Annotated in this window: 48 protein-coding genes and 3 pseudogenes (1 of these 51 only partly in view); 16 read left to right on the top strand and 35 right to left on the bottom strand. The window is 71.5% G+C overall.

The genetic code is table 11. The annotated features are described in order from the left end of the window. On the top strand, positions 1–68 hold the final stretch of the coding sequence (locus ACWFQ8_RS12780) for a type II toxin-antitoxin system RelE family toxin (RefSeq protein ID WP_453786209.1). It extends 181 nt beyond the left edge of the window; the window shows 68 of its 249 coding nt (coding positions 182–249); the start codon falls outside the window, past its left edge; it ends in the stop codon at positions 66–68. A gap of 28 nt (positions 69–96) precedes the next feature. Here the strand turns inward: ACWFQ8_RS12780 and ACWFQ8_RS12775 are convergent, their stop codons facing one another. From ACWFQ8_RS12775 to ACWFQ8_RS12755, 5 genes are all read right to left on the bottom strand, one after another. Then, positions 97–246 (bottom strand): hypothetical protein, encoded by a 150-nt coding sequence (locus ACWFQ8_RS12775; protein ID WP_453786208.1) that lies wholly within the window; start codon positions 244–246, stop codon positions 97–99. A gap of 64 nt (positions 247–310) precedes the next feature. Beyond that, positions 311–526: a hypothetical protein gene (locus tag ACWFQ8_RS12770; protein ID WP_453786207.1), complete on the bottom strand. Its 216-nt coding sequence runs from the start codon at positions 524–526 to the stop codon at positions 311–313. A gap of 291 nt (positions 527–817) precedes the next feature. After that, the gene (locus tag ACWFQ8_RS12765) at positions 818–1,585 is read right to left on the bottom strand and encodes an 8-oxoguanine DNA glycosylase OGG fold protein (RefSeq protein WP_453786206.1); all 768 of its coding nucleotides are present in this window, start codon (positions 1,583–1,585) and stop codon (positions 818–820) included. Positions 1,586–1,608: 23 nt separating this feature from the next. Then, entirely contained in the window at positions 1,609–2,949 is a 1,341-nt protein-coding gene (locus ACWFQ8_RS12760) for a winged helix DNA-binding domain-containing protein (protein ID WP_453786205.1), read from the bottom strand. 161 nt (positions 2,950–3,110) lie between these two features. After that, positions 3,111–3,581, bottom strand: coding sequence for a WapI family immunity protein (locus tag ACWFQ8_RS12755; RefSeq protein WP_453786204.1), 471 nt, complete (start codon positions 3,579–3,581; stop codon positions 3,111–3,113). A 189-nt stretch (positions 3,582–3,770) separates the two neighbouring features. Between ACWFQ8_RS12755 and ACWFQ8_RS12750 the strand changes: the two genes are divergently transcribed. Next, entirely contained in the window at positions 3,771–4,166 is a 396-nt protein-coding gene (locus ACWFQ8_RS12750) for a MerR family transcriptional regulator (RefSeq protein WP_453786203.1), read from the top strand. Between the two features lie 148 nt (positions 4,167–4,314). Beyond that, positions 4,315–5,196 carry an NADP-dependent oxidoreductase gene (locus ACWFQ8_RS12745; RefSeq protein WP_453786202.1) on the top strand — a complete coding sequence of 294 codons (882 nt, stop codon included), beginning with the start codon at positions 4,315–4,317 and terminating at the stop codon, positions 5,194–5,196. Positions 5,197–5,336: 140 nt separating this feature from the next. On the opposite strand, the pseudogene ACWFQ8_RS12740 reads toward ACWFQ8_RS12745, so the two are convergent. Further along, a pseudogene (locus tag ACWFQ8_RS12740) lies at positions 5,337–6,142 on the bottom strand (IS110 family transposase); the annotation flags it as partial. On the opposite strand from ACWFQ8_RS12740, the pseudogene ACWFQ8_RS12735 reads away from it, so the two are divergent. Further along, positions 6,129–6,776 (top strand): annotated as a pseudogene (locus tag ACWFQ8_RS12735) (transposase); the annotation flags it as partial. The pseudogenes ACWFQ8_RS12740 and ACWFQ8_RS12735 sit on opposite strands and share 14 nt — an antisense overlap. Before the next feature lie 65 nt (positions 6,777–6,841). Next, a complete protein-coding gene (locus ACWFQ8_RS12730) occupies positions 6,842–7,372 on the top strand; it encodes a hypothetical protein (RefSeq protein ID WP_453786201.1) in 531 nt (176 codons plus the stop codon). A 283-nt stretch (positions 7,373–7,655) separates the two neighbouring features. Here ACWFQ8_RS12730 and ACWFQ8_RS12725 read toward each other — a convergent pair whose 3' ends face one another. Beyond that, positions 7,656–8,543 carry an SMI1/KNR4 family protein gene (locus ACWFQ8_RS12725; RefSeq protein WP_453786200.1) on the bottom strand — a complete coding sequence of 296 codons (888 nt, stop codon included), beginning with the start codon at positions 8,541–8,543 and terminating at the stop codon, positions 7,656–7,658. A 182-nt stretch (positions 8,544–8,725) separates the two neighbouring features. On the opposite strand from ACWFQ8_RS12725, the gene ACWFQ8_RS12720 reads away from it, so the two are divergent. After that, positions 8,726–9,271, top strand: a complete 546-nt coding sequence (locus ACWFQ8_RS12720) for a transposase (RefSeq protein ID WP_453786199.1) — start codon at positions 8,726–8,728, stop codon at positions 9,269–9,271. Between the two features lie 185 nt (positions 9,272–9,456). Beyond that, positions 9,457–12,920 (top strand): annotated as a pseudogene (locus ACWFQ8_RS12715) (DNA polymerase III subunit alpha). A gap of 93 nt (positions 12,921–13,013) precedes the next feature. Here ACWFQ8_RS12715 and ACWFQ8_RS12710 read toward each other — a convergent pair. From ACWFQ8_RS12710 to ACWFQ8_RS12700, 3 genes are all read right to left on the bottom strand, one after another. After that, positions 13,014–13,244 carry a hypothetical protein gene (locus ACWFQ8_RS12710; protein WP_453786198.1) on the bottom strand — a complete coding sequence of 77 codons (231 nt, stop codon included), beginning with the start codon at positions 13,242–13,244 and terminating at the stop codon, positions 13,014–13,016. A gap of 201 nt (positions 13,245–13,445) precedes the next feature. After that, entirely contained in the window at positions 13,446–13,895 is a 450-nt protein-coding gene (locus tag ACWFQ8_RS12705; RefSeq protein ID WP_453786197.1) for an SRPBCC family protein, read from the bottom strand. A gap of 166 nt (positions 13,896–14,061) precedes the next feature. After that, a complete protein-coding gene (locus ACWFQ8_RS12700; RefSeq protein ID WP_453786196.1) occupies positions 14,062–14,748 on the bottom strand; it encodes an esterase/lipase family protein in 687 nt (228 codons plus the stop codon). Positions 14,749–14,927: 179 nt separating this feature from the next. On the opposite strand from ACWFQ8_RS12700, the gene ACWFQ8_RS12695 reads away from it, so the two are divergent. From ACWFQ8_RS12695 to ACWFQ8_RS12685, 3 genes are all read left to right on the top strand, one after another. Then, complete coding sequence (locus tag ACWFQ8_RS12695) at positions 14,928–15,338, top strand: ATP-binding protein (RefSeq protein ID WP_453786195.1); 411 nt, start codon at positions 14,928–14,930, stop codon at positions 15,336–15,338. Positions 15,339–15,475: 137 nt separating this feature from the next. Continuing rightward, positions 15,476–15,982, top strand: a complete 507-nt coding sequence (locus tag ACWFQ8_RS12690) for a hypothetical protein (protein WP_453786194.1) — start codon at positions 15,476–15,478, stop codon at positions 15,980–15,982. Between the two features lie 185 nt (positions 15,983–16,167). Continuing rightward, the gene (locus ACWFQ8_RS12685) at positions 16,168–16,728 is read left to right on the top strand and encodes a hypothetical protein (RefSeq protein ID WP_453786193.1); all 561 of its coding nucleotides are present in this window, start codon (positions 16,168–16,170) and stop codon (positions 16,726–16,728) included. Positions 16,729–16,792: 64 nt separating this feature from the next. Here ACWFQ8_RS12685 and ACWFQ8_RS12680 read toward each other — a convergent pair whose 3' ends face one another. The 16 genes from ACWFQ8_RS12680 to ACWFQ8_RS12605 all read right to left on the bottom strand — a co-directional run bounded on the left by ACWFQ8_RS12680 (position 16,793) and on the right by ACWFQ8_RS12605 (position 36,309). Continuing rightward, positions 16,793–19,207, bottom strand: a complete 2,415-nt coding sequence (locus tag ACWFQ8_RS12680; protein WP_453786192.1) for a M48 family metalloprotease — start codon at positions 19,205–19,207, stop codon at positions 16,793–16,795. Positions 19,208–19,473: 266 nt separating this feature from the next. Next, complete coding sequence (locus tag ACWFQ8_RS12675) at positions 19,474–20,241, bottom strand: hypothetical protein (protein WP_453786191.1); 768 nt, start codon at positions 20,239–20,241, stop codon at positions 19,474–19,476. Between the two features lie 401 nt (positions 20,242–20,642). Continuing rightward, the gene (locus ACWFQ8_RS12670; RefSeq protein ID WP_453786190.1) at positions 20,643–22,046 is read right to left on the bottom strand and encodes an ATP-binding protein; all 1,404 of its coding nucleotides are present in this window, start codon (positions 22,044–22,046) and stop codon (positions 20,643–20,645) included. After that, complete coding sequence (locus ACWFQ8_RS12665; RefSeq protein WP_453786189.1) at positions 22,043–22,765, bottom strand: response regulator transcription factor; 723 nt, start codon at positions 22,763–22,765, stop codon at positions 22,043–22,045. Before ACWFQ8_RS12665 ends, ACWFQ8_RS12670 begins: the two co-directional genes overlap by 4 nt. 117 nt (positions 22,766–22,882) lie before the next feature. Further along, positions 22,883–23,497: a hypothetical protein gene (locus ACWFQ8_RS12660; RefSeq protein ID WP_453786188.1), complete on the bottom strand. Its 615-nt coding sequence runs from the start codon at positions 23,495–23,497 to the stop codon at positions 22,883–22,885. Further along, positions 23,494–24,282 carry a thioredoxin family protein gene (locus ACWFQ8_RS12655; RefSeq protein WP_453786187.1) on the bottom strand — a complete coding sequence of 263 codons (789 nt, stop codon included), beginning with the start codon at positions 24,280–24,282 and terminating at the stop codon, positions 23,494–23,496. The genes ACWFQ8_RS12660 and ACWFQ8_RS12655 overlap by 4 nt, the downstream gene beginning before the upstream one ends. Before the next feature lie 374 nt (positions 24,283–24,656). Further along, positions 24,657–25,217: a hypothetical protein gene (locus ACWFQ8_RS12650; RefSeq protein WP_453786186.1), complete on the bottom strand. Its 561-nt coding sequence runs from the start codon at positions 25,215–25,217 to the stop codon at positions 24,657–24,659. A 328-nt stretch (positions 25,218–25,545) separates the two neighbouring features. Further along, the gene (locus ACWFQ8_RS12645; RefSeq protein ID WP_453786185.1) at positions 25,546–26,427 is read right to left on the bottom strand and encodes a CAP domain-containing protein; all 882 of its coding nucleotides are present in this window, start codon (positions 26,425–26,427) and stop codon (positions 25,546–25,548) included. 170 nt (positions 26,428–26,597) lie between these two features. After that, entirely contained in the window at positions 26,598–26,792 is a 195-nt protein-coding gene (locus ACWFQ8_RS12640; protein ID WP_453786184.1) for a hypothetical protein, read from the bottom strand. A gap of 129 nt (positions 26,793–26,921) precedes the next feature. Continuing rightward, a complete protein-coding gene (locus tag ACWFQ8_RS12635) occupies positions 26,922–28,841 on the bottom strand; it encodes a helix-turn-helix domain-containing protein (RefSeq protein ID WP_453786183.1) in 1,920 nt (639 codons plus the stop codon). Positions 28,842–28,968: 127 nt separating this feature from the next. Beyond that, positions 28,969–30,348: an MFS transporter gene (locus ACWFQ8_RS12630; RefSeq protein ID WP_453786182.1), complete on the bottom strand. Its 1,380-nt coding sequence runs from the start codon at positions 30,346–30,348 to the stop codon at positions 28,969–28,971. Between the two features lie 87 nt (positions 30,349–30,435). After that, on the bottom strand, positions 30,436–31,221 hold the full coding sequence (locus tag ACWFQ8_RS12625; RefSeq protein WP_453786181.1) for a 3-hydroxybutyrate dehydrogenase: 786 nt from the start codon (positions 31,219–31,221) through the stop codon (positions 30,436–30,438). Positions 31,222–31,469: 248 nt separating this feature from the next. Beyond that, complete coding sequence (locus ACWFQ8_RS12620; protein ID WP_453786180.1) at positions 31,470–32,753, bottom strand: 3-hydroxybutyrate oligomer hydrolase family protein; 1,284 nt, start codon at positions 32,751–32,753, stop codon at positions 31,470–31,472. A gap of 328 nt (positions 32,754–33,081) precedes the next feature. After that, the gene (locus ACWFQ8_RS12615) at positions 33,082–34,515 is read right to left on the bottom strand and encodes an extracellular catalytic domain type 1 short-chain-length polyhydroxyalkanoate depolymerase (protein WP_453786179.1); all 1,434 of its coding nucleotides are present in this window, start codon (positions 34,513–34,515) and stop codon (positions 33,082–33,084) included. Between the two features lie 358 nt (positions 34,516–34,873). After that, the gene (locus tag ACWFQ8_RS12610) at positions 34,874–35,527 is read right to left on the bottom strand and encodes a CoA transferase subunit B (RefSeq protein WP_453786178.1); all 654 of its coding nucleotides are present in this window, start codon (positions 35,525–35,527) and stop codon (positions 34,874–34,876) included. Then, the gene (locus ACWFQ8_RS12605) at positions 35,527–36,309 is read right to left on the bottom strand and encodes a CoA transferase subunit A (protein WP_453786177.1); all 783 of its coding nucleotides are present in this window, start codon (positions 36,307–36,309) and stop codon (positions 35,527–35,529) included. The genes ACWFQ8_RS12610 and ACWFQ8_RS12605 overlap by 1 nt, the downstream gene beginning before the upstream one ends. 525 nt (positions 36,310–36,834) lie before the next feature. Here ACWFQ8_RS12605 and ACWFQ8_RS12600 point away from each other — a divergent pair. Beyond that, on the top strand, positions 36,835–37,101 hold the full coding sequence (locus tag ACWFQ8_RS12600; RefSeq protein WP_453786176.1) for a hypothetical protein: 267 nt from the start codon (positions 36,835–36,837) through the stop codon (positions 37,099–37,101). Positions 37,102–37,228: 127 nt separating this feature from the next. Beyond that, a complete protein-coding gene (locus ACWFQ8_RS12595; RefSeq protein ID WP_453786175.1) occupies positions 37,229–37,501 on the top strand; it encodes a hypothetical protein in 273 nt (90 codons plus the stop codon). Positions 37,502–37,679: 178 nt separating this feature from the next. Here ACWFQ8_RS12595 and ACWFQ8_RS12590 read toward each other — a convergent pair whose 3' ends face one another. From ACWFQ8_RS12590 to ACWFQ8_RS12560, 7 genes are all read right to left on the bottom strand, one after another. Continuing rightward, the gene (locus ACWFQ8_RS12590) at positions 37,680–38,024 is read right to left on the bottom strand and encodes a PRC-barrel domain-containing protein (RefSeq protein WP_453786221.1); all 345 of its coding nucleotides are present in this window, start codon (positions 38,022–38,024) and stop codon (positions 37,680–37,682) included. Positions 38,025–38,203: 179 nt separating this feature from the next. Beyond that, a complete protein-coding gene (locus tag ACWFQ8_RS12585; RefSeq protein ID WP_453786174.1) occupies positions 38,204–39,358 on the bottom strand; it encodes an FUSC family protein in 1,155 nt (384 codons plus the stop codon). A gap of 302 nt (positions 39,359–39,660) precedes the next feature. Next, entirely contained in the window at positions 39,661–39,993 is a 333-nt protein-coding gene (locus ACWFQ8_RS12580) for a barstar family protein (RefSeq protein ID WP_453786220.1), read from the bottom strand. Positions 39,994–40,698: 705 nt separating this feature from the next. Continuing rightward, a complete protein-coding gene (locus ACWFQ8_RS12575) occupies positions 40,699–43,149 on the bottom strand; it encodes a SpoIIE family protein phosphatase (protein WP_453786173.1) in 2,451 nt (816 codons plus the stop codon). Further along, entirely contained in the window at positions 43,142–47,716 is a 4,575-nt protein-coding gene (locus ACWFQ8_RS12570) for a HAMP domain-containing protein (RefSeq protein ID WP_453786172.1), read from the bottom strand. Before ACWFQ8_RS12570 ends, ACWFQ8_RS12575 begins: the two co-directional genes overlap by 8 nt. Positions 47,717–47,841: 125 nt before the next feature. Further along, positions 47,842–48,297, bottom strand: coding sequence for an ATP-binding protein (locus ACWFQ8_RS12565; protein ID WP_453786171.1), 456 nt, complete (start codon positions 48,295–48,297; stop codon positions 47,842–47,844). Positions 48,298–48,428: 131 nt separating this feature from the next. Then, positions 48,429–49,325, bottom strand: a complete 897-nt coding sequence (locus ACWFQ8_RS12560) for a SigB/SigF/SigG family RNA polymerase sigma factor (RefSeq protein WP_453786170.1) — start codon at positions 49,323–49,325, stop codon at positions 48,429–48,431. 427 nt (positions 49,326–49,752) lie between these two features. On the opposite strand from ACWFQ8_RS12560, the gene ACWFQ8_RS12555 reads away from it, so the two are divergent. After that, positions 49,753–50,664: an NAD-dependent protein deacetylase gene (locus ACWFQ8_RS12555; protein WP_453786169.1), complete on the top strand. Its 912-nt coding sequence runs from the start codon at positions 49,753–49,755 to the stop codon at positions 50,662–50,664. Positions 50,665–50,743: 79 nt separating this feature from the next. On the opposite strand, the gene ACWFQ8_RS12550 is transcribed toward ACWFQ8_RS12555, so the two are convergent. Next, on the bottom strand, positions 50,744–51,796 hold the full coding sequence (locus ACWFQ8_RS12550) for a GNAT family N-acetyltransferase (protein ID WP_453786219.1): 1,053 nt from the start codon (positions 51,794–51,796) through the stop codon (positions 50,744–50,746). Between the two features lie 579 nt (positions 51,797–52,375). Then, positions 52,376–53,806, bottom strand: coding sequence for a DUF2252 domain-containing protein (locus tag ACWFQ8_RS12545; protein WP_453786218.1), 1,431 nt, complete (start codon positions 53,804–53,806; stop codon positions 52,376–52,378). A 424-nt stretch (positions 53,807–54,230) separates the two neighbouring features. Between ACWFQ8_RS12545 and ACWFQ8_RS12540 the strand changes: the two genes are divergently transcribed. From ACWFQ8_RS12540 to ACWFQ8_RS12530, 3 genes are all read left to right on the top strand, one after another. Next, positions 54,231–55,196, top strand: coding sequence for a hypothetical protein (locus tag ACWFQ8_RS12540; RefSeq protein ID WP_453786168.1), 966 nt, complete (start codon positions 54,231–54,233; stop codon positions 55,194–55,196). A gap of 153 nt (positions 55,197–55,349) precedes the next feature. Further along, positions 55,350–55,967, top strand: a complete 618-nt coding sequence (locus tag ACWFQ8_RS12535) for an HdeD family acid-resistance protein (protein WP_453786167.1) — start codon at positions 55,350–55,352, stop codon at positions 55,965–55,967. Between the two features lie 126 nt (positions 55,968–56,093). Continuing rightward, positions 56,094–56,399, top strand: coding sequence for an SHOCT domain-containing protein (locus ACWFQ8_RS12530; RefSeq protein ID WP_453786166.1), 306 nt, complete (start codon positions 56,094–56,096; stop codon positions 56,397–56,399). Positions 56,400–56,608: the final 209 nt, after the last annotated feature.

The following is a 56,608-nucleotide window of genomic DNA, read 5'->3' as shown; positions in this document are numbered from 1 at the left end:
GCGTCGTGTACGAGATCTCCAGGGCTCCCCTGGCCATAGTCATCATGCACGTCGGTCGCCTCGAATGACGACGCCGGGACGTGGGCCGGCCTGCCCTCAGGCGGCCGCGCCACGGCCCCGTGGGGCGGCGAGGGCGTCGGCGAGCTGGTCGTGGTTCATGGTGGAGCGGCCGGGTACGTTCGCGGCGGTGGCCCGCTTGTACACGCCGGGGTACGGCCCCGTCGCAGCCGGGAGGCTGGACCGCACCTCGGTACCGGGCCCCTACCCGGGCCGGCCCGCGCTATGGCCGGCCCTCCTCGCGGGCTGCGGGTCAGTTCCCGAGGCCGCCCGTGAGCGTGCCGACGAGCCCGCCCTCCGCGACGACGTCGCCCGCGAGTTCGCCGCTGCCGAGGCGGTCGGTGGACAGGCCGGCGCCGAGGTTCTCGATGGGGGGCAAAGGGCCCTGCGGACCGTCAGCAGCGTGGGCGGCGTCGGCGACGGACAGCGCCGCTCCGGCGAGGGCGACGGCGGCAAGGACACGCTTCATGTGGTTCATGCCCTGCGAACGCGTACAGCCGGCAAGGGTCACGCCGGCGCGCCTACGGTTGCGGCCCGGACGGAACGCGAACCCTCCGGGGGCGGACGGGGCGTCCACTCGTCGGGCCGCTGACCGCGCCGGGCCAGCCGGTACAGGAAGGCTCCCGGGCCCTCCTCGAAGGCCCCCGGCAGGACCCGGCCCCCGTCCGTCGCAGGGCAGCTGAGCCGTGCGGGATGCGCCCCGGACCGGCGCGGCGTCGCGGCGTCGCGGCGTCGCAAGCGAAACGGCTTCACTCGGGAGTCAGGTCGCTGGATCCCATGCGCCGTCAAACAGGGCCAGTTCGAGCAGATCCGGGCTGGCAGGAGGCCACCCGATCGCGGAGGAGGCCAGCTGCTGGGCGGCAGCCTCAATCCAATGCAGGTACACCCCGTAGCGATGCGGCGTCCAGTCGGCGTCCGACCAAGTCCAGGTGGCCACCGCTGACGCCGTTGCCAGTCCGCTTTCAAGGCCGACCCGCGTGGCGTGGGCGCGGACGACGCGCGCGACCTTTTGGTCCAGAACGAGCGTACGAGGGGTCGCGGGAGCGTCCAGGGAAAGGTCGATGAAATAGAGGAGCTTGGTGAAGAATGCCGGTCCCAGCCACTTCACTGATCCGCACATCACGCCATACGCGGCAACCGCACCCTCGTTCCGAAGGGCCGTCTCGGCCTCCGCCAGCGCATCAGCGACATTCGGCTCAGCCAGGATCTTCCTGAGGCGGTGGGGACCGTAGCCCTTGCCGCCTTGCCCCCACACATACGAGGCTACGAGAGCTTCGGACCACCGTCCGTCCAGCACGGCCTCGCGTACCACCGCCACCACTTGGGCGCGGGTGACCGTCGCGGCCTCTGCCTGCGATCGCTCGGAGAACTGGTCGGGCCACGGCTCGATGCCCGACCAGCGCTGAGGTACGTACTTCACGGCATGAGCACCCGCACCGGTTGCGTACTGGGCCGATCCGACCAGCCAGCTACCCATGGCCCGTACTGCGGTCGCCGGCAGCAGCCGCTTCATCAGCTCGGCGTCCAACGCGTCCGCGAGTTCCTGTCGTCTCACCCTCGCCCCCAGCAGTCCTCTGCCATCATGCACGGCCCGGTAGCAGGTGCAGTCCACTTCTTCGGATTCCAAAGCCGGAACCGGTGGGTGCCCTCGTCCGGAGGGCACCCTGACGGTCGTTCGGCGGCCTGGTCACAGGCCAGGTCACAGTCCCTGCGCGAGGCGACGTTCCAGCGGGGTGCGGTAGTGCGGGGTGATGCGCAGGTCTCCGAGCCAGGCGGCCAGGGCGCGGGCTCGGGCGTCCACGGCACGGCGGCCGTCCGGTCCGGGATCGGTGAGCAGATGGGTGGTGATGCGGCCGGTGGGGTGCTGGCTCCAGGCCCCGATAATGCGGCCGTCGGCCCAGATGGTGGGGCGATGTTGCCGTTGCGGTCGTAGAGGTCGGGGACGTGGGACTGGTCGAGGTGGAAGTCGCGGTGGCGCCAGCCCATGGCGGTGGGGTCCAGGCCGGGCAGGAGCGCGACCCACGGCTCCGGGGCGGCGACCGGGTCGAGGTCGTCGGGCAGGAGGTAGCCGGTGCCTTCGTCGAGGTCGACGAGTTCGGCGCCGGTGGCGGCGATGGCTTTGCGGGTGTCGGTGAGGGTCCAGCCGGTCCACCACTTGAGGTCATCGACGGTGGCCGGCCCGAAGGAAGCCAGGTAGCGGCGGGCCAGCTCCGTCTTCGCCTCGCCCGTTTCCCACGCCTCGGCTGCCTCGGCGAGCGGCGAGAGCGCCCAGCGGAACTGGTTGGAGTTGAAGCCACCGTTGGGGCGGCCGCGCCGGATGCGGCCCTCGGCGGCCAGGACCCGCAGGATCCGTGAGGAGAGCGCCTGGCGGGCCTCGTACGGCTTGCCCGGCGCGACGATCACCTGTTTCCGCAGCGCCGGTACGTCGGCGGCGAGCTGGGCGGCGCTCACCTCGCCGCGGTCGGCGAGCGCGGCCAGCAGATCGGCTTCGACGGCCGCGTACCGCTCGGCACTCCAGCCGGCGCCGTCGCGGAGGTAGGCGGCGCAGCCCGCCCGTTCCTTCGCGGCGATCGCGCGGCTGGTGGATGCCTCGATGACGGGGGCGAGGGCGGCCGGGACGACGAACATGGTGCGGCGCATGCACAGCATCCGCTCCAAGGACCGCTCCTCGTACAGGGCTTGCTCCATCGCCGCGATGTCCGGCCGGCCGGTACGGGCGGCGGCCGCCAGGAAGACCGTGGACGGGTCGGTGGCGTGCAGACCGATCAGTGCCCGGGCGACGTCCGGCATCCGCTCGGCGTGGTGGGCGGGCGCGAGGAGGTGCCGGACGCCCAGGCGGGCGCGGCGCTCGGCCGCGCCGACGCGCAGGCGCGCCCCCTGCTGATCAACCATGCGCTGACCGTAAAACGGAACCAGTGACAGCGAAACCCAGCCAGGGGTCACGCATGCGCTGCGGGCCATCCAAGACGCTCCCACGGGCTTCCCAATGGAGAAGTCAAGCCTCGGAGCCTGTGTTGGGCCCGGCGGACCGCGTTTGGTGAGACTGACGTTGATCAGCGGGTTGGAAAGGAAGCCAAGGCAAGATCCCACTGGTCGGCTGCGTGAAGCAGTGCAGCTGTGTCCACACGCACCTCCACGAAGTACTGGTAGATGTCCGCCCTGCGCCATGGGGGTGTCGCCTCTAGGGACAGGTGAAGGCGAATCACCGCCCCGGTTTCGCTTCGGTCGGCGAGGCTGAAGGCCAGGACTGGCTCGTTGAACCATGTGTCCGGGGACAAATAGCCTTCGGCATCAGGCCGGGTCACAGCTACTGTCCCTGCGGCCGCCGCGCGCATCCACGCGGTGACCTGGCGGGCTTCGTGGGTCAGCAAAGCGGGATCGGTGAAGGACCAGCTGCCGTCGGGAGTCGTCACCGTGCCACCGATGACGAGCCAGTTGTCGTCGTAGCGGTTGCCCTGGGCCGCAGCGAACTGATAGCTCAGCGTGCGGAGCTCGACGCTGTTTGCATGATCACTCAAAAGCACTGCCGCAGGATGTCACGGCCCTCCCGGCTTGCCCAGCGTTGTCGGCGTACTGAGAAAAGTACCCAGGCGTGTACAGACGAACGTGCTCAGTCGTGAGGCCGGGAAGGCAACCCTGCGGAGGGGTGTCGGCAAGCGTCCATGACTCATCGACGGTCTGAACCTGGAGGCCGCGGACGTAGGCTCTCAAGGATGCGGATAGGCGAGTTGTCAAAGCGCACGGGCGTGAGTCCGCGCTCACTGCGGTACTACGAAGACCAGGGACTGCTGACCAGCTCACGCTCCGCCGCGGGGCAGCGTCACTATTCCGATGCTGCGGTCCAGCGCGTGTCGCTCATCCGGCAGCTGTTCGACGCGGGGATGTCCAGCCGGGTGATCGCGACTGTGCTGCCGTGTGTGGACATCCCGGGTGACCTGGACGTTGCCGAGGCGACGTTCACGGCGATGCTGCGCGAGCGCGACCGGATCGACGCCGACATCGCGCACCTGATCGAGACCCGGGAGGCACTCGACGTGCTGATCGGGGCCAACAGCAGGCACCGGGCGGAGCTTTCCACGGCCCCGGAACCGGTGGCGCAGTCGACCTGATGCTGTGACCTGCATCTCAGCCGGTTGCCCCTGACATCAATGTCAGCGGTGAGGATGGCGACAGCGCCCGGAGTCACCGGGTTGGTCATACGAGAGGCGGCTGAAGATGGGTCAGGCATGGGGTTTTCACAGGTATGGCGGGCCCGGGGTGCAGGAGTTCTTCGATCGTCCTGATCCCGTACCCGGTCGCGGTGAGGTGCTGATCCGGGTCGACGTCGCCGGCGTGAATCCCCTCGACCACGTTCTGCGATCAGGTTTGGTCGACGGGCTCGACGGCGGGCGTCCGTTTCCCCGCGTGTTGGGCATGGAGGCTGCCGGAACCGTTCTTGCCCGGGGCGAGGACGTCGACGGGCTTGAGGTGGGCGACGCGGTCTTCGGCTTCGCACTGACCGGTGGCGGCACCTATGCCGAGACGACGGTGCTGTCCGCGCCGAACACCGCGCGCATCCCGGCGGGTCTGTCCGCGACCGTGGCGGCAACGTTGCCAGTGGCCGGGACGACCGCGGTGGACGTGCTCGACCAGCTCGGACTCCCGGCGGGCGCCACAGTCCTGGTCAACGGGGTCGGGGGCGGGGTCGGCCTTGCCGTCGCCCGACTGGCGATCGGGCGCGAGCTGCGCGTGATCGGCACCGGAAGTGCGGCCAAACGCGAGCACGCCGAGGGCATCGGGGTGCGGTTCATCGACTACACCGCCGAGGATGTCGCCGTCGCGGCACGCGTGCTGGTTCCGGGCGGCTTCGACGGGATCGTCGACCTGGTCGGAGGCACCGCGCTGCGGATGGTCGCTCCGCTGGCCCGGGATCCTCGCAACGTCATTGCTGTGGGTGATACGTCTGTGCCCGATCTCGGTGGGCGTTTCGTCGAGCGTCGCGTCGACCGCGAGAGCCTGGAGCGGTCGGCCCGGCTGGCCCTCGACGGAGTCCTCGCACCCGTAATCACCGCGGTCCATCCGCTCTCCGATGCACCGGCTGCCCTCGCCGCCGTCGAGAACGGTCATGCCTCGGGCAAGGTCGTCATCAAGGTGGCATGAGAAGTGCCCGGTTGCCTGACGCCGTCGACGGTCCTTTGCGGGCTGGCGAGAACCCTTGGTCAGCGCATCATCAACTGAGCACGTTCACCTGTACGGGGTTGAGCACGTTCAGGCGTACGCCGACAAGCGTTGGCCGACGATCAGGGCGACGCTGTGACAGGCGGCGGCGTGACAGGCGGCGGCGTGAGCTCGTAGAGGCGGCGGTCACGGATGAGGGCCCATAGGACGTTGACGCGGCGGCGGGCAAGGGCGATCACGGCCTGGGTATGGCGTTTCCCCTCAGCTCGTTTGCGGTCGTAGAAGGTCCGGGAGTTGGGGTCGTAGCGAACGCTGGTCAGGGCGGACATGTAGAAGACGCGCTGGAGGCCGCGGTGGTAGTGGCGAGGTCGGGGAGGTTGCCGCTCTTCTTCCCTGAGTCCTGCGGCGCTGGTGCAAGCCCGGCGAAGGTGGCGAGCCGGTCCGGAGTCGCGAAGAAGCTGAGGTCACTGCCGACTCCGGCGAGGAATTCGGCGCCGAGGAGTGGGCCTATGCCGGGCATGCTCGTGATGATCTCCGCGAGGTCGTGGGCGCGGAAGCGGTCCTCGATGAGCCGGTCGATCTCCGCGACCTTCTCGTTCAGCACCCGCACGTCGGCGGCGAGGGTCCGCACCAGCTGGGCGATGACCGCCTCGCCCGGGACCGCCGTGTGCTGCTGGTCGGCGGCTTCGACTGCCCTCGTGGCGAGCTCCTCTGGGCTGCGAACGCCTCGGGCGCGGAGCCAGCGGGTCAGCCGGGCGGTGCCCATGCGCCGTATCGCGGCCGGGGTCTGGTAGCCGTCGAGGAGGATGAGCGGGCCGGCGCTGGTGAGGACGAGGACGCGTTCCAGGGTGGGGAACATGCCGGTCAGCGTGGAGCGCAGGCGGTTGATGGCCCGGGTGCGGTCACGGACGAGGTCCGTGCGGCGGGTCGGCCCGAGCCGGCTCGCGACCTGGCTGAAGAACCGCAAAGTCCGTGGCGCCCAAGCCCTAGCCGATGCTGCCGTCGCCGCGGGGCAGGCTCAGCACACCGCCGTGGCCGGGGAGAGAACTGCCGCGGCCGTGGTGAACACCCTGGCCAGGGTGGTACTGGCCCTGGACGAAGAGATCGCTGACATTGACGCTCAGATCGCGGTCCGTTTCCGCGAGCACCGCCACGCGGAAGTAGTCCTCAGCATGCCTGGCATGGGCCCTTTGCTGGGGGCGGAGTTCATCGCCTGCACCGGCGGGGACATGGACGCCTTCGGCAGCGCCGGCCGCCTCGCCGGCGTTGCGGGCCTCGCACCGGTTCCACGGGACTCCGGTCGCATCAGCGGCAACATGCGCCGGCCACACCGCTACCACCGCCGACTCCTGCGCGTCTTCTACCTCTCTGCTCAGATCGCCGCCCGGTTCTGCCCCACCTCGAAAACCTTCTACGACCGGAAGAGAGGCGAGGGAAAGAGCCACAAGCAGGCGATTCTCGCCCTCGCTCGCCGCCGCCTCGACGTTCTGTGGGCCCTCATCCGCGACCAACGCCAATGGACGGCCCAGCCACCGCAACCGGGCCTGACCGGCGCCGCATAACGTTGGCCGACCCGGCGAAGGTAGGTTGATCACCAGTTTGCTGGAGGCCGCGGTGAGGAGCTGTTGTGACAGAGGTCGAGGTCCCGGGGCCTGAGTCCGACTGGCAGCCGGCCACAGAACCGTCCTACTACACCGGCAAAAACCCCGCCTACCAGTACAGCGTCTGGGAGCACTCCGCTCCGCTGTTCCAGATGATCGGAGCGCTGGCGCTGTCGGTGCAGCCGGTGGCTCAGCGGCTACGTCTGCACGTGGAGCGGTCGTGGGACGGGCTGGACGAGCTCGATGTCGTTCTGTTCCGACTGGAAGGCTTCAGCTTCGCGATCAGCAAGCACGACGGCAATCCGCTCGGCGTTTCGTATGTCTGGCTCACCCAGCCGCACGAGCAAGCCGACAAGGCTCTGGACACCCTCCTGGAGGCAGTCGGGATCGGGGAGGACGCCGTCGCATTCCGCGGAGACGCTCACGATTACCGAGCAGAGCGGATCGCTACATCACGGGAGACCAGCTCTCCTGACGAGGTTTCCGGCTCCACCTCGCCGACCTCTCCGTGGGCAAGGTTCCGCCGTGCCATCGGCATGACATCAGCCACCCCGTAGTCACCCTCGACGCTTGACAACGGTCATTGGGAATCAGTCACATGCGCTGTGACTCAGCGCCGTAGTTGGTTCTGACCGCTCTTCCGTGATGGCTACGCTAGACAGCCGGCCCGCGTCCAGGCCGGCTGTCTGGCGTATCCACCTGAGCAGCGCGGGGCTCTGTCGGGGAAGAATGCGAGGCCAGCAGAAGGCTGGGCCCCCACGGAAATGCGGTCGGAACCGCTCAGTTGGCCAGTGAGTGGTTCAGTTGGCCGGGCTTGTGCTCACGGTCGAAGCTCTCTTGCTACTCCTCGTCTTCGTCCGTGGCCGTGTCCCAGGCCGGTAGTGACGTTCCGGCCGCAGTCGTGATTTGAAGAACCTCGCACCCCATGCGGTGGACAGCGGCGAAGAGGCGCTGCTGGACCTGTCCGCTGTCTTCGGGTGGGAAGTCGATCCGGATTTGGTGGGGGCGGGAGGCGTCGTAGGTGAGCAACCAGTCGGCATCGACGGTCGCGAAGTGATCCTGTCCCATTTCGTCGTGCTGGGAGCGCCACGAGCCCCGGTCGGTGGTGGGAGCCAGTGCCTCGCGCAGGAGCTCCAGGCGCTCGGGGTGGGAGAAGGGGCCTTCGGACAGGCGTAGGCACCGGTGGGTGCGAGGACGGAAGGCGTTGAACCATGGTGCCAGGCCCGGCTCCATGTCTGCGAGCAGTCCGGAGCCGACGTGTCCGCAGGCCCAGCTCTCGATGAACTCGGCCGCGCCCACGGCATGCGTCTCGTACCAGCCCTCGCTGCTCCACACCACGACGGGCCATTTCTCGGGAGCCCCGTCGGTGAGCCAGCACAGGCGGTCGGCATCCATCGTGGTGCCCCAGATCAGCAGCGCGCCCGGAGCCGGGTGCAGCGGATACGGGTAGCGCTCGCGGTCCTGTTCTGGAGACTCCGTGGGGTGGGCGCTCTGCCACTCGATGCCGTTGTGCTTGCTCGTACCGAACGGCGTCCGAAGGTAGAGGAAGTCGCAGAACTCTCCCCAGCCGTAGGTTTCGACGAGTCGCTTGTAGTCGTCGGGCAGCCGGGTACCGATCACGGCCTCCACGACGGCCCAGTCCCCGTGGGCGTCCACAGGCCCGGCCGGCGGCGCCACGAGCTGAACCAGCCTGTCGCAGTCGGTCGCGGCGGTCTTCGAATTAGCCATGGAGGCAGCGTAGGCATCACCCCGCGATGAGATCGACGAGATTTCAGGCTGGAGGGAAGCATTCCCCCAGGTCAGCGGAGGTGGCCAATCGTCGTGCACAGCTGGCCAGGCGAAGCGTTCTGACCGCGCTTCCACGACGACTACGCCTGGAGATGAGGGCGGGTCTGAGGTTGGATGTTCGGATGGAACGTATCGAGGCTGAGGCAGGCTGCACCAGCTCGATGCAGCTCTATCGCGAGGTGTTTGCCCTCGGCTACACCGGTGGATACCACGTCGTGAACCGCTACGTGGCGGGCATACGGAAGGTCGTCGCGATCCCCGTCCGGGCGGTGACACCCAGTCCTCGCGACATCACGTCATGGATCATGCGGTCCGAGGAGACGCTCAGCCCGTTGGAAGTCGCCCAGCTGGAAACCGTCCGGAACGCCTGCCCAGAGATCGCTTCGGCCTGTGACCTCGCGCGGGAGTTCACGGACATGCTCCGCCATCGCCGCGGCCACCTGCTGCGGGACTGGATTCAGAAGGCCGAGCTGGGTGGCCCGGACGCCATCGGCATCTTCGCCGACTCCATCCGCCAGGACCTGCGTGCCGTCACCGCCGGCCTCACCCTGTCCTACAGCTCCGGCATCGTCGAGGGCCACGTCAACAGAAGCAAAACGATCAAACGGCAAATGTACGGTCGAGCCTCGTTCGCTCTGCTCAGAGCCCGCGTCCTCCTTCAGCCGTAGGCATCACGGAAGAGCGGTCAGAACCAACTAGAGCGCTCAGGGGCCAAGTAAAACGCTCAGGCACATGCGCGACGTCGGATTCTGCCGCGGAGTGGGCGACTCGTCGTGTTCGAATTATGTTCGATACCTTGGAGGGAGAGATTCAGCCATGGCGGCTGAAAAACACGTGTGACGGGAGGTCGGCGATGGGATGCGGCGTACACCTGCACGTCGCCAGTGGCTTCTCGGCACGCTACGGGGCCTCGCACCCCCGTGACCTGGTGCGACGTGCCGCCGAGCGGGGGATCGGGACGCTCGCGCTGACCGATCGGGACACCGTCACCGGCGCGGTGCGGTTCGCGAAGGCCGCGACCGAGGCCGGGGTCCGCCCCGCCTTCGGCGTCGACGTCGCGGTCGCCCCCTGGGCTCCGGCCGGCCAGGGCCCCGGTACCCGTACGCGGACGCCGGCGCGCGGTGGCGCGCACGTGCTGGAGCCCCGGCTGCGGGTCACGCTGCTGGCGCGGAACGGGGCGGGGTGGGGGCGGCTGTGCCGGCTGGTGTCCGCCGCGCACGCGGGTGCGGCGGACGGTCCGCCGGTGGTGTCCTGGGAGACGCTCGGCCGGTACGCGGACCAGGACCTCACCGTGCTGCTGGGTCCGGTGTCGGAGCCGGTACGGGCGCTGGCGGCCGGCCGCCCGGACCTCGCCGAGGAGCTGATCGCCCCGTGGCGCGAGGTGGCCGGGGCGAACCTGCGGCTGGAGACGGTGTGGTGGGACCTGCCCGGCACCGGCCCGGGTTCGCTGCGGCTGGCCGCCCGTACGCTCGGTCTCGCCGACCGGCTCGGCATCCGCGCGGTGCTGACCAACGCCGTCCGCTACGCCGACCCCGCCCAGCACCGGACCGCCGACGTCCTCGACGCGGCCCGGCTGCTGCGCCCGATCGACCGCCGCCGGCTGGACAGCGGGCAGCGCTGGCTGAAGGACCCCGCCGCCATGGGAGCGGCGGCGGAGCGGATCGCGCGGGCGGCCGGCGCCGGGCCGGGCCGCGCGGCCGCGCTCCTCACGGAGACGGTACGGACCGGGGAGCAGTGTGCGGTGGACCCGGTCGCCGACCTGGGGCTGGGGCGGCCGCACTTCCCCGAGCCGGAGGTGGTGGGCGCGGAACCGGGGCCGGGCGGCGCCATGCGGCTGCTGCGCCGACGGTGCGCGGACGGCATGTTCGCGCGCGGCCTGGACGGCGACCGGCGCGCGGTGGAGCGGCTGGAGCACGAGCTGGGCGTGATCGGGAAGCTGGAGTACGAGCCGTACTTCCTCGCCGTCGCCCAGGTCGTCGCGGACGTCCGCGCGCTGGGCATCCGGGTCGCGGCCCGGGGCTCGGGCGCCGGCTCGATGGTCAACCACGCGCTGTTCGTGGCCACGGCGAACCCGCTGGACCACGACCTGCTCTTCGAGCGCTTCCTCAGCGTCCGGCGGTCGTCGCTGCCTGACATCGACGTCGACGTGGAGTCCGCGCGCCGGCTGGAGGTCTACGACCGGATCATCGAGCGGTTCGGGACGGAGCGGGTCGCGGTGACCGGCATGCCCGAGACCTACCGGGCCCGGCACGCCCTGCGCGACACCGGGCTCGCCCTCGGCATCGCGCCCCAGGTGATCGACCGGATCGCGAAGTCCTTCCCGCACATCCGGGCCTGCGACATCCGCGATGCGCTCGCCACCCTGCCCGAGCTCAAGCCGCTCGCCGCCGAGGCCGACACGTTCGGTCCGCTGTGGGAACTGGCCGAGGGCCTCGACAAGCTGCCGCGCGGGATCGCGATGCACCCGTGCGGGGTGATCCTCTCCGACTCCTCGCTGCTGGAGCGGCTGCCGGTCCAGCCGACGCCCGGCGGGTACCCGATGGTGCAGGCCGACAAGGAGGACGTGGAAGACCTCGGCCTGCTCAAGCTGGACGTGCTCGGGGTGCGGATGCAGTCCGCGATGGCGCACGCCGTCAAGGAGATCCGCCGCACGACCGGCCGCCAGATCGATCTGGACAACCCCGACCACGTACCCCTCGGGGACGCGGGCGCCTTCGACCTGATCCGCAGGAGCGACACGGTCGGTATGTTCCAGCTGGAGTCCCCCGGCCAGCAGGACCTCGTCGGCCGGCTCCAACCGCGCGACGTCCAGGACGTCGTCGCCGACATCAGCCTCTTCCGACCGGGGCCGGTCAGGGGCGGCATGCCCGCCCTCTACATCGCCGCCCGCCACGGCGCCGCCCCGCGCTACCCGCACCCCGACCTGGTCCCCGTCCTGTCCTCCACCTACGGGGTGACGATCTGGCACGAGCAGATCATCGACATGTTCGCCGTCCTCACCGGATGCGACCGGGCCCTCGCCGAGGTCGCCCGCCGCGCGCTCGGCGACCAGGAACGGCTGCCGCGGGTGGAGGCGTGGTTCCGGCACGAGGCCGGCCACCGCGGCTACTCCCCCGCCGTCCTCGACGAGGTCTGGGACGTCATCAAGGGCTTCGGGGCGTACGGGTTCTGCCGGGCGCACGCCGTCGCCTTCGCCGTCCCGGCCCTGCAGTCGGCGTGGCTCAAGGCCCACTACCCGGCCGCCCTCTACGCCGGGCTGCTGGAGCACGACCCGGGTATGTGGCCCGCCCGGGTGATCGTCTCCGACGCCCGCCGCCACGACGTCCCGCTCCTGCCCGTCGACGTCAACCACTCGAAGTCCGACCACCGCATCGAGCGGACCGAGGGCGGGGTGTGGGGGGTGCGCCTGTCGCTGTCCTCGGTGAAGGGGATCAGCGAGGACCAGGTCGCCCGGATCGCGGCCGGCCAGCCCTACCAGGGCCTCCAAGACCTCTGGCAGCGCGCCCGGCCGGCCCTGCCGATCGCCGAGCACCTCATCCGGATCGGCGCCCTCGACCCGCTGCGGGGTCCGCTCACCCGCCGCGACCTCCTCCTCCAGGCCACCGAGCTCCACGCCCACGCCCGGGCCCGGCCCGCCGACGGACAGCTCCCCCTCGGCGGCGAACTGGTCACCGCCGAGCCGTCCGGGCTCCCGGAGATGACCAGCCGCGAAGCCCTGACCGCGGAGATCGACGTCCTGTCCATCGACGTGTCCCAGCACCTGATGACCCACCACCACCGGCTGCTCCGCGAGGTCGGCGCCACCGACGCCGCCCACCTCAAGACGATGCGACCCGGGCAGCGGGTCCTGGTCGCCGGCGTACGCGCCTCCACCCAGACCCCGCCGATCCCGTCCGGCAAGCGCGTCATCTTCATCACCCTGGAGGACGGCACCGGGCTCGTCGACATCGCCTTCTTCGAGGACAGCCACGACGCCGTCGCCCACACCGTCTTCCACTCCGGGCTTCTGCTCGTACGCGGCACGGTCGAGGCCCGCGGCCCGCGCCGCACCGTCGTCGGCCGGGTGGTGTGGAACCTGGAAGAGCTCGCCGCCGCCCGCCGCGACCACGGGCCCGAGGCCGTCCTCGCCCTCCTCGGCCAGAGCCGGCTCGCCCCCACCCCCGCCCAGGAACCCGCCCAGGAACCCGCCCCGGTACGGACCCTCGCCAACGGCACCGGCGGCGCCCGCCTGCACCCGTACGCCGACCTCCAACCCGCCGGCACCCGCGCCGCCGACCTCAGGTCCCTCGGCTGACGAGCCCCGGTTCTCCGGGCTGATCGGACGCCGGGCTGCGCGGGCGCCGGCTGTGCGGGCGCCGGCTGTGCGGGGCGGCACCCCGGATCCCCGGTCCGGTGGCCCGGCGTACCGCGCTACTGGTCCTCGGAAGCGTTCTCTGCCGTCTGGAGGGCCTGGTTGGCGATGGTGAGGGCCTCTTGGGTATGCCCCGCCGCCTGCGCCGTCCGGGCCTGGCTGAGGGAGACGCGGAGCAGCCCGACGGTGTGCTCCGGCAGAGTGCTCGACGCCACGACGTCTTCCAGTTTCCGGATGCTGTCGGTGGCCAGGTCCTCGGGCATGGGGCCGTCTCCTCCGTCATCGATCAAGGACGTGCGACGCTACCAGGCACCCGCCCGCGAACGGCGGACCGCGGCGAGCGCGCGTCATGTCGTCGGCGCGGCGAAGTGCGGTCCAGCCTGCAGAAGCCGCCCGCCAGCGGCGGCCGGACGCGCGCGACGGGGCCCCGGGGACGTCACGTCCCCGGGGCCCCGTGCGGTCGGCGGCGCTGAGCCGCCGGAGGATCGGAATCAGACCTCGCCCCGCCAGGAGCCGGTCTCGCGGCCGCGGTCCTCGATGTACTCCTTGAACCGCTTGAGGTCACCGGTGACCCTCCGCTTGACGAAGCCGAGCTTGTCGCCGACGTTCTCCGTGAAGCCCTCGGGGTCGTAGTCGAGCTGGAGCATCACCTTGCACTTGTCGCCGTCCAGGCGGTGGAAGGTGACGACACCGGCCTGCTTGACCTCTCCGCCCAACGTCGTCCAGGCGACCCGCTCGTCGGGGATCTGCTCGGTGATCTCCGCCTCGAACTCCTTGGCGACGCCGCCGATCTTCGTCACCCAGTGGGTCATCGTGTCGGTGCGCTGCTCGATGCGTTCCACCCCCTCCATGAAATGGGGGAACGACTCGAACTGCGTCCACTGGTTGTAGGCGGTACGCACGGGGACATCGACCTCGACGGACTCTTCGACTTTCGACACGAAAGGAGCCTTTCTGTTCACGGGTGGCCGGACGACCGCACCGGCTCTGCCCGGGGAGCCCTTCCCCCGTCCGCGCCCCTGCCCCCGCGTTCCCGCTCCATGCCCCCGACGGACGCGCCGGCCGAACCCTGCGCGGTGACGCCCCCTGCGGCGCGGGCCGAGCGGCCTACTGGACGTGTCCCTTGACCTCGGCGTAGACCGTCGGGTCGGTCCGCATCCCACCGTGTCCCAGGCAGGCGGTAGTACGGTTGCCGGCTCCGGAAAGAGCCACGCTGCTCCGGGGGTTGACGACGGCGTCGCACGGTGAGCCCCAGGTGGCGTAGCGAGGTGGGCCGGGGGTTTCGTCACCCGCGTTGAGGGCGTTCAGGAATGCGGATCCCGGTCGCATCTCGACGCATGGCGCGCCACCGCACCACCGTGCGGTCTCGGTACCGTGGTTGGGTCCCGCGAGGGAGACCCACGCATCGACCTTCGCGGTGCCGCCCAGGTTCTTGAGGTAGTACCGGGAGGACAGCCCGCCCATCGAATGCGTGATGACGTCGACCTTGGCGGCGCCCGTGGAGTCCCGTACCCGCTCGATCTCGTCGGCGAGCCGCTCGGCGGTCGTGGCATTGGACTGCGTGGCGTCGTAGGTCCACTGGTCGAGGTGGTCGGCCGGCCACCCGTCGGCACGGAAGCGTCCGGCCATGGTCTCCCATACGGAGCCGTCCGAGTTCCAGCCGTGGACGAAGACGATCGGGTCGGGCGGGACGGCCGCCGCCGGGCGGGCGGCGAGGGCCGACGCCGGGGTGGGAAGGAGAGGCACGAGCACGAGGAGGAGCGCAGGCGCGCTGCGCAGCAGGTTCCTGATCACGCGAGGTTTGTAGCCTGCCCGGCGGTCCGGGCCCGAGGGGTTGCCCGCGCGCTCACCCGCCCGGGGGCAGCGTTTCACCGCAGAAACGTGACACCGGGCAGCCCCCGCCCCGAGGGAATCGCCCGAACGGGTCGGCGGTGCGGCTGCTTACGGCCCGGAAGCCGGGGAAACCGCCAGCTATGAGCTCCAAGGAGTCCTACCGCATCGAGCCCGGTCCGCCCGGGGACGTGAGTTGTGGGCAGGCGCGGGAGATGGCCCGCCGGATCCTGTCCCACGTGGAGGCCGCTGCCGACAAGGTGGAGGACGTACTGGTGGTGGTGAGCGAACTGGTCTCCAACGCCCGGCGTCACGGCGGGGGCGTCACCGGGTTCCGGATCACCGCCCGGCCCGGCACGGTCACCGTGGAAGTATCCGACCGCTCCTCCCGTCCGCCCCGCCAACGCCCCTGGGCGCCGACCGCTCCGGGCGGCTTCGGGTGGCGCCTGACCAACACCCTGGCCGACAGGACGGACGTGCGCTTCCACCGCGGCGGCAAGACCGTCGTCACCACCTTCGCGACCGGTCTGCCCGGGCCCAGCCCCGCCCTCTGACCCGTGGAGGATGCGGCACCGCTCGGCCGCGGCTCGGGAGCCGGTCGGTGCCCCGCGGCGTCGAGCCGCGCCCGCCGACGCCGGCCTCGATCGCACACTCCCTGGGTCAGCCGCCGCCGGCTGGGTACACGGGACCCATGTCCGGAGAACACGCACGTCCGACGAGCGCCCCCTTTCGATCCCGTTCCGCGCGCGAAGCCGAGGCGCTCCCGCAGGGAGCGAAGCACCGGCGCCGCCGGGGGTTCATCAGGCGGCTGCGCCGCAGGCTCATCGCCTACCGCGATATCGAGTTCCTCTCCACCCGCATCCCCGGCGATCGCGGCCCCGGGGAGGAGCGGCTCCTGCTGGTCCACATCCGCAGGGTCGTCGGCCAGGTCCACTACCGGACCTGCGACATGTGCGCCGAGGGCGTGATCACCGGCATCGACATCGACGAAGACCTCCACTCCGCCGGGCTCGGCACCCGCGCACTGTCGCACCTGCGGTCCCGCTACCCGGGTATCGCCTGGCGCAGCACCCAGACCCTGCGGCCCGCAACCCGCGACCTCCTGCGCCGCACGCTCGCCCCCACGACCGAGTTCGCCTGCACGCATGCGGGCGTCCTGCCGGCTCAAGGAAACCGCCAGGACGAGGGCGTCAGGTGACGGCGGCGCGCGGACCGCTGCCTCCTCGTCGGTTTTGACGTCAGGAGCAGCAAAGGACCGCCCCATCACGTCGATTGTCGAAATACGCCTTCCCTACGGAATTCTGGCGGGAGTACGCTCTCAGGGGTTCGTCTTCCGCGTGCTGCGGCATCGCATCGCACAGAGATCCGGGGGAATTGATGTCCATGAGGATGCTGTTCAAGCGGACTGCTCTCGCGGTGATCTGTACGGCTGCGCTCGCCACCGGATGCGGGGAGCCCCATCAGCGTATGGAGCCGGGCCCGCCCGCGGAGACCCCGCTCACGCCGACGGACGAACTGCCCGACGCGGCCCCCCGGCCCGGGCCGAATCCGAGCGTCTCGGCCCCTCCCGATGTCCGCCCGCCCGCCCCGCCGCCCGCCCCGCCGCCCGTCCGGCCGCCCGCGCCGTCCGCGCCGGTTCTGCCGCGGGGCTACGTGCCTCCCGCGCTGGTCGGGGAGTGGGACGGAGACGCCAAGGAGTCCGCGCGGCTCGCCCGGATCGTCTTCACCGCGGACGGGTACGTGGTGCTGCGCTACAACAACGGCCGGGTCCTGACCGGCCCCGCTGTCGTCGGGAATTCATCCATGGTTCTTCACGTGCCGGGCGGCCCCCTCAGGTATTCACGCTGGTCAGTGAGTGAATTCGACGCCGGTTACGGCTATACGTTCGAAAATCTCGTGCTCGACGGGGTGAGTTATGTGCGGCAGACCGGTGGCGACCTCTGAATCGGGTCCAGCGGGTGCGCGGATGGTGCGCGGATGATTTCCCCGGGCCGGTTCCGCCACCGGTTCAGGGAAGGTTCACCAGAACGACCCCGACGGCACCGCACGTCTGATGGATGCGCTCTCCCCGGTTTTCGAACGCTGCCCCATCGCCTTCCAGGGCTGCTTTGAAATGCTCCATGAAGTCGATCGCCAGCTCGGGTTCCCCGCCCCGCACGGCCGACTGAGCGGCCTCGTCCAACCGGGTGTGCACCTCGGCGGTGGTGAGCGCGTCCAGGGAGCCCAGCAGTTCGTCGTACTGCCGGCAGGCGGAACGGACCTCTTCGATCCCGCCCGCCGGCCGTTCGAAGGACCGGTCCGTCGTGTCCGTGGTGCAGGCGAACACCGTCACGCTTCCCGCCAGGAGCAGCGCCGTCAGGCCGATCCGGCGCCCGGTCGGCCCGCTCCGGCCGTACGCCGTCCCGCTCACGGGCCGCGTCGGGGAGGGCTGCGGCCGGACCCGGCGGCGTACGGCCAGGGCTACCGCTCCCGCCGTGACCGCGATCAGCGAGCAGGCCGTACCTCCCACGAGGATCCGCAGCAAGGTGTTGCGTACCAGGGGCAGCGAGACCCCGCCGCAGGCGGCGGGGCGCAGGGCCAGCGCATCGACGCAGCCGGCGGCCAGCACGCCGCCGAAGAACACGGCCGTCACCAGGCACCCGGTGAGGAAGGCGGCCACGAGCCCGTAGAGGGCGGACGCCCGGCCGTGCCGTCGTACGAGCAGGGCCGCCGTGGCGACGGCCACGAGGCCCTGCACGAGCATGGCAGCTACGAGGTTTCCGTGGGTGAAGGCGAGCAAGAAGCCGTTCATCGTACGGGTCCTCTCGGGGATGCCGGAGTGGATCAGGAGGCGGGAGACGAGAGTCCCGCCGACGAAGGCCGCGGTGGCGGCCAGGCAGGCCACGGTGACCACGAAGGGCCAGGCGCCCCGGTCGCCCGTCGTGCTGTAGGCCGCGCTCCCCCGCGTGCCGGCCGACCGCGGGAGAGGCCGCAGGTGCGCGGTGAGCGGCGCCGCCCACACCACGAGGAGCGCCGGCACCAGCGGGGTCCACTGGGCGAAGCGCAGGAGCAGTGGATGGTGCACGGCCGCCCAGAGCCAGTACGGGCCGGCCGGCGCCACCTGCGCGACGGCTCGGTGGTCGGCGCGGACCCCGTCCGTGAGGGTGCCGAGCCAGTCCGCGGTGTCGGTGAGGACCATCCACGACGCGATCACGACCGACAGCACCAGCGAGGAGGCGGCCCAGCCCGCCGTCCACACCCGGCGCCGTGGTGCGGCCGGTGGCCCCCAGGCGGCAGCGGTCCGAGTCGCCCACCAGGCGAAGAGAACGAGCACGACGGCCAGGGACAGCGCCAGGAGTGCGGCAACCGCGCCGCCGGAGGGGGGTGCCCAGGACGAGGCCGCCCCCACCGCGCTGTCCACGGCGAGGGGCCGGCCGAGGACGAGTCCCACCGCCAGGCCGAGTGCGGGGAACACGGTGTCCCGGACGGTACGTTCGGACCGCCGGGCCGTACGCCACGCCCCGAGGCCGATGACGGCCGCGATGGCCGGCGAGACCGCGAGCGCCGCCGCCCACCGGCTGTGCAGCGGGTCGGCCTCGTGGGCCGTGAGCCACCACAGGATCAGGAATCCGCTGATGGCGCCCATGGCGGCCAGTCCGGCCGCGCAGCACTCCCAGAATCCGATCCGGAACAGCCGGTCCGGATGGTGCACCATGCGGATCCGCTGTTCGGTGGTGGGATGCGCGCGGCGCGGCCGCTGCCACCACGGGCGGCGGTCGTCCGTCGCCGCGATCGCGGCCAGCAGGTCCTCGCGGACCCCGTCCCACGAGGCCGCGCGCACGTCCGCGGCGTACTCGCACGTCCTCAGCACGGACTGAGAGGTCAGGAAGACCAGGCCCAGCAGGACCGCTGCCCGCATCGCGATGCCCGACGCGTCCTCAGGTGCGGCGCCGATCACTCCCGCGGCCAGGGGGAGCACGCCCAGCGGAAGGAAGGCGTAGGTCAGCGCGCGGGTGAGGCACTCGATGTCGGTGTCCCGGTTGCGCAGGTGCGCCAACTCGTGCAGCACCAGGGCGCGAAGCCGCGCGGGGTCCGCGCGGAAGCGGGTGACGAGCCCCGCGTCGAGGGCCACGACGTACCGGCCCGCCCGCCCGAAAGCATGGGCCGCGACCGCGGCCGAGGACCGGCGCATGAGGAAGCGGGGCGGCCGCCGCAGACCCGCCTCGGCCACCAGCTCGTGCAAGCGGCTTACGAGGGCCGCGTGTTCGGCGTCCGCCTCCGGGACGAAGTCGGCCAGGTCGTGCCTGCGTACGTGCACGTGTGGGTCCGCCCAGTACAGCAGCCCCGCGAGGGCCAGGAGGAGGACGATCCCGGCCAGTACCCAGGGAGCCTTCGTGCGCTCGTACTCGGCGGTGCAGGTGAGGAAGGAATCGAGGAAGTGCACGGCCGGGCCGTTCCCCCGGTCCGGCCGGCTGCCGAGGCACACTGCTCGTAGACCGACCGCGCCCGGTCGGCGCCGGGTGCGAAGGCCAGGTAGACGGTGTTGTAGGCGAAGACGGACGCGCCCAGCAGCGCGGTGATCAGCAGGAGGAACCGGAAGGTCGTCCCGGAAGGAACGCCGGACGGAGCCGGCGCGGCCGCCGGGGCGGGAACCGTCGGTGTGGCGGGCGTCGGCATCTCGGGCCCCCGAGGGGTGGTGGGCGGACTCGGCTATGCGGTGAGGGCGCCGATCACGGCGTCGGCCAGCAGACGGGATCCGTCCTCGTCGATGCCGAACCGCAGGGCTTGCTCGTACACCGCCTGCCGTACGGCCGCGATGACGGCGGGAGGCAGCGCCGCCGCAGCCGCCACGGCGGGGCGGGCGGACCCGTCGACGACACCGGGCGCGGGGCCGTCGGCCGCATCAGGCACGGCGCCGAGCGGCGCAGCGGCCGGGGCACCGGGCGCCGCAGGGGTTGTGGAGCCGGGCGCCGCGGCGGCCGCATCAGGCGCGGGGCCGGCCACCGGTTCGGCCGCCGTGCGGGCCGCGGAGTCGGCGCCCGCCCGGGCCGCCGGGCACGGTTCCGCCTCGGCGGTGCCGTCCTCGTCGGCCGGCGGCTCCCCCGCGCCGGCCGGGTCCGGGCGCCGCAGCACGCGTCGCACCAGGGGACGTACCGAGCCCGCGCCGCGCTCCGTCGCCGTCAGCATCAGGTGTGCGCCCACGGTGACCAGCGCGGTCTCGACCATCGCGAGCACGAAAGGAGTCGCCAGGGTGATCAGCTCACCGCTCCCGAAGCCGAACCGCTCGTCCTTCGGTTGCGCGGACGCCCGCTTGCGCGCCGCCTTCAACGCCCTGCGGGGATCACGGAAGTAGGCCGTGCTCTCGGCGTGGAAGAGCACCAACTCGTGCGGAGCCACCTGCTCCACCACCTCGCGGGCGATCTCACCGACGAGGCCTTCCTCCGCCGCGTGCGGCTCCGCCTTCGATCGGCTCACCATCCACCCCCGGGTTGTACGGCTCCGCCCGACGGGCCCCTTCCGGCGGGCCCACCCCACCGACGGTACGCAGCACCCCGGCGGGCACACCAGAGCCGCGCAGGGAGCGCGAGGTGCATACCGCGGCACCAGCGCCCCCGCGCACGCCCCCTCCACGGCACTGCCGGAATGGCGCGGGGCGCAGGCACGGGGCGTAGGCGTACGAGGCCCGCAGGAAGCCGGGCCGCAGACGCGGCTGGTGCGCGCTCGGGAGTGCGGCGCGCCCGCGCGATGCTCAACGACCAGCCGCTGGACGAGCCGTACCTGTGGGACGCGAAGGTGCCCGCGGTGGGGAAGGTACGCGCGGTGGTGTCGTTCGCGGTGGAGGTGCCGGAGGGCAAGCGGGATGCCGGGGTGGCGGGGTGTCAGCGCTTGAGGGGCCAGACCGGGCGGCGGCGGGAGGCGCGCGGCCCCCGCTGGGACGGGAGGGGCGGGGCGAGGGCGAAGACGACGGTGATGTGCGCGCCGCCGCGGGGGCCCCGCGCGATCCGCACCGAGCCGCGGGTGACGGCCGCGGCCCGCCGGGCGATGTCGAGGCCGAGACCGGAGGAGCCGGTGCTGCCGCCGCGCGAGAGTGCCCGGTCCGGTTCCGGGATGCCCGGGCCGGCGTCCTCGACGACCAGTTCCACGGCCTGGGCGGTGCGTACGACGTGCACGCCGAACGGCGTCCCGGGGGCGGTGTGGCGGAAGACGTTGCCGATGAGCGCGTCCACGACGGCCGCGACGTCGTCGTCGCTGAGGCTGACGGCCGTCGGCTCCTGGGTGATCGTGAGGGAGCAGAGCCGCTCCTGCTGCTCCGCCAGGACCGCCCAGAAGGCGGTGCGGCGCCGGACGACGTCGGCGGCTTCGCAGCGGGGGTCGGCGGGAGCCGACGCGGTGGTGTGCCGGGACGTGCCGGCTTCGGTGCCGAGCAGGCCTTGGCCCATGGGGCCCACGGCGAGCGGAGTGCGTGCGGCGGTGATGATGGCCTGGAGTTCCGTCTCCAGTGCGCCGACCGCCGCTTCGACCCTGGCCGACTCCGGGGTGCCGGCCATGCGTTCCGACGCCAGGTGCAGGGCGGTCAGCGGCGTACGGAGCCGGTGGGACAGGTCGGCGACGAGTTCGCGTTCGACGGCGAGCAGTTCGGTCATCCGGTGCGCCATGGCGTTGAAGGCGATGCCGGCGTCGCGCAGTTCCTTGGGGCCCACGGGGTCCACGCGGGTGTCCAGGTCCCCCTCCCCCAGGGCGCGCGAGGCCTGCGCGAGATTCTTCGAGGACTTGACGACCTTCGCGCCGAGGCGGTCGGCGACCAGCACGGAACCGCCGATGAGGCCCACGGCGAGCAGGGCCATGACCGCCCACGAGGCCTTGACACCGCGGGACAGCTCTTCTTCGGGAACGAAGTTCTCGATGACGGCGACCCGGTCGCCGGGGAGGACCACCGGTTGCAGGCATATCCAGCCGCTCGGGATCTGCTGGGAGATGGACTCCCGGCCGCGACGGGCCCGTTCGAGCAGGGCGGCGGGGGCCTGGGTACGGCCGAGGGTCTGGGCGTCGGGCAGATGGATGACCAGGTGTTCGGTGGCGTCGAGGCTGGCGGCGGATTCCCGGAGGGCGGACCTGTCGGTGGTGAGCGTGAGGACGGGGGCCAGGGCGGCCGCCCGCTGCTCGGCCGCGGTGACGCTCTGCTCCTTGACCAGCGACATCACCAGTGCGGCGAGCGGTATGAGGAAGGAGAGGGCGACCATGGACGTCACCGCGAGCGCCACGCCGGCCAGGGAGCGCCTCACCGCGGTGCCACGAGCTTGATGCCGACGCCGCGGACGGTCAGCAGGTAGCGCGGGGCGGCGGCGCGTTCGCCGAGCTTGCGGCGCAGGGAGGACAGGTGCACGTCGACGGTCTGGTCGTCGACGTACGGCTCGCGCCAGACCTCGGTCAGCAGGCGCCGTTTGGAGACGACCTGGCCGGTGTGGTGGGCGAGGAAGGCCAGGAGGTCGAACTCCCTTCGGGTGAGGCGGAGTTCACGTCCGGCCAGGTAGGCGGTGCGCGCGCCCGGGTCCACGGCCAGTTCGCCCACCACGGCGGGGCGCAGCGGATCGGCCGCCGGGGCCTGTCCCGCGCCGCCGACCGCGTGCGCGGGGGGAACATGGCTGGTGCGGCGCAGGACGGCGGAGAGGCGCGCGATGAGCTGTCCTCCCGAGAAGGGCTTGACCAGGTAGTCGTCGGCGCCCGCGTTGAGAAGTTTGATGATCTCCGTCTCGTCGTCGCGGGCGGTGGCCACCAGGACGGGGACGGAGGAGATGCCGCGGATCATGCGCAGGGCGTCCGCCCCGTCGAGGTCGGGCAGCCCCAGGTCGAGGACCACCGCGTCGACGGGTGTCCGGGTGACCTCGCGCAGGGCGCCGAACCCGTCCCCCGCGCTCCGCACGGCATACCCGTGCTCCGTCAGCACTTCGATGAGTGACTGGCGGATGCTGGGGTCGTCTTCCACGACCAGGACGCTGGGCATGAGGGACACCTTAGGGTGCTGGATCCGGGAGGTGCGGGCGGGTCGTCCGGCAGGCGGCCGCCGCTCCTGCCGCGGGGGCGGCCGTTCGGCGGGGCACCGTCCAGGGCGCCCCGACCACTAGGGTGCGCCGAACACCGGGCCGTCCTCGGTGATGCGCAGACGTACGGGGCGGTCGGAGACGGGGATGGTGCAACCCTCCTCCGTGCTGCAGCTCGCGTACCCGAGCAGTACGGTCGCCTCGCCGTTGCCGTCGGCGCTGACGGGCAGGGTGGCAGTGACGGGGCCGTCCGGGTAGACGGGCACCGGGGTCTCGACGCCGGGCACGCTGATCGTCCGCACCTCGGCAGAGGCCGCCAGTCGGCCGTCCGCCCTGAGGGCTCCGGTGACGGCCATCGTGGTGGGCCTGCCGACTCCCTCGATCCCGGTGGGCGGCAGGTCCTTGCTGTAGAGGTGGAACCCCTCCTCGTCGGGGGTGAGGACGGCCGTCAAGGTGCCCTTCCCGGCGCGCCAGTCGGACACGGTGAGCGTGACGGTGACGCCGTTCTCGCTGAAGCGCGTCGTGGGCGCGGCGGTGCCCTTCCCGGCCGGTTGGGGGCCGCACGCCGCGAGTGCGGCCAGCGCGAGGACGGCGGCGGCCGCGCGGGTCCTTCGCGAGGGGCCCAGCACCGCCGCGAGGCTCCCGGCGAGGACGGAGTCGGGGGCCGGGGTACGGGCGCGGCCCGCTCTTCTCATGACGCCCACTGGCGGAGGAAGGAGTTGATCCCCTCCGGCGTCAGTGCGGGGTTGCCCGTGAGGTGCGTGTCGGTGCGCACCGTTCCGGACGCGGTGACGACGACCAGTACGGGCATCTTGTAGCTTCCGCCCCCGGGGCTGTACTTGCGCAGCAGGGCGGAGGCGGTGGAGTTGCTGCCGCCAATGTCGATCTTGACCAGGTGGTACGAGGCTCCCAGGATCGCCGCGGTCCGGGGCTGCGCGAACACCTTGTCGGCCGCCTTGCAGTTGCCGCACCAGTTGGCGCCGAAGTCGAGCAGCACCATCCTCCCGTCGGCCTCGGCCGCGCGCAGAGCCGCGTCGACCGCCTTCTGGGCGTCGGCCGAACTGTCGTAGCCGGGCCCGGGTATGCGCGCCGGCGCGGGGGCCGAGGAGGTACGGGACGGCTGCGCGGTCGTCCGCGCGGCGGAGGGAGAGGCGGGTTTGGCCCGCGAGGGGCTCGCCGAGGCGGTGGGCGGGGCGGTGGCGGACGCCGACGCGGAGGCCGACGCGGAGGCCGACGCGGTCGGGGACGCCTCGGCGGACTCGGTGGCGGACCGTGTTTCGGACGCGAGGAGCTGGGACGGCGCCGCGGCCGAGGAGGCGGACCCCGCGGACCTCGCGGACGGGGAGGACGGCCCGCACGCGGCGGTCAGCCCCATGGCGGCCACGGTCACGGCGACCAGCGGCAGCCGCGCGCCCGGGGCGGCGGAGCGGAACCGGGTGCGGCGGTCGGCCCGGACGGGACGGGGTGTGCGAGAGCTCATGGCGGGGCCACCTCGGGAACGGTGCGGACTCCGGGAAGGGCGGGAGACCCTTCCCGAACGGGTGCGGACTCCGGAAAAGGCGGGAACGCCTTCCGGAGGGGTGGGGCCTGCGGCCCGGCGGTTCGCCCGGGGCAGCGTGTCCCGGTCACCGGGGCCGCTCGGCTGACGTGAGCATAGGACCGCTCCGGGCCGCCGGGACCGCGTGCGCGCGATCTTGAGGTTCCCCTAAGGAAGACCTCACCTTCCGCTTCACCGGGACTCGGGCGAGGGGCGGGCACATCCGATGAATCCCCCGAAACGGGCGTGGAGTTACGAGGAGGGCCGAAGGGGGCGGATCGGTCGGGTCGACCGCGGTCCGGGAACGGTGTGGCCGCTCAGAAGGACGCTTCGCGGACGGTGGCCTTGGCCGACGGTGTGATCGTCGCCGTCACGGTCGACCGGTGGTCGGCGCCGGAGAACGTGACCGTGAGGGAGTCGGCCGCGGTCTGCGACGTGGAGGTCTTGAAGCCGCGGCCGGGGATCGCGGAGATCAGGCACACGCCCCGACTGCCGTACCGCACCGTCACCTTGCCGCCCTGCGAGGGGATGGTGTGCAGGCCCGGCCCGCCCTCCTGGCAGTCGACGGCGGGGGGCTTCGGCGCGGTGGTCCGGCCGGCCGTCGAGGAGGTCTTGGCGGGGGTGGACGCCGAGGGCGAGGGCCGCTCGGTCGCCGAGGGCGGGACGCTCGCGGAGGGGGTGGGCGGCGGCTCGCTCGGCGAGGGACTCGGCGGCGGCAGCCACGCGGGAGGCGAGTCGATGACCACCGGGGCGGCCCGTGCGACCGGAGGCGTACGGCTGGTCGATCCGACCACGAACTGGACCGTCGCGAGCACGGCGGTCACGCTGGTGACGGTGCACGACAGCCATATGAGCAGGTAGCGCGGAATTCGGGGCACGGCCCCATAGTGGCCGACGGCCCGCAGCGCCCGTCACCGGCTCCCGGCATCCGCCCGACGGCGGCGACCGGACGGGCCCGCGGACGGACGAACGGCGGCCGCCGACGCCGACGGCCTCCTGACCCGGGTACGGGTCAGGAGGCCGTGTGCCGCCCGGCCGGCGGGCCGATCGCGGCGGGCCCGGCCTCACGCGCGTGTGGGGGGAGGCACGCGGAGGCCGGAGGAAGGGAGTCGAGGGGGCGGCGGCGGACGGCGACGGCCTGTGGCCGGACCGGGCTCGGCCGCCGCGGCCCATAGCCCGTGGCCCATAGCCCGTCGCCCGTGGCGGCTAGCTCGGCGTCCCGAAGTTCTGCGTCCACCAAGGGCCGCCGTCGCCCTTGTGGACGCCTATGCCGATCTCCTTGAAGGCGCAGTTGAGGATGTTGGCCTTGTGTCCGGAGCTGTTCATCCACGCCTTCATCACGGCGTCGGCATCGGCCTGGCCCCGGGCTATGTTCTCGCCCAGCCGCGACCACTTGTACCCGGCGGCCTCCACCCGACTGGTCATGGTGGACCCGTCGGGGCCGGTGTGGGACATGACTCCGCTGCGGGCCATGGTGTCGCTGTACGCCCGAGCGGCCGTGTTCAGCTTGGCGTTCGCGGCCAGCGGGCCGCATCCGGCCGCCGCCCGCTCCTTGTTGACCAGGGCGAGGACGGCGGACTCGGACGGGTCCGAGGCACCGCCGCCGGAACCACCGCTGCCGCCCGAGCCGCCCGAGCCGCCCGAGGTACCGGAACCGCCGGAACCCCCGCCGGTCGTCGCGGGGGCGGTGCGTACGGGCTTGCGCGTCTGCGGCGGAGCCGGCGCGGCGGGCGCGCTCTCCTGCACCTCGGCCTTCGTGGGACCGGCGGAGGCGCTGGGGTCGGCGCCGGGCGTCTCCGGAGGGAGCGAGCCCGGGGCCGCCGCGGCGTCGGCGGTGATCGTGGGGAGGGCCGCGGTGGGAGTCGCCGACTCCGCCCCGCCGTCCGTGCCCGCCGCCCCGGACTTCGCGCCGGTGGCGCTGTCGGCCCGCTGGTCCGACGGCGTACCGCCGTCGGAGTCCGCCACCGCGACGCCGACCGCGACCGCTGCCGCGGTCGCCGTGAGGGACAGCACGATGCGTGTGCGCACCGCCTTCTTGCGGCGCACTTCGACGCGGGACGGCGTTCCGGGGGTTTGGCTGCGGCTCATGCCGGTAGCACCTCACAGAGAGACGGGAGGAAGTGGCTCCGGCTGAGCCTAAGGCGGTGACCAGCGAAAAGATCCGTTCGGAGGTGCTCTTCAAACTCCCTTAAGGAAGCCCGCAGGATCGGCACAGGAACGATTCGGGCCAACCACCCCCAACGCGGCATCGGACGGGTTCAGTCGCCCCCGCCGCCTCCGCCGCAGGAGGAGCCGCCCCCGCAGGAGGACCCGCCGCCGCAACCGTAGCCGCCGCTGTCGCCGCCGCCGCCCCGGGAGCGGGACCGGCGCCGCCGCGAAGCGGGCCGTACCGTCCGTACCGCCGCGACCGCCAGCACGATGAGGACCAGCCCCACCATCACCACGTACTCCATGAGCCGTACCCCCGTTGTTCCGTTCCGTTCGCGATCTGTGTACGGGGGATGCCCCGCCCGGATGTCCTCCCAAGCCAGGTTTGAGGAAGTTCAGAGCTTGCCCGCCGCGTACACGTGCGCGGGTGTCGGTCAGCGCGGTCCGGACGCACGGGTCGGCGCTATCCGGGCGATGCGCAGGGCGAGTTGGATTTCGAGCACCCTTTCCGGCGTCTGCCAGTCGCGGCCGAGGAGTTGTCCGATGCGGTCCAGGCGCTGCACCACGGTGTTGATGTGCACGTGGAGGGCCTCCCTGGCTCGGGACTGGCTCATTCCGACGGAGAAGTACACCTGGAGGGTGTGCATGAGGTCGGTGCCGCGTTTCGCGTCGTACTCCATGACGGCGCCCACGGTCTGGCGGACGTATCCGCCCAGGTCCGTCTGGTCTCCCAGCAGTACACCGAGGAAGCCCAGGTCGGACAGGGCGGAACCGGTGCCGTGATGGCCCAGCGCACGGAGCGCGGTCAGGCAGCGGCGGGCTTCCGCGTGGGCGTCGGCGAAACCCCCGGGTCCGGTGACGGGGCCGGCCGCTCCGACGGTGACGGAGGAGCCGACGGCGTGGCTCAGTTCCTCGGCGAGGGAGCGCGCGCAGGAGCTGGGGGTGTCGGACGGGTGGACGAGGACCACCTCGTCGTGGTGCGATCCGGCCAGGCCCTTGCGGGTCTGCGCGGTGCGCGCGGCCGCGGACAGCAGCCTCTGCCGCGGCGCCGTCTCGGCGTGCAGCACGAAGACCGTGTGGGGATGGTTCAGGTTCAGCCGCAGCCGACGGGCGCGGGCCGACAGGCTCGTGGCGTCCGCGGCCCGGGTGAGCAGGTCTCCCAGGAGCTCGCCGCGTACCCGGTCCTCGGCCTCCTCGACGGAACGGCGCAGGAGCAGGAGCAGGGCCGTGACGACGCTGGCCCGTTCGAAGAGGCGGCGGTCCGCCTCGCTGAGGTCGGCGCGGCCGGTCAGTGCGATGCTGCCGAGGAGCTCGTGGCCGGCGAGGACGGCGCACACCCAGGTGCCCTGGACCGGTACGGCGCGCCCTCCGGCGCGGGAGGCCGCCACGGCCTGCGCCGAGGGGGGTCGGGGGTCTGCCCCGGCCCGGGCGAGTTCGGCTCCTTCCGCGTCGTGGATGAGGGTCCCGCCCTGGAGCACGGCGCCGATGGCGTTCGCGACCTCGGCGATGTCCCCGCCGCGCAGCACGAGGTCGGTCAGCCGGTCGTGGGCGTCCTCGGCCCGCCGCATGGCCTGGCTGTGGGCCTCGATGGTCTGCGACGCCGCGTTGAGGTCGACCAGGGCGGTACGCGTTTCCTCCAGCAGGCGGGCGCTGTCGATGGCGATGGCGGCGTGGTCGGCCAGCGAGGACAGCAGTGCGATCTCGTCGGGGGTGAAGGTGCGGGCGGTGCGGTCCGCCGCGTAGAGGACGCCGATGACGCGGGTCCCCACCCGCAGCGGTACGCCGAGGATGGCCCGCAGGCCCTCTTCCGTCACGGCGCTGTCGATGGTGGCGGTGTGCTTGAAGCGCGGATCGTCGCGGTAGTCGCCGGTGCTGTACGGGCGGGCCGTCTCGGCCACCAGGCCGCCGAGGCCCTCGCCCATGCCGAGGCGCACCTGCTGGAACGCGGCTGACACGCATCCGTCGGTCACCCGCATGTAGGTGTCGCCGGCCTCGTCGTCGTTGAGGGACAGGTACGTGACGTCCGTGCCGAGCAGGAGCTTGGCCCGGTGGGTGATCGCCCGCAGGACGGCGTCGAGGTCCCGCAGGGCCGCGAGGTCGCCTGCGGTGTCGAAGAGCGCGGCGAGTTCCACCTCGCGCCGCCGGTGCTGGGCGAGCGTGCGGCGGATGCGGAGCGCAACCTGGGTGGCCTCGGCGATGGCCGCCATCTCCGGCTCGCAGACGCCCGCGTCCTGGGCCGCCTCGCCCGGACGCGTGAAGTGTTCGAGGGGTGCGCCCTGGGCGAGCAGGTCCAGCAACTGCCGCACGGCGGCCAACGCCTGTCCCGTGTCGGTCTTCTTCACCGTGGTGGGCATGGGCGGCTCTCCATGGTTCTGGATGCGGTGGTGTGCGCCCCGCATGTTCCGCTGGTGGGCGAGGACGCGGTGCGGTGCCCGCCGTGCCGCTCCCGGACGGCGCGGTACGGCGGGCCCCGTTCGGCTCTCAGCTGTCGGCCGAGACCGGGTCGTGCTGGGCGGTGCGGCTGCCGGGGACCGTCGCGTCGGCGGGGACACGGTCCTGCGCCAGGTTACGCCCGCGGGTCTCCTTCGCCATCAGCACGGTCAGGGTGGTCACGGCCGCCGCCGCGGCGAGGTAGATCGAGATCGGCGTCGACGAGTCGTAGGCGTCGAGCAGCGCGACCGCGATGATGGGGGCGAGCGCGCCGCCGATGATGGACGCGAGCTGGGAGCCCATGGAGGCGCCGGAGTAGCGGATCCGGGTGTCGAACATCTCGGAGATGAAGGCCGCCTGCGGTCCGTACATCGCGCCGTGCAGGACCAGTCCGATGGTGACGGCGGCGGCGATCGCGGGGAAGGACTTGGTGTCCAGCATCGCGAAGAAGGCGAACGCCCAGCCGGCCATGCCCACGGAGCCGATCAGGGTGACCGGGCGGCGGCCGATCCGGTCGGACAGCGCTCCCCACGCGGGGATCGTGACGAAGTGCACGGCCGAGCCGATGAGCGCGGCGTTCAGCCCTTGGCTCTTGGACAGCCCGAGGTGGGTGGTGATGTAGACGAGCAGGAAGGCGGTGAGGACGTAGTACGAGATGTTCTCGCCGAACCGGGTGCCGACGGCGGTGAGGACTCCGCGCCAGTTCGTCCGGAACACCTCGGCCACGGGCGGCTTCTCCTTGACGCCCGCGGCGGCCCGCTCGGCCGCCTTGGCCTGTGCCTCCAGGAAGACGGGGGACTCCGAGACCGACACGCGGATCCACAGGCCGATGAGCACGAGCACGCCGGAGAGCAGGAACGGGATCCGCCAACCCCAGGCGAGGAACGCCTCCTCGGACTGGAACGCGGCCAGCAGCGCGAGTACGCCGGTGGCCAGCAGGTTGCCGCCGGGCGCGCCGGCCTGGGGCCAGGAGGCCCAGAAGCCGCGGTTCTTGTCGTCGCCGTGTTCGGAGACCAGCAGGACCGCGCCGCCCCACTCGCCGCCGAGCGCGAAGCCCTGGACCAGCCGCAGCAGGGTGAGCAGGATCGGGGCTCCGACGCCGATGCTCGCGTGGGTGGGCAGCAGGCCCATGGCGAAGGTGGCGCCGCCCATCAGCAGCAGGCTGAGGACGAGGAGCTTCTTGCGGCCGATCTTGTCGCCGTAGTGGCCGAAGACCAAACCGCCGAGCGGTCGGGCCGCGAAGCCGATGGCGTAGGTGAGGAAGGCCAGGAGGGTGCCGACCAGGGGCTCGCTGCTGGGGAAGAACAGCTGGTTGAAGACGAGGGCGGCGGCGGAGCCGTACAGGAAGAAGTCGTACCACTCGATGGTGGTGCCGATCAGACTCGCGCTGATGACGCGCGCGATGCCGGTTCTGGGTGCCTGGTTTGGCATGGCGGGGACCACATTTCGGCTGGGAGCGGTGGTGGGAGTGCAGGTACGGGGGCGGTACGGGTGCGGGAAAGCGGTGCGGGGGCCCGTTCAGGCCGCGGTCCAGCCGCCGTCCAGGGGGAGGGAGGAACCGGTGATGTATCCGGTGTGGGGGCCGCAGATCCACAGGGCGACGGCGGCCACCTCCTCGGGCCGGATCATCCGCTTGATCGCGGAGCGGCTGAGCATCACCTCGGTGACGACCTGTTCCGGGTCGATGCCGTGGGCCGCGGCCTGGGCGGCGATCTGCTGCTCGACCAGGGGGGTGCGGACGTAGCCGGGGTTGATGCAGTTGCTGGTGACGCCGTGCGGGGCGCCTTCGAGTGCCGCGACCTTGCTCAGCCCTTCCAGGGCGTGCTTGGCGGTGACGTAGCCGGCCTTGTAGGCGCTGGCGCGCAGGCCGTGGACGCTGGAGATGTTGACGATCCGGCCCCAGCCCCGTGCGTACATGTGCGGCAGGGTCCGGCGCAGCAGCAGGAAAGGAGCGTGGACCATCACCTTCTGGATGAGCTCGAACTGGTCCGGGGGGAATTCGGTCAGCGGCGCCACGTGCTGGAATCCGGCGTTGTTGACCAGGACGTCGACGTCGGCCGGCAGTTCTCCCACGGAGTCGGGGTGGGCCAGGTCCACCACGTGGGCCCGGCCGCCGATCTCCTCGGCGACGGTCTCGGCCGACTCCTTGCAGATGTCCACCACGTGGACGAGGGCTCCGGCGGCCGCGAACGCCGTGGCACAGGCCCGTCCGATGCCGCTGCCCGCGCCGGTCACCATGGCGGTGCGGCCGGTCAGGTCGACACCTGCTGTCCCGTCGAACGCGGGAGTGATTCCGCTTGTCATGGCCGGAAGCATGCGGGACGTGCGCGTGTCACTCCCATGTGTGCGCCCGCCACAGTCCGGCGACGGCTTGTGTACGTCCTCACCAGGGGGCGGGTCCAGGGATGTCCCACGCCGGGCATCGGGGCAGGTGGCACACGTACGGGAGCGGAGCCCCGCATGGGACCCCGCTCTCGGCGAAAGACGAAGTGGTACGGGCAGGGTAGGGCGGCCTCAGGCCGGGGCGAGGGCTCAGCCCGGGGCGGGCGGCCTCAGGCAGTGAGTCGGCATCGGGTGAGCAGGCTTTCGGGATCCGCGGCGCCCGGGCGGGGCAGGGTCCGGCCGGGAGGCGGCTGGACGCCTCGGCCCAACCAGCCCTCCAGCGCCGTGAAGGCCGAGCGGTGGCAGGGCACCAGCGGGCGGAGCCGGTCGGGGAAGGCGTCGTAGAGCGAATCGACGTGCGTTCCCCCCTCCACCCGGTAGTAGCGGAAGAGGTGGCCGCGGCCCGCGTCCCGCACCATCTTCGCGTAGACGTCGGAGTCCTGGCCGATGGGCAGCAGTACGTCGAGGGTGCCGTGCAGAGTGATCAGGGGTTTGCCTATCCGCCCGGTCAGGGCGATCTTCGCGACCGCGTCCTGGACGCTTCCCGGCCGGGAGGCGTAGTCGTAGTCGCTGTCGCAGGCCGGTGAGCCGGGCGCGCAGAACGGGGTCCCGGCCTCCAGCGCGCCGTCGTAGTCCGGATCCAGTTCCTCACGGTAGATCCGCTGGGTGAGGTCCCAGTAGTACTGGTGGTGGAAGGGCCACAGGAACTCCGACCCGGCGGGGAATCCGGCGGCGGTCATCTCCCGGTGCGCGCGGTCCGCGCCCTCGCCGCCCGCCGCGTACTCCGGGTAGGCGCGCAGCGCGGGCGGCAGGAAGGTGAGCAGGTGCGGCCCTCGCGCGCGCCAGAGCGTGCCTTCCCAGTCCACTCCCCCGGAGTAGAGCTCGGGATGGTTCTCCAGCTGCCACCGCACCAGATAGCCGCCGTTCGACATGCCGGTGGCCAGCGTCTTCGAGGGGGGCCGGTGGTAGCGCTGTGCGACCACGGCGCGGGCGGCACGGGTGAGCTCGGTGACCCGGGTGTTCCACTCGGCGACGGCGTCGCCGGGGGCGGCCCCGTCCCGGTGGAAGGCGGCGCCCGTGTTGCCCTTGTCGGTCGCCGCGAACGCGTATCCCCGGGACAGGACCCAGTCCCCGATGGCCCGGTCGTTGGCGTACTGCTCGCGGACTCCGGGTGAGCCCGCGACGACGAGGCCGCCGTTCCAATGGTCGGGCAGGCGGATCACGAATTGCGCGTCGTGGTTCCAGCCGTGGTTGGCGTTGCCGCGCGAGGTGTCCGGGAAGTACCCGTCGATCTGGATACCGGGCACCCCGCTCGGCACGGCGAGCCCGGCCGGGGTCAGCCCGGTCCAGTCGGCCGTGTCGGTGTGACCCGAAGCCACCGTCCCTGCCGTGGTCAGCTCGTCCAGGCAGGACTTCTCCTGTCGTTCGGCGCCGGGCACCTTCAGGCGGGACATCGCCGCGCAGTGAGCCGTCGTTGCGGGTTCCCCCCGATGCTGGGCCGCCGCCGGGACGGCGGCGATGACCAGCAGGGCGGCCGCCGCCGCGGCGGCCCGCCGCAGGGTTCGCGTACGCGGCCGCCGCGGGCGCGATCGGTCGTCCGGCCGTGCGGGGGTGGACGGGGGCGCTGGGCACACGGATACCTCCACGGAGGGTTGGGGTCTGCGGGCAAGCGGACGCTATGCCGGGGGACACCGCCCGGGGCAGGCGTGCGGGCACCACAAGCCCGGTCCCGGACGTGGGGCCCCGCACCACAGGACGGCGGCACGGGACCTGGCCGCGGCGTCAGGAGCAGGTGCCGTCGGCGATGACGTAGTAGCCGGCGGGTGATTCCTTCAGGGTGTGCGTGACGAAGGTGTTGTACAGGCCCATGTTCTGGTTCGACCCCTTGGCGTAGGCGTAGCCGCCGGCGGTGGTGGCCCGACCGGCCCGCACCTGCTGGTAGTTGGTCGCGGTCCAGCACTCGGGAGCGGCGCCCGTGGTGGTGGCGGTGATTTCGGCGGAGCGCGCGCCCTCCGTACCGGCCGGGTCGCGGGCCGCCACGCTGTAGACGTGGCCGCTGCCCGCGCTCAGGCCCGTGTCCGTGAACGGGGCGGTCGTGGGCGTGGCGACGCGGGCGCCGTCCCGGTACACCGCGTACGAGGCGGCGCCCGTGACCGCGTTCCAGTTCAGGGTGACCGACGTGTCCGTGGTTCCCGTAGCGCTCAGGCCGTTCGGGGCGGGCAGTCCTCCGGGGTCCGGGGCCGCGCCGTCCAGGCCGAAGAAGGCGGTGACCCAGTGGCTGGAGCAGATCGAGCGGATGAAGTTCGCGGTGCCGGTGGCGCCGCACTGCTGCGGGCCGGTCCCGGGATCGACCGGGGTACCGTGCGCGACGGAGGGAACCCGGTTGACCTCGACGGCGACCGCGCCGTCGGGCGCGAGGTACTGCTCCCTCCGGGTCTGGTCGGGGCCGATCGTGGAGGTGCGGTCCGGGCTCTGGTCCAGGCCGTGGACGGCGGTCCACTGGTCGCGCAGTTCCACCGCGTTCCTCGGTACGACCTTGGTGTCGTTGTCGCCGTGCCAGACCGTCACCTTCGGCCAGGGGCCGGCGTACCCGGGGTTCGCGTCGCGGACGCTCTGCGCCCAGGCCGAGGGCGTCCGGTCCACGCCCGGGCTCATGCAGGTGTACGCGGCCGACACGGTGTTCGCGCAGCCGTACGGGATGCCGGCGATCACCGCGCCCGCCGCGAAGACGTCGGGGTACGCGGCGAGCACCACCGAGGTCATCGCGCCGCCGGCCGACAGACCGGTGACGTAGACGCGCGCCGGGTCCGTGCCGTAGGCGGAACCGGCGTGCGCGACCATCTGACGGATCGAGGCGGCCTCACCCTGTCCGCGCCGATTGTCCCCGGGCTCGAAGAAGTTGAAGCACTGGCTGCCGTTGTTGGCGGTGGTGGTCTCGGCGAAGAGCAGCATGAAGCGATGCTGATCGGCGAACTTCGCCAGACCCGAGTTGTCGGCGTAGATCTGGGCCGTCTGGGTGCAGCCGTGCAGCGCGACCACCACTGCCGGGTCGGCGGGCAGACCGGCGGGTCGGTACACGTACATGTTCAGCGCGCCGGGGTTGGCGCCGAAACTGCTGACCTTCTGCAGGGAGACGCCCGCCGCGGCGGCGGTGGCCGGTGCGTCCGCGGGCGGCAGCAGGGCCGCCCCCGCCACCAGGGCCACGACCGCTGTCACCCGGCTCAGTGCACGGCGCCACCGACCCTTCCTTTCCGCGGGACGCCGGGGGACTTCGGACGACGACGGCAGCGGACCTTTCGGCTTCGAGGTCGATCCCGGCTTCGGCTTCGGCTTCGGACCTGTGTCACGCGACGGCATGGCGGCTCCCTCTCCGGGTGACACGCGATCGGAACGGATCACGCGACCCCAGCACGGCCGCGGGGGAAGTGGCGACCGGTGCGTGGGGTGGCCGCAAATGTAGAAGTGGAGGACGTCGACTCAGAAGGGAGCCGCGACCCACAGCCCGCCTCGGCGCCTGCGTTCTTCGCCCCGTTGCGCCGTGGACGCCGCCCTGCTATCGCCGCGGGCGGGCGGATCAGACACCGACCGCCAGGTCCGTGGCGACCGCCAGTTCCGGGCCGGTCGCCGCCCGCACCTCGTCCACGCTGACGCCCGGAGCCACCTCGCGCAGCAGGAGGCCGGAGGTCGTGATGTCGAGTACCGCGAGATCGGTGATCACGCGGTGCACCACTCCCCGCCCGGTGAGCGGCAGTGTGCATTCCTCCACCAGCTTGTGGGAGCCGTCCCGGGCCGTGTGCTCCATGAGGACGATCACCCGGCGGGCACCGTGGACCAAGTCCATGGCCCCGCCCATGCCCTTGACCATCTTCCCCGGGATCATCCAGTTGGCCAGATCGCCGAAGGCCGACACCTGCATGGCGCCCAGGACGGCGACGTCGATGTGACCGCCGCGGATCATGCCGAAGGACAACGCGGAGTCGAAGGCGGAGGCACCGGCGGCGAGGGTGACCGTCTCCTTGCCCGCGTTGATCAGGTCGGGGTGGACGTCCTCCTCGTACGGGTACGGCCCGACGCCGAGAATGCCGTTCTCGGAGTGGAGGACGACCTCGACACCGGCCGGCACGTGGTTGGGGATGAGGGTGGGCAGACCTATCCCGAGGTTGACGTACGAGCCGTCCGCCAGCTCCCGGGCGGCGCGGGCCGCCATCTGCTCTCGTGTCAGGGCCATCAGACGGTCTCCTCGGTACGCGGTCGCGCGGTGCGCCTCTCGATGCGCTTCGCGGCCGCGGGATCGTCGGCCGCGACGCGTACGACGCGCTGGACGAAGACGCCGGGCAGATGGATGTGGTCCGGGTCGATCTCGCCCGGCTCGACCAGGTCCTCCACTTCGGCCACGGTGATGCGTCCCGCCATCGCGGCGAGGGGGTTGAAGTTGCGGGCGGAGGAGTGGAAGACGAGGTTTCCGTGCCGGTCACCGACCGCTGCCCGTACGAGGGCGAAGTCGGTGGTGATGCCCTCTTCCATGAGGTACTCGCGTTCGCCGAAGGACCTCGTCTCCTTGGGCGGGGACGCCACCGCCACGCTCCCGTCCGGGCGGTAGCGCCAGGGCAGACCGCCGTTCGCGATCTGCGTTCCGACTCCCGCGGGTGTGTAGAAGGCGGGTATGCCCGCTCCCCCGGCCCGCAGCCGCTCGGCCAGGGTCCCTTGCGGAACCAGCTCGACCTCCAGTTCACCGCTGAGGTACTGACGGGCGAACTCCTTGTTCTCCCCCACGTACGAACTGGTCATGCGGGCGATCAGCCCCTCGCGCAGCAGCAGACCGAGGCCCCAGTCGTCCACGCCGCAGTTGTTGGACACCACGCGCAGGCCGCCGACTCCGCGCTCGCGCAGGGCCTCGATCAACACTCCCGGTATCCCGCACAACCCGAACCCGCCGACCGCCAGGGAGTCGCCCTCCTCGACGTCGGCCACCGCTTCGAGGGAGTCGCCGACCACCTTGTCCACACTCATCCACCACTCCTTCGGCCCTGCCCGGACGCCGCTGACCAGGTCTGGCCGGGGCATCGGGACCAACTGGGTGCGAGCCTAGGAAGCGGGCCGCGGCCGCACGATGGCGCCACACCCCACAGCGGGACGCCGCATCGTGTGGGAACAGACCCCCCGGGCGAACGGAGCGCCACCCGCCCCGGGCCGGGCCGTGCGGCGTGCGGACGCGGAACGCGAGCCCCCGGCCCCACAGGGCGGAGCGTCCGACGGTGCACGCAGCCGCCCTGCGCTCGCGCCGGACGAGGCGGGCCGGTGGAGGCCCGCGACGGTCGGGAGCCGAGCACACGACCCGACGCGGACGGCGGGCAGCGGGCCGCGGACCAGCGGCGCCGGCAGAGAACGGCACCCTCAGCGACGCCCTCGGACGCCTCGTCATGACTCGTCCCGGCCGCTCATGCCACTGATCGGAACCGAGTATCCGGCCGAGTCGGAACGGTCCGACTACGAGCCGATCCCGTTGATCGCTCCGCACGCAGCCACACTGGAGCCATGAGTGATCAGCACGCCACCGGCGACCAGCCCGGCACCGGCCGCACCGGGAGCCATTCCCGCGAGCCCCAGTACCGCCACCACCTCCGCTACGAGAACCCGGCCGGCAAGGCCTGGACCAGCCCCGAGGGGCACACGCTGCGCATGCCGTCCGGCCTCACCGTCGTGACGTGTGCCTGCGGCCTCACCACCGAGGCGCTCGCGAGCGATGACGCGCGGCTCCTCTACGAGGAACATCGCAACGCGATCCGCGACGAGATGGCGTGAGTGACTGCCGGCGGACAAACAGCGAGGTCGCCGGTTCAGCCGGCGGCCACGGTCGCACCGGGCCCTGACCGAACCGGGGCACGTCGCGGCCTCCACCGTGACCCGCGCCCCGTCCAGGAGCCCGTCGGTGGCCCCCGCTGCCGTGCGGGGGCTGACGGGGCTGACGGGGCTGTCGGCCGAGCTCCACCTCAAGACGATCCGGGAGCACTACCCGGATCCGGACCGCATCAGCGACGACGTGCTGGTCGCTCACGGCAACGCGCTCTGCGCCGCCCGGTACCGCGCACGGCCACTGCGGCAGGAACGCGTTCGGCTGACGGCTGACGGGGGCACTCCAGCCGAGCGCCTCCGCCCAGAACCGGCCCACCGCCGCGTGATCGACGGCCTTGATGCTCACTGAACAGGACGCGGTGCCATGCCGCCGATCCTGTGCACGGTGCCGGCCGTCCATGAACAGGCCGGCGCCGGCCGCTCGACACCGGCCGACCCGGTTGCCCTCTGCGCCGCCGTCGCCCCCGTCCACAGCCGGCATCAGCCGCTGGGCGGAATGCGCTCCTCGGGGGCGGTCGATAGGCGGCTCAGATGCCGATGTTGCTGCCCCGGTAGTACCGGCCGAGCTCGTCGCGGTAGACGGCGTCGCCGCGGTGCTTGTCCTTGTCGTACTCGGGAGAGTCCTTGATCTGGTCCTTCGTCAGGGCGACGTAGACCTTGCGCTCCTGCGGGTCGATCCGACGGATCGTGCCGGCGGGCAGCAGGACGTGCTTGCCGAAGATCCAGAAACCGGTGTCGACCACGAGGCGGGCGGATCCGACCTCGGTCGTCTCCTCGTCCACGCTCCCGATCTTCCCGTCCGTCGCCTCGACGTCGAAGCCGACCAGATCGGTACCGGGCGTGTAGCCCGACTGCGGGGTGTAGCTCCACATGTCAACCACGGGGAATCGCTCCTTCACAGATAGGGGGGTGTCCTCGCGACCCTGCCCGCTCCAGTACCCCCGACACCCCGCGGCCGTGCCGACCGGCACGGCTTCCACCCGGACAGCCCAGCCGTGCGTGGTCTCCGGGTACGGACGACGGACGACCGGCCGGCTGCGGCGCGCGGCCGTCAGGGCTTCGAGGCGAGGGCTCGGTGGCCGGTGCGGAGGTCTGCCAGCAGCCGGCCGGCGTCCGTGAGGAGGGTGCCCTGGAGGGTGTGCACTGCGGGCGGGGCGTCAGCGGCCGCCCGTTCCTGGTGCTCGATCCGGTCGAGCTCCGCTTCCGCACTGCCCATCAGATCGGCGAGGAGAACCGGGTCAGTGGGGGATGTCCGGCCGATCTCCTCCATCGCGGCAGCCGCTTTGCGCAGCAGAGAGCTGAAGCCGGCCCCGAAGGACTCGGGCAGGTTCTTGATCTCTTCGCTGTCCAGCGCGTAGTCGAGGGTGCGGGTCAGGGAGCGCAGGTGGTCCATGGCGCGTTCCGCGACGGTGACGGCCTCGCGGGCACGGGGCAGGGCGATATCGGCGGCATCGGTTCCAGGGCGGGGATGCAGACGGGTGTTCTCGATCTCGGTATCGATGCTGTGCCGAATGCGTTCGCAGTCGGCGGAGAGCGTGCGCCAGTCGCGGCGCCATTGCCGCACGCGCTCGGCGTCGGGGTCGTGTCCGGCGAAGGTCTCGGCCATTGCGTCGAGGCGGCGGCTCATGCCGGTGTAGAGGTCCGCCACGGCCTGCTGCCGGTGATGGGTGTGGCGGGCCGGTGCGAGGACGAGGTGGGCGGCGAGGCCGCAGAGTGCGCCGAGGACCACTGAGGCGGCCAGGTGGCCGATGTAGTCGATCCTCCCCTGACCGGAGGAGAACGCGAAGAAGCCGACGATGGCCACCTGTGTGCCCTGCTGCCCGAACCGCCGGATCCTGCCGACGCAGAGCGCGATGAGGGTGAGGAGACCGAACGTCCACCCGTGGATGCCCGCCACGGCTGCCAGAGTGGCGGCGAGCGCGGCCCCCGCCGCCATCGCGAGCAGGTACTGGGCCGAGTCCCGTACCGACCGGTACACGGTGGCCTGCAAGGCGACCAGTGCGGTGAACGGGGCGAACGTGGAAACGGTCGGAGGCAGGAGGTAGCGAGCCAGTACCCACGCGGCCATGGCCGCGATCACGGTCTTGGCACTGAGGACCACGTCGTCCCGTTCGCTTCCCGCTCCCCGTGCGGCACGCCGCAGGTAGTCGGTTCGTTCTGCGACGGCCCCCCGGACCCTTCCCGGCACTTCGTCCCACTTGGGCACGATCGATCACCTCCCCAGGCCCGTGTTCCCCCTCCCCCTGCGCCAAACATCGACGGAGCGGCCGCGGCCGGTTCACGAGGTCACCGGGCGCGTTCGTCGACGCCGCCCGGGTACGCGCGGCGGGCGAGTTGCCCGGGCGCAAGGGGCAATTCGAATGCCGCGAAGTCGCCGTCCAGCAGATGTGCTCGGATCCGTAGGTCCGGGTCTACGACATTCTCCGGCGTCAACAGGAACCACCGGCAGCCGTGGGAGCCGTGCGCCCATCGCTCGCACAGCAGGGTCAGCCTCTCCGAACACTCGGATCAGGGCGTAAATTCTACAACCACTCCTCGACTCGCAAGACATTCGACAATCAAATCCATTACGGATTTGTTTTCGATGTAAGTGGGGAGGTGACCGAGCGACCGCATCGCCACTTCCGAGTTATGCCAGCGGAGTCTGAATGGGGCGGCGGGGCCGCTTCCACCGAAAAGGCAGTCGTCAAGGGCTGCCAGATTTGCGCCGTAGTATCCACCGGGACCGTTCATCGCCTCACCGATGGCGCAGTAGAAACTCGCAAGGTCACGAATGTTTGCGCCGTCCAGTGCGAACTCATAACGGGAATCGCTTGCTGCGGCCGTTCTCCGTCGGTGCATGCGGGCCACCTCCAGCCAACCCTCCCTCTCCCCCAACGGAAGGCGCACCCAGTCATTCTTTGCGGTGGTATGGAATCCATCTCCGTTGTTCTGGAACGCCGCGTTCGCGGCCGGCGCCGGGCATGGAACGAATCGGAGAATTGACGCTCACGCGGTCAGTGGTTCCGGACGCACGCGCCGACGCGGCAGGGTGCGCCCACTCTTCTTCCTGTCAGGGATCTGAACCCGTGGCAGGCGCATGAAGCCGAATCCGAACTGTGCCCTGATCAGTTGACCCCGACATGTTCCGCCGAAGGAGGGGTGGTTGACCGCAAAGGGTCCGCGACGCACCTCTCCACGTCGCGATCAGGCACAGCCACGTGCATGCCGGCTCCCTCCTCGGTCGAGTCCACCTCACTGACGCGCTGACCAAGCAGAAATGTTTCACCCCAGCACGAAGACCTTCGGCTCAAGGCTGTTGACCTGGTCGCCGGGAGATCAACACGGCGTTCATCGCGGTGGCGGGCAGGGCCCGCACCCGACGGCGCCGCCACTCGGGGAACGGCGCCGGAGCGGCCGGCCCGGAAAAGGTGAGATCTCCGCGGGCCGGCCGAGGCGGAACGGATTCTGCGTCCGGGCAGCGCCGGCCCCCGCCCCGCCGTGCAGAGCACGACGAGCCGATCCGGCAGCCCGGGCCGGGCCGGGGGCGGCAGGGGGCGGGGGTGATCAGCGCACCTGAATACCGATCAGGCAGGTGTCGTCATCGGTGTCGGACGCGCTGTAGGTCAGCAGGTTGTCGAGATGCCGTTCGAGTGATTCCGCGGGGCGCGAGGCCACGGCGAGCAGCTGCGCCAGGGAGTCCGTGACGGAGACGTCCCGGCGCTCCACGAGGCCGTCCGTGTACATGAGCAGGATGTCCTCGGACTCCAGTTGTACCTCTTCCTCCTCGAACTCCACGTCGGGCAGTGCTCCGAGGAGGAGGCCGGAGGTCATGGAGAAGGAACGGGCCTGTGTCCGCCGCACCAGGACGGGCGGCAGGTGCCCGGCGCGCGCCCAGCGCAGGGAGCGGGTGGCCGGGTCGTAGATTCCGCAGACGGCCGTTGCGGTGAGGTGGCTGGTGAGGTGGTGGGCGACCCTGTTCAGCCAGGTCAGGAGTTGGGCGGGGCCGGCGCCGGTGACGGCGAGGCCTCGTAGGGCGTTGCGGAGGATGACCATGCCGGTGGCCGCCTGGATGCCGTGACCGGCGACGTCACCGACGCTGATGAGGATCTTGTTGTCGGGCAGGACCACGGAGTCGTACCAGTCGCCGCCGACGAGGGAGTGCGACTCTGCCGGGCGGTAACGCACGGCGATGCGGATGCCGGGGACCTCCAGCGGGGCCGGGGCGGGGGGCATGATGGCCTGCTGGAGTTGCAGGGCGAGCTTGGTGCGGTCCGCGGACTCGGCCTCGCTGTCGGCGAGCTGGTCCCGGGTGGCCGCCAACGCCACCTCGGTCCAGTGCTGGGAGGAGATGTCCTGGCAGGCTCCCCGTACGGCGACCAGACGGCCGTGGTGGTCCAGGACGGGCTCCGCCACCATGCGGATGTGACGGACGATCCCGTCCGCGCGGTTGAGCCTGAAATCGACCGAGGACTCACGCAGTTGGTGCAGGAGGGTGCGCAGGAACCGGCCGACCGAGTTGGCGTCGTGCGGATGGACGTGGCTGGTCAGTTCCTGGAGTGGGACCGGGGATGCCGTCGACGGCATCCCGAACAGTGCGAAGAGCTGACCGTTCCAGCTGATCTCACCCGTGGTGCTGTTCTCCTCGAAGCCGCCGACACGGCCCAGGCGCTGCGCGTGCTGCAGCAGGGCGGCGAGCCGGGCGGTCTCGTCCTCGAACTTCCAGATCAGGAGGAGGGCCGCACCGTGCCGGCTGATCCGGACGTCGGCCACCGTGGTGAGCGGGACCTCGTCGACGACGGCCGTCAGCGCGGTGTGCGGCGCTTGGCACGGTTCCCCCGTGGCGTACACGCGTTCCAGCATCGAGAAGAGCCCGTTGTCCTCGGCGGCCATGGGATAGGCCTCCAGGAAGTGGGCTCCGGTGACCATCGAGTTGGGGCGCCCGGCGGGGTCGGCGAACCGGGAGTTGGCGTGATGGATGCGGAAGTCGGCCAGCTGTCCGGTCGAGTCGAGGCTGGGGGTGAGGACCAGCACGGGGTCGTCCAACTGCTGCGCCAGGTCCGTGAGTTCCGCTACACCCGCGAGGTACGGCACAGGAGGCGTCAGACGTGCAGGGTCGGGGGCCTGTTCCTCCAGGGTGTGGGCGCACAGTTCGGCCAGCGCTTCCAGCTGGCGCAGGAGGGGGGTCGTCCGCGGTGGGAGGGACCCCGGCCAGCGCATCTCCAGTACGCCGATGATGCGTCCGCCGGTGCCGGTGGGGACCATGACACGTCCGCCGTCCGGGTACTGGCGGCGGCCGATGGTGGGGATGCCCGCGTCGGAGAGGCACTCCACGACCGTCAGCTCCCGGCTCGTCACCGCCAGTCGTGCGCACGTGGCCACCTCCGGTGGCACGTACCGCCAGCGGTCGGCGTCCTCCGCCGTGAAGCCGGCCTGGCCCGCCAGTGCGAGTGAGGAGTCCGGCCCCACGGACCAGATCGCGACCCCGTTGGCGCCCAGCGCTCCGAGCGCGTTCTCCAGCAGGGCGGCGGCGACGGCCTCCGAGTCGGTGGCGGCGAGCATGCGGCTCTCGACAGTCCGCAGTCGAACCACGGGTGCCGTCTCGCCCACGGCCGCGGGCTCTCCGTCAGCGGCCTTGAGGAACTCCTGTGCGACCTCGCTGACGTGGTCGCGTGCGGCCTGGTTGATGACGTCGACCGCCAGGGCGAGTGCCGTGGTGTTCGCCTGCTCGGCCAGCTTGGCCAGCTGCCGGGAGGCCTCGCCGGGCCCGCATCCCAGGCGTCCCACGAGGATGCCCTTGGCCAGCTCGATCAGCGCACGCCCGTCGGCGTCCTCCTGAGCCGCGAGGGCCTCCTGGCGCAGCCGCTGAACGGTGGCGGCCAGGCGGCCCACCTCGCCCGCCGGCGCGGTGCCGGCGGCCACCACCGCACCCCGGGGCTCCTCTCCGGCCGGTGTCCGGCGCGCGCCGAGAGGGTCCTCGACCCCGTTGAGGTCGCGCGAGGTGATCGGATCAGGCACGGGACGCTCCTGGGGCGTCCTTGGGCAGGAGCCACTGACGGAGCAGGGCGACCAGATCGTTCGCGTCGACGGGCTTGGTGATGTAGTCGCTCGATCCGGAGGCGATGCTCTTCTCCCGGTCTCCCGGCATGGCCTTGGCCGTGACGGAGATGATGGGAAGCCCGGCGTATTCGGGCATGCCTCGGATCTCTGCCGTGGCCGCGTATCCGTCCAGTTCGGGCATCATCACGTCCATGAGGATCAGGTCGATGCCGGGGGTGCTCGTCAGGGTCTCGATGCCCTTGCGGCCGTTCTCCGCGTGCAGGACCCGGATGCCGTGGAGTTCGAGGATGCCGCTGATGGCGTACAGATTGCGCGGATCGTCGTCGACGACCAGGACGGACTTGTCCGCGAGGCTGGCGTCGACGTGGGCGTGATCCGGCAGGACCTGGTCGCCTTCGGGCCGTACGAGGGGAAGCACGTCGTGCAGCCGCTCGACCGACAGGTGCAGGGCGATCCGTTCCCGGAGTTCGTCCAGGCTGCTGAGCATTTCCAGGTGGCGACCGGTGGCGTGGCAGGCGACCTCCTCGTGCAGGTCCGCCCTCATGCGCCGGTTGTCGTGGGCGAGGACCGGCAGGGAAGCCAGGGCCGTGTCTCCGGCGAGGGCCCGAAGGAAACGCAGGGCTTCGCCCTTGGCGTCCAGTTCGAGGACCACGCAGTGGAACGGTGACTCGGCGAGCATCGTGGCGGCGTCCCCGGAGGTCCGGGCCGTCACGACCTCGACCCGCTCGGCCGGGTCCGACGCGGCCCGTCCGGCGGTCACGTCCGAGGCGGCGCTCTCGGCGACGAGGCTCAGCAGACCCCCCGCGCGTTCTTCGATCACCAGGAGTCGTCGGGGGTGGTTGTCGGCCGCGGGATCCGGGCCGGCGCCGTCCGGCGTCTCGTCGTGGTCGTCGGTGCTCTCCTCCAGGGCGGGCGCCCCGGCACCGTGGTCGGAGAGGGCGCCGCCCGCGACCGGCAGGTACAGCGTGAACACCGATCCCGCTCCGGGGGTGCTGGTGGCCGTGACCACACCACCGAGGAGGCGGGCGATCTCGCGGGTGATGGACAGGCCCAGGCCCGTCCCGCCGAACTTGCGGCTGGTGGTGCCGTCGGCCTGCTGGAACGCGGCGAAGATCACCTCCAGCTGCTCCTCGGCGATCCCGATGCCCGTGTCCGCGACCTTGAAGGCCACGACCGATCCGGATCGCGCCAGTTCCGCGGGGAGCTCGGCGGCGTTTGCCGGCTCGATGCGGACCTGGACCCGGCCGCGTTCGGTGAACTTCACCGCGTTGGACAGCAGGTTGCGCAGGATCTGCTGGAGCCGGGCGTCGTCGGTGAGGAGGTCCACGGGCACGCCGGGCGCGGTCGTGATGTCGAACTCCAGGCCCTTCTGGGTCGTCAGCGGGCGGAAGGAGGCTTCGACGTAGTCGAGGAGCTTCTTGAGCGACACCCGCTCCAGATTGACGTCCATCTTGCCGGCCTCGACCTTCGACAGGTCGAGGATGTCGTTGATGAGCTGGAGGAGGTCGGAGCCGGCGGAGTGGATGATCCCGGCGTACTCGACCTGCTTGGGGGTCAGGTTGCGGCCGGGGTTCTGGGAGAGCAGCTGGGCCAGGATGAGGAGGCTGTTGAGCGGGGTGCGCAGCTCGTGGCTCATGTTGGCCAGGAACTCCGACTTGTACTTCGACGCCAGGGACAGCTGCTGGGCGCGGTCCTCCAGCTCTTGGCGCGCCTGCTCGATCTCCAGGTTCTTCGTCTCGATGTCGCGGTTCTGCGTGGCGAGGAGCGCCGCCTTCTCCTCCAGCTCCGCGTTGGACCTCTGCAGCTCGTCCTGCTGGACCTGCAGCTGCTCCGAGCGGGCCTGGAGTTCTACGGTGAGCCGCTGGGACTCGCCGAGCAGTTCGTCGGTGCGGGCGTTGGCGACGATGGTGCTCACGTTGACGCCCACCGTCTCCATCAGTCGCCCGAGGAAGTCGCGGTGCACCGGTGTGAACGGCTTGAAGGAGGCGAGCTCGATGACGCCGAGGACCTGGTCCTCGACCATGATCGGCAGCACGATGAGGTTGGCGGGAGCGGCTCCGCCCAGCCCGGAGGAGATCAGGTACCCGGGCGGCACGTTGTCCGTGCTGAGGATGCGGCGGCTGCGGACCGACTGGCCCACCAGGGTCTCGCCGCTGCGTACGCGATGGGCGGCGGGGCTGTCGGCGGGCCGGCCGAACGAGCCGATCAGGGCGAGCCAGGTCTCGCCGTCGCTCTCCTCGGCGAGGTAGAAGGCGCCGTAGCTGGCCTCGACCAGGGGGACCAGCTCGTCCATGACCAGTTCCGCGACGACCGCGAGGTCGCGGTGGCCCTGCATCAGGCCGGAGATCTGCGCCAGGTTGGACTTGAGCCAGTCCTGCTCCTGGTTGGCCCGGGTCGTCTCGCGCAGCGAGCCGACCATGGAGTTGATGTTGTCCTTGAGTTCGGCGACCTCACCGGAGGCATCGACCGTGATCGAGCGGGTCAGGTCGCCCTCGGCGACCGCGCTGGCGACCTCGGCGATGGCCCGGACCTGCCGGGTCAGGTTCCCGGCGAGCTCGTTGACGTTCTCGGTCAGGCGCTTCCAGGTGCCGGAGACGCCCTCGACCTCGGCCTGGCCACCGAGCCGGCCCTCGCTGCCCACCTCACGGGCCACGCGGGTGACCTCGGCGGCGAACGCGGACAGCTGGTCGACCATCGTGTTGATGGTCGTCTTCAGCTCCAGGATCTCCCCGCGCGCGTCCACGTCGATCTTCTTGGACAGATCACCGTTGGCGACGGCCGTCGTGACCAGGGCGATGTTGCGGACCTGACCGGTGAGGTTGTTCGCCATGGAGTTGACGTTGTCGGTGAGGTCCTTCCAGGTCCCGGCCACGTTCGGGACCTGGGCCTGGCCGCCGAGCCGGCCCTCGGTGCCCACCTCACGCGCCACACGGGTGACCTCGTCGGCGAACGCCGACAGCGTGTCCACCATGGTGTTGATGACCCCGGCCAGCGCGGCGACCTCGCCCTTCGCCTCCACCACGATCTTCTGCGACAGGTCACCGCGCGCCACAGCGGTGGCCACCTGGGCGATGGAGCGCACCTGACCGGTCAGGTTCGAGGCCATCACATTGACGTTGTCGGTGAGGTCCTTCCAGGTCCCGGAGACCCCCCGGACCGTCGCCTGACCGCCCAGGTTGCCCTCGGTGCCCACCTCACGGGCCACCCGCGTCACCTCGTCCGCGAACGCGGACAACTGGTCGACCATCGTGTTGATGGTCTCCTTGAGCTCCAGGATCTCCCCGCGCGCGTCCACCCGGATCTTCTGCGACAGGTCGCCCTGCGCCACGGCCGTGGTGACCTCCGCGATGGAGCGGACCTGGGCCGTCAGGTTGTCGGCCATGAAGTTCACCGAGTCGGTGAGGTCGCGCCAGGTGCCCGAGACGCCCTTGACGTCAGCCTGCCCGCCGAGCCGGCCGTCGGTGCCGACCTCGCGGGCCACGCGCGTGACCTCGTCCGCGAACGCGGACAGCTGGTCGACCATCGTGTTGATGGTCGTCTTGAGCTCCAGGATCTCGCCCCGGGCGTCGACCCGGATCTTCTGCGAGAGGTCGCCCTGCGCCACAGCGGTCGCGACCTCGGCGATCGACCGGACCTGCGCGGTGAGGTTCCCGGCCATGAAGTTCACCGAGTCGGTGAGGTCGCGCCAGGTGCCCGAGACGCCCTTCACGTCAGCCTGCCCGCCGAGGCGGCCGTCGGTACCCACTTCCCGGGCCATGCGCGTGACCTCGTCCGCGAACGCGGACAGCTGGTCGACCATCGTGTTGATGGTGTTCTTGAGCTCCAGGATCTCGCCCCGGGCGTCCACGGCGATCTTTTGCGACAGGTCGCCCTTGGCCACCGCCGTGGTCACCTGGGCGATGTTGCGGACCTGGTCGGTCAGGTTGCCGGCCATGAAGTTCACGGAATCGGTGAGGTCCCGCCATACACCGGCCACGCCCGGCACTTCGGCCTGGCCGCCGAGCCGGCCCTCGCTGCCGACCTCGCGGGCCACACGGGTGACCTCGTCCGCGAAGGACGACAGCTGGTCGACCATCGTGTTGACGGTGTCCTTCAGCTCCAGGATCTCGCCCCGGGCCGCCACGTCGATCTTCTGCGAGAGGTCGCCGCGCGCGACGGCGGTGGCCACCTGCGCGATGTCCCGGACCTGGGTGGTGAGGTTGCCCGCCATCGCGTTGACCGAGTCCGTCAGGTCGGCCCACGTCCCCGACACGCCCGGGACGACGGCCTGCCCTCCCAGGGTGCCCTCGGTACCGACCTCGCGGGCGACACGGGTCACCTCCGAGGTGAAGAGGGAGAGCTGGTCGACCATTCCGTTGAAGACGGTGGCGATCTCCCCCAGCAGCCCGTCGGTCTCATCGGGCAGACGGGTGCCGAAATCACCGTCGCGCACGGACGTCAGCCCGGCCAAGAGCTGACGAAGCTGCTGCTCACCCACCGCCCCCGAAGCCTTCTCGCTCGGTACGGCGTCCGCCGGCTTGACCATCCCTGCCCCATCTCTCCTGACCAGGCCGCACTCGAACCTCGAGCGTCACCCGCAAAGGCTAAACCAAGTCCCGATTTTCCATGCCGCCGATGGGGCGCGCAGGTGTGGACCGCGAGGGAGACCCCTCAGTCGGTGTCCAGCATCACGCTCGCCGTGATCCGCTTGCCTACGGACTCGGGGCGGATCCGAAGGCTGGTTGCCGCGGCCGCGACGATCTCCAAGCCGTGCTGCGCCACCCGAAACGGGTCCGGCGGCATGATCGTCGGCAGGGTCGGGTTGCTGTCCCAGACGCTCACTTCGACGCACTCGTCCCGCACGTCGAGTGTCAGCCGAGCAGGCCCGGGCGCGTACTTGCGGGCGTTGGTCGCCAGCTCGCTGACCACCAGCTCCACCAGGTCCAGGACCCGAGGGGAAACCGGCAGCCCGTTCTGGAGCACCCGCACATCGGCGAGGAACGACCGGGCCAGGTGCCGGGCATCGGCGATCTTCTCCCAGCCCTCGAACACGACTGAGGCCGTTACCGCGCCCGCGAGCCGCTCCGGCCCCTCTGCCGCCTCATCCGCGCACACCTCGTCCTGCATCCGACCACACCGCCCTCCGCACGCCTCCGCACTCTACGACCTGTGGAAATCCACCGTCGCGCCGCCCCGGCCCCGCCGCAGGGCGGGGCCGGGGCGGCCGTGCACGTCGGAAGCTGCCGGCGCGAGCGGGATCAGGAGGCGAGCATGCCCTCACGGAGTCGGGCGAGGGTGCGCGAGAGGAGCCGGGAGACCTGCATCTGGGAGATGCCCAGCCGGGCACCGATCTCCGCCTGCGTCATCTCCTGGCCGAAGCGCATCTGCAGGATGAGCCGATCGCGTCCTTCGAGCCGTTCCAGCAGCGGGGCGAGGGTGTGGATGTCCTCGAAGAGGCCCATGGCCGGGTCCTCGTCGCCGAGCATCTCGGCCAGGGGGCGAGGAGCGGTCTCCGAGGATTCGTCCTGCTCGTTGTCGAGGGACTGGCTGGAGTGGCCGTTCGCGGCGACCAAGCCCTCGATCACCTCTTCGTCACTGAGCCCGAGGTGTTCCGCCAGCTCCCGGACCGTCGGCGTACGGTCGAGCACGGTGCTGAGGTCTTCCTTGCCCCGGGCCAGTGCGATGCGCAGCTCCTGGAGGCGTCGCGGAACGTGGACGGCCCAGGTGGTGTCGCGGAAGTGCCGCTTGATCTCCCCGGTGATGTAGGGGAGGGCCAGCGTGGTGAACTCGTTGCCGAGGGTCGGGTCGAAGCGGTCGATGGCCTTGATGAGACCGATCGTGCCGACCTGGATGATGTCTTCGATCTCCGTACCGTCGGTGCGGTCGCGGAAGCGTCGCACCGCGAACTGGACCAGCGACAGGTTCATCTCGATCAAGGTGTTGCGTACGTACTGGCGCTCCCGGGTGCCCTCCTCCAGGGTGCGCAGCCGCTCGAAGAAGACCTTGGAGAGGGCCCGGGCGTCTGCGGGCGCGACCTCGCGGGCGTCGGGGATACGGGGAAGCAGCTCCGAGCCGGCCGCGGCCGTCTCGGGCATGGCCGTCTCCGGCACGGCCTCAGCCGTACCGGCTGCGGATCGCGTGGTGAGGGTTTCCATCTCAGCTCCCCGGGACTCGACTTTCGTGACCGAGGACTCCCCTCGACACCGCTGCCTGTGTGACCGCGTGACCCAGAGCATGGCGTGCCGGACGCACACCCGTCAAGGAATACGTGAAATGTATTTCGTGATTTCTGACTGCGGTGCCCTCTGAGCCGGGCGAGACACCCCTCTTCCGGCGCTGGGGGCGACGAGGTCGGGCGGGCCCCGCACGTCGAGTCGCCCTCGGGCGGATGCGACGCCCAGGACAGCCTCGGCATGGCCGCGCTGAGCCGTCTCGCCGGAACGCCGCCGGAACGCCCGGTCGGCCGCGCGCCGCGCGCTCCCGGGCCACAGGTGGGCCGGGCCCGGGACCGAGGGCGTGCATCCGTCCGGGTGGGAAAGGCGCCCCCGTGCGGGGACGGGGCCCGTTCCGTACGCTGGCGGCATGCGCATGCGCCCCACTCTGAGCTGGACCCCCACCGAGGACGTACCGCCCGGTACCACGGATCCGGAGCCGGTCGCAGACGCACTGGCGGCCGGCGGTGTGCTGGTGCTCAGCGGGGCGGGCCTGTCCACGGAGTCGGGCATTCCGGACTACCGGGGTGAGCGCGGGAGCCTGCGCCGGCACACCCCGATGACCTACCAGGAGTTCACCGCCAGCGCGCAGGCCCGGCGCCGGTACTGGGCGCGCAGTCACCTGGGCCGGCGCGCGTTCGATCGTGCCGGGCCCAACGCCGGCCACCGGGCCGTGGCGGCGTTCGGGCGGCACGGTCTGCTCTCGGGTGTGATCACCCAGAACGTCGACGGACTGCACCAGGCCGCCGGCAGCGAGGCCGTGGTGGAACTGCACGGGAGCCTGGACCGGGTCGTCTGCCTCTCCTGCGGCGCTCTCGGCTCGCGCCGTGAACTCGCCCTGCGGCTGGAGGCAGCCAACCCGGGCTTCGATCCGGTGCCCGCCGCGCTGAACCCGGACGGTGACGCCGACCTCACCGACGAACAGGTCGGGGACTTCTCCCCCGTGCCCTGCGCGGAGTGCGGCGGCATCCTCAAACCGGACGTGGTGTTCTTCGGCGAGGCCGTTCCGCCGCGGCGGGTCGAGCACTGCCGCGAACTGGTCGGCGCGGCGACCTCGCTGCTGGTCCTGGGCTCCTCGCTGACGGTGATGTCCGGGCTCCGGTTCGTCCGCCAGGCGGCGCTGGCGGGGAAGCCCGTGTTGATCGTCAACCGGGACCCGACCCGCGGCGACCGGCACGCCGTCACCCGGGTCGCGCTCCCCCTGGGAGCGACCCTCACCGCCCTGGCCGACCGGCTGGGCGTCCCCGTGGGGCACCGGGGGGCGGACCGCGCCACCTCGTGACGGGACGCGGCGGCCGGCCACCGGCAGGACCGGGACCGCCCTGGCGGCCGGTGCCAGTGCCGGTGCCGGCGGGTGCGGCTCAGGTGCGGCGGTCACGCATCTTGCCGATGGTCTCCAGGGTGTGCACGGCCGCGGCCTTGAGCTGCGGCCGCTCCCGCACGAAGCGGCGGACGGCACGCGACGGCTCGCGGCTGAGCCAGTGGACCGCCGCACCGGGCCTCGGCCGCAGAAGGGCGCCTTCGTGCACCATCAGCTCCCGTGTCTTGAGGGAATCCTTGTAGGCGGCGTCACCCCTGCCGAAGTCGAGCATGTCGATGCCTGCGGCGGCGGCCGCCTCGATCATGCGGAGGTGGAGAACGAGCCCGGGTGAGAACTTGGCGAAGTTCCGGTCGTACGCGGGGAACCAGCACGACAGGACGGTGCGCGAGCGCAGCCCGAAGTGCGCGGACACAGGCCGGTCGCCCGCGTAGAGCACCGACAGCACGCCCGAGCAGTCGGGCGCGGTGGTGTCGGCGAGGATGCGTACCAGGTTGAGGATCCAGTCCTGGGCGAACCGGTCGCGTCGGCCCGTCCGGCGGTACTGGGCGGATTTCCACGCCATCAGCGTCCGCAAGGCCGCCGGACTCCGTTCGTCGAAAACGAACTTCAGCGGTCCGACCTGGCGCCCGAGACGGCGGTCCTGTGCCAGTGTCGATTTCAGGAACGTGCGGGAGCGAGTGCGAAGCAGGTCCTGGTAGTGGGCGTAGCCGCCGGTGAGGTCGAGGACGGGCGAGGCGAACCGCCCCGTCGCGAAGGGGAGGAACAGGTCCTGGCCGCTTTCCAGGTGGTTGTACTCCCACACGGCCAGGGAGCTGGCCCGCAGCAGCTCGTGCGGATCCAGGTGGAGGCCGGGGCGCAGGACAGCGCCCTGGCAGTCGGAGACGCCCAGGCCGATCGCGCGGCCGCGGCCCCAACGACCGCGCTCGAAGGGGAAGAAGCCGGCGGGCTCGCCGTCCTCGCGCACCACCGCGACCCTGGCACCCGGCCGGACACGGCCGACCGCCTGGCAGAACTCCGGGCTCATGAAGGGATTGGCCACAGGTGCCGTCCCGGCCCGCAACTCGCCCCACACTGCGACGTCTGTCGGACTCATGTCGGCCGGGTGGATCACGTCGATGCGTTGGATGGTCACATGGGCTCCTGCTGCTCGGGTAACGCACGGGGCCGTGACGGATCCGCCACCCCCATGACGGGTGGTCGGCGTCAGGCCGAGGACAACGGCCGCACAGGCACGACTCGGCGTCGTAGGCGAGCCGGGAGGGGGCCCTCCAGCCGAGTCCGCTCGATGGCGAAGCGGGGTCGGGATCTGCGCGTCTACGGCCTCACGGCTGTCGAAGCGTCAGACAGCCACGGGCGGCGATCGAGGACGCCGCAGCGGAAGGAGGAGGGAGTGGTGAGGGGAACAGGAAGGAGCAGGCCGTCATGACAGCACCCATCCTCGGCGAGAGGACCGGCGCGGCGCCGTGGAATGAGACGGCTGGTGTATCCGAACCTTCGCCCTACGCAGCCCCCGAAAGAGTGCGCCCCGCTTCCACAAGCGCCGCCCGCGGCCTCCGCGCGTGGGCCCCACGTCTGCACGCAGACCGGCACCCTCTGAGCGGCTCGGACCCGTTCCGGCCTGCTCGCCGAGGTCGGACGGGACGGGAACGCTCAAGAGTCGCCCGGCACGCGGTCAGGCCGGTGCCGGTTCTTGAGCGGGCAGCCGGCCCGCGCGTACGGCGTCGACCAGAGCGTGGTGGTCTCGTTCGTTCTGGTCGGCATAGGCTTCGGCGAAGGCCACCAGGGCCCGGTCGAAGGTGTCACCGCGGCCCAGGTAGGCGGCGATCGCGATCCGGTCGCCCGACCGCGCGTGCGCACGCGCCAGGGTGATGCCGCAGAGATCGCCGAATATCTTCAACTGCTCGGGCGACATCGTCTCCGGCATGGCGATCCCCTTCCAGTCGCGCAGCTGGCGGATGTAGAAGTCGCGCTGCCGGCCGTCGATCCCCTCCAGCCTCTCCCAGCCGAGGAAGATGTCGCTGGCCGCCTGCATCAGCCGCTGTCCCGAGACCACGCGCTCCCCCTGGTTGCGGTATTCGCTCGCGCCGACGTGGGCGGCGAGCACGGAGGTGTCGGCCTCCTTGGCCTGGAGGAAGAGCGGGTCCCGGTCGTCGCGGCCGAGCAGGAGCAGGATCCAGCAGCGGGTACCGACGCTGCCGACACCCACCACTTTGCGGGCCATGTCCACCAGCCGGTAGTCCCGCAGGAGCGCCCGCCGGTCGCTCGCCATCGTCTGGCCGTAGCGATCGAGCAGCCCGCGGAACCGGTCTTCCAGCGCATCGCGCTGGAGGTCCGGCAGGATGTCGGCGACCGGCACCAGAAGCGGGGGGTCCGCCACGATCCTCGTCCGGCCCTCGACCCGTTCCGTGAGCTTCTCGAAGACCTGGAGGGCGTCACGCGTACGGGCCTTGGCCAGCGCACCGGCCAGTTTCTTGCGTCCGCTCGCGTCGAGGTGACCGGCGGTCAGGGTCTCCAGACGCTCCGCGTCGATCTTCGCGTACCAGACGTCGAGGTTGCCCATACCGGCGAAACCCCGCATGGCCTCGCGGTACGAGCGCACGCCGGAGCCCACGATGCGTGCGCGCTCGGCGTCGTCGAAACCGTTCGCCCGACCGGCGATGACGAGGCTCGCCGACAACCGTTTGACGTCCCACTCCCAGGGACCGGGCAACGTCTCGTCGAAGTCGTTGATGTCGAACATCAGCCGGCGCTCCGGAGAGGCCAGGAGCCGGAAGTTCAGCAGGTGCGCGTCCCCGCACAGCTGGGCCGTGATCCCCGAGTCCGGGGTACCGGCCAGGTCGGACGCCATGATCGCGGCTGCTCCCCGGTAGAACCGGAAGGGAGACTCGGACATCCTGGTGTACCGGATCGGGACCAGTTCGGGCACTCGCACCGAGGACTGCTCGTCCAGGATCGCCAGAGGATCGGGCCGGTCCGCGGGCGGCCGGTACACGGCGTGCTGCGACCGCGGCGAGCGGCGCCGGGCGTCCCTGCCGCGGGCCGCGCGTTCCTCAGGGCTGCTGTGGGGCACCGCGCGCATCGCAGTGGCCGAGGTCTGGGCCATCATCACACTCCTGCCCGGATGTGCGGTTCCCGAGGACGGGAGCGGCGCCCGGCTCCGTGCGCCGGATCGCCTCCGCCACCGCCTCGGACTTCGAAGCGGCCTCCGCCCGACCGGGGGGTGCCGGGACGACCGCAGAAGATGTCCATGATCGCTGGTACGCCTTCGCTTCAACCCTAGGACCTCGCCGGGTGTCGCGCATGGGGGCGCGGGTGCGGACCGGTCGGGATCCGTCGCCGCGCCGGTCAGGAACGTACGGGACCCCGCTCCGCGGGCGAGGCGGGTGGGAAGCAGACCGAGGGGTCGGGCGTCCGCACCCTTCGTTCGTTAGGCTTGCCGGCAGACGTCCGTCTCCGGCGGAACCACGACTCCCACCGGGCCGCCCGGGTCCCCCGGCTCCGCACCCCTCGTACGACCGGAGCGTCGCATGTCCCAGCGCGCGCTGCCCAGCTCTGCGCGAACGACCTTCGCGGCTGCCGTCGTGCTCGCCCTGGCAGCCGTACCGCCCTCCCCCGCCGCTGCCTTCAGCGGGGGAAACCACGAGAGCATCACTCGCGCGGCCCTGCCCTGGGAGCCGGCCACGCTGTCCGAGATGGCCGATGCGCGCGACGGCGCGATCAATGCCAATGACCGCGGCGGATACTTCGCCATCGGCCCCCTGCACTGCGACAACGCCGACTTCCTCGCGCCGCGGTACGTCCGGGACTATCCCCGCAGCCGGGACGAGGCCACCACCGAGCTCCTCGCCTGCATCCGTACCGCCGTCGCCCGCTTCCGCGACGCGGTCCGGGCGGCGGACGGCCTCGTCGACGAGCGCGGCGGGATCCGCACCGACCAGAGCGACCTGTCCTCCCACTGCGCCTGGAAGGAGACCGCCGACCGTGCCAAGTGCGAGGTCCTGGAGCAGCTCGGTCGGGGCTGGCACCAGATCCAGGACTTCTACGCGCACTCGAACTGGTCCGACCGGGCCGCCCCCGGTCCCGTCGGCCTCGACAACCCTCCGGGACTGGCCCGTACCGACGTCGCCCCCTTCCTCGACGTCCGCCGCTACAGCACCATGACGGACGCCGACTGGTCCCGGGACGCACGCGCACGCGTACCCGCGGACCTCACGACCGGCTGCTACCCCGACTTCGATTCCACCGGGTTCAGGTCCGAGGACTGCGCGGGTCGCGTCACGCACGACCGCGCCCTGAACAAGGACACCGCCGCGTCCCCCCGCTCGAAAACAGGCGACAACTTCAACCGCGCCGTCGACGGAGCAACCGCCGAGATCGCACGCCAGTGGAACGACTTCGAGGCCGAACTGCTCAGGACCTACCCGGACCGCCGGCGCGGCGCGCAGATGGTCTGCGCCCTCGTCCACGACGACCCGAGTGCGAGGTGTCCCTGAGCCTCCCGCGGCCGGACGCGGGGCCGGGGGGCGTCGGCTCACCCGCCCGGACCGGGCGAGCCGTACCGCGACGACCTAAAATGAGGCCTGGCAGACAAGGCACATCCGACGGCCTCGAGGTCCCTACGGGGCTCTCCGGTCGGCCCGGGAGGCATGATGTCCGTATCCCCCGACGCGGTACCGCAGCACACGCAGAGCGATCCGGAGGACTTCCTCAAGCGGCTCGGAGGCTCGTGGCACTGGGCGCTCGGCTTCGCCCTGGCGACACTGATCCCGGGCATCCTGATCCTCGTATGGCCCGACGAGACGCTGCACGTCCTGGCCGTCATCATCGGGCTCCAGCTCCTGGTGGCCGGCGGCTTCCGTTTCGTCACGGCCTTCTCGCACAGCAGTGACGGGGGCGGCAGCCGGCTGGCGGGGGTCCTGATCGCCATGCTGGCCTTCCTGGCGGGCGTCCTCGTGCTTCGGCATCCGATGCAGACGATCGGCGCGCTGTCCCTGATCGTCGGGGTGTTCTGGCTGCTGACCGGCGTACTCACGGCGTACGTCGCGATCGCCGACCGCGCGCTCGTGCACCGCGGCCTCCTCTTCGCCCTGGGGGCCCTCGGCACCGTCGCCGGCATCGTGGTCCTCTGCTTCCCGGTGAACTCCGCGGTCGCCCTGACACGGCTGCTGGGACTGTGGCTCGTCCTGCTCGGCGTCTTCGAAGTGGTCATGGCGTTCGCCCTGCGCTCCGCCACCCGCCGGATCGCGTCGATGCCTCCGGCGTGAACGCCGCGCGGTACACCCCCCGAGTGGTGGCACGGCGGCCCCCGGCGGCAGGTGCCATGCTGGAAGGCAGTGCAGGGCCCGGCGAACGGGTTGTCGGGCCGGCCGACATCAGCAGAGGAGAATGACGTGCCTGGTCTTCTTCGAGGGGTAGCACGCACCGCCGTGGTCGCCGGTACGGCGACGGCGGTCTCCAACCGCGTTTCGCGACGCCAGGCGGGCCGCTGGACCGAACAGGGCAACCAGGTCCAGGAGCAGCAGTACGCCCAACCCCCGCAGCCGTACTCGGCGCCCGCCCCCGCGGCTGCTCCGCCGATGGTGGACGAAATGAGCAGCCGGATCGATCAACTCAAGGAACTCGGAGCGTTGAAGGAGCAGGGAATCCTGACCGAGGCGGAGTTCGCCGAGCAGAAGAGCAGGCTGCTCAGCACTTGACTTCGTCCGGTGCCGGCCGGTCCATCGCGGTGCCGATCCATCGCGGTGCCGGCCGATTCATCACCGTCGCCCACGAGCGGAGAGAGCTCGACCGCACGGGGGGGGCGGGGTGGGGGGGGGCTGGGGGGTGGCGGGGGTGTGGGGTAGGGGGGCTGGGGGGTGGGGGTTTGTCCCGGGCCCGTGCCGCGCACCGGACGTCGGTCTCGGCC

The sequence above is a fragment of the Streptomyces sp. NPDC055254 genome, assembly GCF_053606025.1.
The sequence above is the reverse complement of the archived record's forward strand: the minus strand, read 5'-3'. Positions and strand labels throughout refer to the sequence as shown.

Excerpts from the sequence above, each read along its gene's own strand:
- ACWFQ8_RS12770 (WP_453786207.1), bottom strand. The coding sequence starts at position 526 with ATGAAGCGTGTCCTTGCCGCCGTCGCCCTCGCCGGAGCGGCGCTGTCC.
- ACWFQ8_RS12760 (WP_453786205.1), bottom strand. The coding sequence starts at position 2,949 with ATGGTTGATCAGCAGGGGGCGCGCCTGCGCGTCGGCGCGGCCGAGCGC.
- ACWFQ8_RS12750 (WP_453786203.1), top strand. The coding sequence starts at position 3,771 with ATGCGGATAGGCGAGTTGTCAAAGCGCACGGGCGTGAGTCCGCGCTCA.
- ACWFQ8_RS12725 (WP_453786200.1), bottom strand. The coding sequence starts at position 8,543 with ATGGCTAATTCGAAGACCGCCGCGACCGACTGCGACAGGCTGGTTCAG.
- ACWFQ8_RS12720 (WP_453786199.1), top strand. The coding sequence starts at position 8,726 with ATGGAACGTATCGAGGCTGAGGCAGGCTGCACCAGCTCGATGCAGCTC.
- ACWFQ8_RS12695 (WP_453786195.1), top strand. The coding sequence starts at position 14,928 with ATGAGCTCCAAGGAGTCCTACCGCATCGAGCCCGGTCCGCCCGGGGAC.
- ACWFQ8_RS12690 (WP_453786194.1), top strand. The coding sequence starts at position 15,476 with ATGTCCGGAGAACACGCACGTCCGACGAGCGCCCCCTTTCGATCCCGT.
- ACWFQ8_RS12685 (WP_453786193.1), top strand. The coding sequence starts at position 16,168 with ATGAGGATGCTGTTCAAGCGGACTGCTCTCGCGGTGATCTGTACGGCT.
- ACWFQ8_RS12675 (WP_453786191.1), bottom strand. The coding sequence starts at position 20,241 with ATGGTGAGCCGATCGAAGGCGGAGCCGCACGCGGCGGAGGAAGGCCTC.
- ACWFQ8_RS12665 (WP_453786189.1), bottom strand. The coding sequence starts at position 22,765 with ATGCCCAGCGTCCTGGTCGTGGAAGACGACCCCAGCATCCGCCAGTCA.
- ACWFQ8_RS12660 (WP_453786188.1), bottom strand. The coding sequence starts at position 23,497 with ATGAGAAGAGCGGGCCGCGCCCGTACCCCGGCCCCCGACTCCGTCCTC.
- ACWFQ8_RS12655 (WP_453786187.1), bottom strand. The coding sequence starts at position 24,282 with ATGAGCTCTCGCACACCCCGTCCCGTCCGGGCCGACCGCCGCACCCGG.
- ACWFQ8_RS12645 (WP_453786185.1), bottom strand. The coding sequence starts at position 26,427 with ATGAGCCGCAGCCAAACCCCCGGAACGCCGTCCCGCGTCGAAGTGCGC.
- ACWFQ8_RS12640 (WP_453786184.1), bottom strand. The coding sequence starts at position 26,792 with ATGGAGTACGTGGTGATGGTGGGGCTGGTCCTCATCGTGCTGGCGGTC.
- ACWFQ8_RS12635 (WP_453786183.1), bottom strand. The coding sequence starts at position 28,841 with ATGCCCACCACGGTGAAGAAGACCGACACGGGACAGGCGTTGGCCGCC.
- ACWFQ8_RS12630 (WP_453786182.1), bottom strand. The coding sequence starts at position 30,348 with ATGCCAAACCAGGCACCCAGAACCGGCATCGCGCGCGTCATCAGCGCG.
- ACWFQ8_RS12625 (WP_453786181.1), bottom strand. The coding sequence starts at position 31,221 with ATGACAAGCGGAATCACTCCCGCGTTCGACGGGACAGCAGGTGTCGAC.
- ACWFQ8_RS12620 (WP_453786180.1), bottom strand. The coding sequence starts at position 32,753 with ATGTCCCGCCTGAAGGTGCCCGGCGCCGAACGACAGGAGAAGTCCTGC.
- ACWFQ8_RS12610 (WP_453786178.1), bottom strand. The coding sequence starts at position 35,527 with ATGGCCCTGACACGAGAGCAGATGGCGGCCCGCGCCGCCCGGGAGCTG.
- ACWFQ8_RS12605 (WP_453786177.1), bottom strand. The coding sequence starts at position 36,309 with ATGAGTGTGGACAAGGTGGTCGGCGACTCCCTCGAAGCGGTGGCCGAC.
- ACWFQ8_RS12600 (WP_453786176.1), top strand. The coding sequence starts at position 36,835 with ATGAGTGATCAGCACGCCACCGGCGACCAGCCCGGCACCGGCCGCACC.
- ACWFQ8_RS12590 (WP_453786221.1), bottom strand. The coding sequence starts at position 38,024 with ATGTGGAGCTACACCCCGCAGTCGGGCTACACGCCCGGTACCGATCTG.
- ACWFQ8_RS12580 (WP_453786220.1), bottom strand. The coding sequence starts at position 39,993 with ATGCACCGACGGAGAACGGCCGCAGCAAGCGATTCCCGTTATGAGTTC.
- ACWFQ8_RS12570 (WP_453786172.1), bottom strand. The coding sequence starts at position 47,716 with ATGGTCAAGCCGGCGGACGCCGTACCGAGCGAGAAGGCTTCGGGGGCG.
- ACWFQ8_RS12565 (WP_453786171.1), bottom strand. The coding sequence starts at position 48,297 with ATGCAGGACGAGGTGTGCGCGGATGAGGCGGCAGAGGGGCCGGAGCGG.
- ACWFQ8_RS12560 (WP_453786170.1), bottom strand. The coding sequence starts at position 49,325 with ATGGAAACCCTCACCACGCGATCCGCAGCCGGTACGGCTGAGGCCGTG.
- ACWFQ8_RS12555 (WP_453786169.1), top strand. The coding sequence starts at position 49,753 with ATGCGCATGCGCCCCACTCTGAGCTGGACCCCCACCGAGGACGTACCG.
- ACWFQ8_RS12550 (WP_453786219.1), bottom strand. The coding sequence starts at position 51,796 with ATGAGTCCGACAGACGTCGCAGTGTGGGGCGAGTTGCGGGCCGGGACG.
- ACWFQ8_RS12545 (WP_453786218.1), bottom strand. The coding sequence starts at position 53,806 with ATGGCCCAGACCTCGGCCACTGCGATGCGCGCGGTGCCCCACAGCAGC.
- ACWFQ8_RS12540 (WP_453786168.1), top strand. The coding sequence starts at position 54,231 with ATGTCCCAGCGCGCGCTGCCCAGCTCTGCGCGAACGACCTTCGCGGCT.
- ACWFQ8_RS12535 (WP_453786167.1), top strand. The coding sequence starts at position 55,350 with ATGATGTCCGTATCCCCCGACGCGGTACCGCAGCACACGCAGAGCGAT.